The organism is Streptomyces sp. NPDC110618 (genome assembly GCF_055657065.1).
The window spans coordinates 112,164-160,328 of the sequence record NZ_JBVKBN010000004.1; the positions used below are offsets into that span (position 1 = coordinate 112,164).

Consider the following 48,165-nt stretch of genomic DNA (forward strand, 5'->3'; position numbering starts at 1 on the left):
GCTTCGGGCCCGAGGCCGTAGCGGGAGGCGAGGAGGTACGCCGCCTCCAGGGGGTCGCCGCGGCCCACCGGGTTGGACACGTCGCGCAGGGCGCCGCTCCCGGCGGCGACCCGTACACCCGCGGCGCGCAACAGCCGTACCGGCGCGGTGCCGCGGCGCTCCACGCCCCCGCAGCCGCCCTGCGGCAGGCACACCACCGAGACGCCCGCGGCGGCTAGTTGGTCGGCGGTGCGGGCCGCCGCGTCGGACGGGAGCCGGCCGAGGCCGCCGCAGGGGCCGAGGGCCACTCCGGGGCGCAGCCCGCCCGCCATCGCCGCCAGCCGGGACAGCCGGGCCGGGTCGTCGGCGTCCGTGTGGAGGTCGACGGGGCAGCCGTGCTCGGAGGCCAGTTCCAGGACCGCCTCCACATAGCCCGTCGGATCGGGGTCCAGGTCGGGGCAGCCGCCCACCACGGACGCGCCCATCTTCAGCGCGTCCCGCAGCATCGCCAGCCCGTCGGCGCCGGCCACCCCGGTCAGCAGGCGGGGCACCGCCACCGCGGTCAGCTCGGTCAGCCCGCGCAGGGAACGCCGGGCGCGCAGGACGGCGGACAGGGCGCCGAGGCCCTGGACGTCGCCCACGCGCACGTGCGCGCGCAGTGCCGTAGCCCCGTGGCCGAGTTGGAGGAGCGCGGCCTCCGTGGCGCGGCGCTGGACGTCCTGGGGGTCGTAGGAGACCGGTCCGTCCGTGTCGGCGGACAGGGCGGTGTCGCCGTGGGCGTGCGGTTCCGCGGGGGCCGGGAGGAGGAGGTAGCCGGTGAGGTCCACGCGCGCTCCGCACGCGCGCGTGCCGCTCGACAGGCTCCCGGCCGTGCCCACCGCCTCGATGCGCCCGTTGCCCAGCCGGACGTCCACCATGCGGCCGTCGGTGAGGCGCGCCCCGCACAGCAGCAGCGCCGCCGGATCGGACTGTCCCGGGGGTGAGGACGAGGAGTGGGGCGGCTGGGGCTGGCTGTCGGGCATCGCGCTCCAGGTACTCGCTGCTCGGAACTGCGCGGGACTGCGGAAACCACGCGGGACTGCGGAACCAAGGGAACCGCGCGTGCGCCCCGCGCGGGGGCACAAGATCACGCAGAGTGAGTCGAGCCTAGGGCGGCGATCCGCCCGCGACCGGGAGGAGCGCAATAGTCGTACCGGTGTGGTCCCGGCCGCGCGAGCTGCGCGGAGGGCTGTCCGCGGTGACGGCTGAGGCGGCTGTGGAGCCCGTGCGATCGGGGTGCGGGGGACGGCGGGAAACGGATTTGGGCGAACGGCGGCGGACCGTGTAATGTCTTCATCGCTCGCCCCAATAGCTCAGTCGGCAGAGCGTCTCCATGGTAAGGAGAAGGTCAACGGTTCGATTCCGTTTTGGGGCTCTGGTGTGAAAGGTTCCCGTCGCAAGATGGGAACTGATCGCATCGCAGCGGTGTAGCTCAGTCGGTAGAGCAAGCGGCTCATAATCGCTGTGTCACCGGTTCAAGTCCGGTCACCGCTACTGACAGTAGCCGATTGCGGGGTCGGTCCTTCGATCGGCTACTCTTTCTTGCGTTGAATCAGTCCATCCGTTCGTCTTAGGAGCACTCACGTGGCTGCCACCGACGTCCGCCCGAAGATCACGCTGGCCTGCGTGGAGTGCAAGGAGCGGAACTACATCACCAAGAAGAACCGGCGTAACAACCCGGACCGTCTTGAGATGAAGAAGCACTGCCCGCGTTGCAACGCGCACACCGCGCACCGCGAGACGCGATAAATCAGGCTCGTACACGAGGCCGTCCCCGTAACAGGGGGCGGCCTCGCGTCGTTTCGTCGGCCGGAACCGAGCGGTAACCCCTCGGCCGGCTCCGGGAATCACAGCTGACACCAGGAGGTGCCGAGCCCATGGCGCTCGACCAGTCCTTCGTCGGGCGGACCTATCCGCCCACCGACCCCTACGAGGTCGGCCGCGAGAAGATCCGTGAGTTCGCGGAGGCGGTGGGTGACACCAATCCGGCGTACACCGACACGGAGGCCGCCAAGGCGCTCGGCCACCCCGATGTGATCGCCCCGCCGACCTTCGTCTTCGCGATCACCTTCAAGGCGGCCGGACAGGTCATCGCCGACCCCCAGCTCGGCCTGGACTACAGCCGGGTGGTGCACGGCGACCAGAAGTTCGCCTACACCCGCCCGGTGCGCGCCGGGGACCGGCTGACGGTCACCTCGACCATCGAGGCGATCAAGTCCATGGCGGGCAACGACATCCTGGACATCCGCGGCGAGGTCCACGACGAGGCGGGGGAGCACGTCGTGACCGCCTGGACGAAGCTGGTCGCCCGCGCGGCCGAGGAGGGGTGAGCGATCCCATGACCGCGAAGATTTCCTACGGCGACGTCGAGGTCGGCACCGAGCTGCCCGCGCAGACGTTCCCCGTGACGCGTGCCACGCTCGTGCAGTACGCGGGCGCCTCCGGGGACTTCAACCCGATCCACTGGAACGAGAAGTTCGCCAAGGAGGTCGGGCTGCCGGACGTCATCGCGCACGGCATGTTCACCATGGCCGAGGCGATCCGCGTCGTCACCGACTGGGTCGGCGACCCGGGCGCGGTGGTCGAGTACGGCGTCCGCTTCACCAAGCCCGTCGTCGTCCCGAACGACGACCAGGGCGCCACGATCGAGGTCAGCGGCAAGGTCGCGGCCAAGCTCGACGACAACACGGTCCGGGTGGACCTGACGGCCACCAGCGCCGGTCAGAAGGTGCTGGGCATGTCCCGGGCGGTCGTCCGCCTGGCGTGACGGCACGCGCGCGTGGCCGCGAGTAAGGGGCGCTCTCCTTGGCGGAGTGCCCCTTACTCGTACGGGGAACTCGGTATCCCCTTGACGTAGTTAGTGATTGAGTACTAACTTAGTCGCATGGTCAGGATGAGCGCAGAGGAGCGGCGCGAGAGCGTCATCCGTGCGGCGATCAGCGAGTTCGCCCGCGGTGGCTATCACGGCACGTCGACCGAGGCGATCGCCCGGCGGGTCGGTGTCTCCCAGCCGTACCTCTTCCGGCTCTTCCCGGGCAAGAAGGCGATCTTCCTGGCCGCGGCGGCGCGCTGTGTCGAGAACACCATCAAGACGTTCGGTGACGCCGCCGAAGGGCTGCACGGCGAAGAAGCGCTGCTCTCCATGGCGAACGCGTACACCAAGGTCATCGCGGAGCAACCCGAGATGCTCCAGATGCAGATGCAGATGTACGCAGCCGTGGGGGCCGCCGCCGCGGAAGGTGACCACGAGTTCGGCGAGACCGTGCGCCAGGGCTGGATGCGGATCTGGGACACCGTTCACCTGCCGCTGGGTGCCGACGTCGACGAGACGACGACGTTCATGGCGTACGGAATGCTCGTCAACTGCCTGGTCGCGATGGGTTTTCCGCCTGAGCACCGGGTATGGGAGGGCCTCTACCCCGAGGCTCGCACCAAGGGGCGGCTCGAACACTGAGGGCCGCTCGGCACCACCGCTGATCCACCTCGCACCGAGCGAAGGCGTTCCGGCGCCTTTTCATGATCATAGAAGTTAGTCATCAATTACTAATCAAGCGGTAACCACGCAGGCCGCGCACTCTCTGGGGGAGAGATGTCACAGCAGACCGCATCACGCGGAGGACCCGTCTGGGCCCTCGTCATCACCAGCGTCGCCGGATTCATGGCGGCCCTCGACAACCTCGTCGTGACCACCGCACTGCCCTCCATCCGCGAGGACCTGGGCGGCGGCCTGCACGACCTGGAATGGACGGTGAGCGCCTACACCCTCACCTTCGCCGTCCTGCTGATGTTCGGCGCGGCGCTCGGCGACCGCTTCGGACGCCGCCGGCTCTTCCTCGTCGGCATCACGATCTTCACCGCCGCCTCCGCCGCCGCGGCCATGGCCCCCGGCATCGACTCCCTGATCGGCGCCCGCGCGGTGCAGGGCGTCGGTGCGGCGATCATGATGCCGCTGACGCTGACCCTGCTGACGGCCGCCGTGCCCGCCGACAAGCGCGGAATGGCGTTCGGGATATGGGGCGCCGTCAACGGGCTCGCCGTGGCCTCCGGTCCGCTCATCGGCGGCAGTCTCACCGAGCACATCTCCTGGCAGTGGATCTTCTGGCTGAACGTCCCGCTGGGCCTGCTCCTGCTCCCGCTCGCCCGGCTCCGCCTCGCCGAGTCCCGCGGCAACGGCGCCCCGCTCGACGTCCCCGGCACCCTGCTGGCCAGCGGCGGCCTGTTCGGCATCGTCTACGGCCTGGTCCGCGGCCCCGCGGACGGCTGGACCGCGCCCATGGTCCTCACCGGCCTGTTCTCCGGCGGCGCCCTGCTCGTCGCCTTCGTCCTCTACAGCGCCCACGCCAAGAACCCGATGCTGCCGATGCGGCTGTTCCGCTCCCGGGCGTTCTCCGGGATCAACGCCGCCAGCATGCTGATGTTCCTCGGCATGTTCGGCTCGATCTTCCTGCTCAGCCAGTACATGCAGGGCGTGCTCGGCTACTCGCCGACCGAGGCGGGACTGCGGATGCTGCCCTGGACCGGAATGCCGATGCTGGTCGCGCCGATCGCCGGGATCCTCTCCGACCGCATCGGCGGCCGCCCGGTCGTCGCCACCGGCCTGTTCCTCCAGGCCATCGGGCTCGCCTACTTCGCCACCGTCCTCACCGCGGACGCCTCCTACAGCGTCCAGCTGCCCGCCCTGATCATCAGCGGCGTCGGCATGGCCCTGTTCTTCGCCCCCGCCTCCGCCCTGGTGATGTCCAGCGTCCGCACCTCCGAACAGGGCATCGCCTCCGGCGCCAACAACGCCCTGCGCGAGGTCGGCGGCGCCCTCGGCATCGCCATCATGTCGTCGATCTTCGCGGCCCAGGGCGGCTACGAGACCGGCCAGACCTTCGTCGACGGGCTGCGGCCTGCCCTGGTGACCGGCGCCGCCCTGGTCGCCGTCGCCGGAATCGCCGCCCTGTGCATCCCGCGCCGCAGCGCCACCCCGCGCGTGGAGGAGCCCGAACAGCACGCGCGCGTGCTGGAGACCGCCGGACACTGACGAGAGGAGACCGTCATGCCCACGCTTCCCTGGACCGCTCCGCAGACCCCGCCCGCCGGAACCGAGGTGCACGTGTTCGCTTCCCGCTTCGAGACCAGCACCCTCATGGGCGCACTGCGCTTCTTCCTCAGCACCCCCGGCATCTGGCGGCAGGTCACTCGCGCGCCCGGCGGATGCGGCGCCACGCTCAAGGCGCAGGTGTTCCGGCGCACCTTCTGGACCCTGTCCGCCTGGGAGTCCCCGCAGGCCCTCAAGGAGTTCTCCCGCACCGGCACCCACGCCCCGACCGCCCGCAAGCTGGCCCCCCTCATGCGGGACTCGAAGTTCGCCGGCTGGACGGCGAAGAGCGAGGACCTCCCGCTCGACTGGGCCGAGGCCGAACGCCGACTGCGCTGAGCCCCGGACACTGCGCAGCGCAACCCCGGACGCCGCGACGACACGGCCCCGCCCCGACCGGCGGGGCCGTTCTCGTACCCTTGAGCGCGTGCAGGAACTCCACGATGCCCCGCTCGCCCCGCTGACCACCTTCCGCCTGGGCGGACCGGCCACCCGGCTGGTCACCGCCGCCACCGACGCCGAGGTGATCGCCGCCGTCCGCGAGGCGGACGCCACGGGCACCCCGCTGCTGATCATCGGCGGCGGCTCCAACCTGGTCATCGGCGACAAGGGCTTCGACGGCACCGCCCTCGTCATCGCCACCAAGGGCCTGGAAATCTCCGGCACGCGCGTGGAGCTCGCCGCGGGCGAGGTGTGGACCGACGCCGTCGCCCGCACCGTCGAGGCCGGGCTCGCCGGCGTCGAGTGCCTGGCCGGCATCCCCGGCTCGGCCGGCGCCACCCCGATCCAGAACGTCGGCGCGTACGGCCAGGAGGTCGCCTCCACCATCACCGAGGTCATCGCCTACGACCGCCGCACCGGCGAGACCGTCACGCTGACCAACGAGGAGTGCGCCTTCTCCTACCGCCACAGCCGCTTCAAGTCCGACCCCGAGCGCTATGTCGTCCTGCGCGTGCGCTTCGAGTTGGAGGACGCGGGCGGACTGTCCGGGCCGATCCGGTACGCCGAGACCGCCCGCGCGCTCGGCGTGGAGCCCGGCGACCGGGTACCGCTGGCCGCCGCACGGGAGACCGTGCTGAAGCTGCGGGCCGGGAAGGGCATGGTCCTGGACCCCGAGGACCACGACACCTGGTCCGCCGGGTCCTTCTTCACCAACCCGATCCTCACCGACGAGCAGTTCGCGCGCTTCCACGCGCGCGTGAAGGAACGGCTCGGCGACGACGTGGAGCCCCCGGCCTACCCGGCGGGGGAGGGGCACACCAAGACCTCCGCCGCCTGGCTGATCGACAAAGCGGGCTTCACCAAGGGCTACGGCACCGGCCCCGCCCGTATCTCCACCAAGCACACCCTCGCCCTCACCAACCGCGGCACCGCCACCACCGAGGACCTGCTGACCCTGGCCCGCGAGGTCGTCGCCGGCGTCCGCGAGGCGTTCGGCATCACGCTGGTCAACGAGCCGGTGACCGTCGGCGTGAGCCTGTAGGGGCGCCCGCATGCGGCTGCGGCTGACCGAGTTCCGGCCCAGGACCGGGCCGTACGAACACCGGGTGGTCCAGCCGAGGACACCCCTGCGCCACACCTCCCTGACCGCCCCCGAGCCCATCGGACTGCTGCTCGGCGACCACGACGGGCTGAACCGGCTGGCGGCGCTGTTCTCCTTCGCGGCCTTTTCGCGGCACACGATCGTCCATGTGCCGCTGCGCGACGGGGTCCCGCCCGACGAGGGCTGGGGCGAGCGGGTCGACCTCGTCCTGGCCCACACCTCCTACGGCCTGCGCCCCAGCCAGTGGCCCGGGCTCCGGCACCGGCTGCGACAGGGGACGCCGCTCACGGCCCGTACCGACGAGGCGCGCACCGCGCGGGACGCCAGGGCCTGGCAGGAGACCCCGTGGGAACGGGAGGACCTGCGGCACGTCACCCACGCGCGGACGCTGTTCCTGTTCGGCACCCGGGAGACGTTCGCCGACTCCGCCGTCGAATTCGCCTACGCGGCGGGCTTCGGGCCGCGCCACAAGCAGGTCCTCAAGGGCCACTCGGCGATGATGACCGGGCTGGCGCTCGCCCAGCCGCCCGGCGGCGGGCACCCCTACGAGGTGCTGGTCTGTTTCAAGCCGTATCCGCCGTACGCCCACTTCCGTCGGCCGGGCGAGTCAGCCACTCGTCGATCCCGGCCAGCAGCCGGTTCTTGACGTCCTCCGGGGCCGCGGAACCGCGTACCGACTGCCGGGCCAGTTCCGCCAGTTCCGCGTCTGTGAAGGCGTGGTGGCGGCGGGCGATGTCGTACTGGGCCGCGAGCCGGGAGCCGAACAGCAGCGGGTCGTCCGCGCCGAGGGCCAGCGGCACCCCCGCCTCGAACAGAGTGCGCAGGGGGACGTCCTGCGGCTTCTCGTAGACGCCGAGGGCCACGTTGGAGGCCGGGCACACCTCGCAGGTCACGCCCCGGTCGGCGAGGCGCTTGAGCAGCCGCGGGTCCTCCGCCGCCCGCACCCCGTGGCCGATACGGTTCGCCTCCAGGTCGTCCAGGCAGTCCCGGACCGAGGCCGGCCCCGTCAGCTCGCCGCCGTGCGGGGCGGAGAGCAGCCCGCCGTCCCGCGCGATGGCGAACGCCCGGTCGAAGTCCCGGGCCATACCCCGCCGCTCGTCATTCGAGAGCCCGAAGCCGATCACTCCGCGGTCCGCGTACCGCACCGCCAGCCGGGCCAGCGTGCGGGCGTCCAGGGGGTGCTTCATCCGGTTCGCGGCCACCAGCACCCGCATCCCCAGGCCGGTCTCCCGGGAGGTCGTCTCCACCGCGTCCAGGATGATCTCCAGCGCCGGGATCAGCCCGCCGAGCCGGGGCGCGTACGACGTCGGGTCCACCTGGATCTCCAGCCAGCCCGAGCCGTCCTTCAGATCCTCCTCCGCGGCCTCGCGCACCAGGCGCTGGATGTCCTCCGGCTCGCGCAGGCACGAGCGCGCCGCGTCGTACAGCCGCTGGAAGCGGAACCAGCCCCGCTCGTCGGTCGCCCGCAACTGCGGGGGCTCCCCGCTGATCAGGGCGTCCGAGAGCGCCTCCGGCAGGCGCACGCCGTACTTGTCGGCCAGTTCCAGAACGGTGCCGGGCCGCATCGACCCGGTGAAGTGCAGGTGCAGATGGGCCTTCGGCAGCTCAGAGACATCACGTACACGCTCCATCCCAGGATCCTGCCGTACGCAACCGCCGTCCCGGTACCGCTTTCCCCGTTCGTGGTCTTGCTCGCACAAAAGAACAGGGCACCCGGGGGATTCCCGGGTGCCCCGCACACACAAGAGTGACTACTTGGCCTCCGCCAGCAGCTTCTGGATCCGGCTCACACCCTCGACGAGGTCCTCGTCGCCGAGCGCGTACGACAGCCGCAGATAACCCGGCGTGCCGAACGCCTCGCCCGGGACGACCGCGACCTCGGCCTGCTCCAGGATCAGCTCGGCCAGCTCGACGCTGGTCTGCGGACGCTTGCCCCGGATCTCCTTGCCCAGCAGGGCCTTGACCGACGGGTACGCGTAGAAGGCGCCCTCGGGCTCCGGGCAGACCACGCCGTCGATCTCGTTGAGCATCCGCACGATCGTCCTGCGGCGGCGGTCGAACGCCTCGCGCATCTTCGTGACGGCCTCCAGGTCACCGGAGACGGCGGCGAGCGCGGCCACCTGCGCCACGTTGGAGACGTTCGACGTGGCGTGCGACTGGAGGTTGGTGGCGGCCTTGACGACGTCCTTCGGGCCGATGATCCAGCCGACCCGCCAGCCCGTCATGGCGTACGTCTTGGCGACACCGTTGACCACGACGCACTTGTCGCGCAGCTCGGGCAGCAGTCCCGGCAGGGAGACGGCGGTCGCGTCGCCGTAGACGAGGTGCTCGTAGATCTCGTCCGTCATCACCCACAGGCCGTGCTCGACCGCCCAGCGTCCGATCGCCTCGGTGTCGGCCTCGCTGTAGACGGCGCCGGTCGGGTTGGACGGCGACACGAACAGGACGACCTTGGTCCGCTCGGTGCGCGCGGCCTCCAGCTGCTCCACGGAGACGCGGTAGCCGGTCGTCTCGTCCGCGACGACCTCCACCGGGACACCGCCGGCCAGCCGGATCGACTCCGGGTACGTCGTCCAGTACGGCGCGGGGACGATGACCTCGTCGCCAGGGTCGAGGATCGCGGCGAACGCCTCGTAGATCGCCTGCTTGCCGCCGTTGGTGACCAGGATCTGCGACACGTCGGGCTCGTAGCCGGAGTCGCGCAGCGTCTTCGCGGCGATCGCGGCCTTCAGCTCGGGCAGACCGCCGGCCGGGGTGTAGCGGTGGTACTTGGGGTTCTTGCACGCCTCGATGGCGGCCTCGACGATGTAGTCCGGGGTCGGGAAGTCCGGCTCGCCGGCGCCGAAGCCGATCACCGGTCGCCCGGCGGCCTTGAGGGCCTTGGCCTTGGCGTCCACGGCGAGGGTGGCGGACTCGGAGATCGCGCCGACTCGGGCGGAGACCCGGCGCTCGGTGGGAGGGGTAGCAGCGCTCATGGGACCCATCGTTCCAGACCGGAAATACCCCCGGCACACGGGTTTCACAGACTGAACAGCGGTTGAACAACCGTCCGGATCCGGCCCGCGGGCTGGGTGATCTTTCATCTCCGGGGCTCCCACGGGCACTTTCTGTTCGACGGGGGGCCCAAGAGCACGTACACTCTCACCTCGTTGGCCTTCAGCAGCCCGCACTCGCACGGTGCACACCGAGCACCCGTCCGGATGCGGTACGTTGGGGGACACACAAAGGGTCGTAGCTCAATTGGTAGAGCACTGGTCTCCAAAACCAGCGGTTGGGGGTTCAAGTCCCTCCGGCCCTGCTACACACACCTTCGCCAGGATGTGTGCGCATGTACGTACAGCAATGCACCGCCGTGCGGCTCAGACCGGGCGCGGCACGGCCACGACCCGGAATCAGGTGAGGACGAGTGACGGACGCCGTGGGCTCCATCGACATGCCTGATGCCCAGGACGAGGCGCCGGATTCGAAGAAGAAGACCCGCAAGGGCGGCAAGCGTGCCAAGAAGGGCCCGCTGAAGCGCCTTGCCCTCTTCTACCGGCAGGTCGTCGCCGAACTCCGCAAGGTCGTCTGGCCGACGCGCAGTCAGCTGACGACTTACACGACCGTGGTGATTGTCTTCGTCGTCATCATGATCGGCCTGGTGACCGTGATTGACTATGGGCTCGACCACGCCGCCAAGTACGTCTTCGGCTGAGCCAGGAGCGAAGGGCGCCGCGGTTACCGGCGCCCCTTTTCGCATGTTCCACCCCTATGTATCCAGGAAGAAGCAGCCACCGTGTCTGACCAGAACCTGAACGACGCCATCGAGCCCGACGAGACTGTCGAAGGCGAGCTCGACAGCGTCGAGGGCGCGGACGAGGACCTGGACCAGGTCGAGGCTGCCGACGCCGACACCGCCGAGGAAGAGGCGGAGGAGGCGGCCGAGGACGCCGAGGGCGAGGCCGAGGAGGCCGACGAGGAGCCGGCCGAACCGGTGGACCCCGTCGCCGCCCTGCGCGAGGAACTGCGCACCCTGCCCGGCGAGTGGTACGTCATCCACACCTACGCCGGTTACGAGAACCGGGTGAAGACGAACCTGGAGCAGCGCGCCGTCTCGCTGAACGTCGAGGACTACATCTTCCAGGCCGAGGTGCCGCAGGAAGAGGTCGTCCAGATCAAGAACGGCGACCGCAAGACGATCAAGCAGAACAAGCTGCCGGGTTACGTCCTGGTCCGTATGGACCTCACCAACGAGTCCTGGGGCGTCGTCCGCAACACCCCCGGTGTCACCGGCTTCGTGGGCAACGCCTACGACCCCTACCCGCTGACCCTGGACGAGATCGTCAAGATGCTCGCCCCGGAGGCCGAGGAGAAGGCCGCCCGCGAGGCCGCCGAGGCCGAGGGCAAGCCCGCTCCGCAGCGCAAGGTCGAGGTCCAGGTGCTGGACTTCGAGGTCGGCGACTCGGTCACCGTCACCGACGGCCCGTTCGCCACGCTGCAGGCGACCATCAACGAGATCAACCCCGACTCCAAGAAGGTCAAGGGTCTGGTGGAGATCTTCGGTCGCGAGACCCCGGTCGAGCTGAGCTTCGACCAGATCCAGAAGAACTGACACCTTCCGGATTCACAGCTTCCGAGCAGGTCAGGCGAGCGCCTGACCTGCTCGGTTTTTGGCCGCGCATCTATACCCGTTATCGTTGTGCGGTATGCCTGCGTCCGGGTGGTCCCCGGAGGCGGGCAGGACCCGAATCGAAAGGACCCGGAGAGCTATGCCTCCCAAGAAGAAGAAGGTCACGGGGCTCATCAAGCTCCAGATCCAGGCCGGTGCCGCCAACCCGGCTCCGCCGGTCGGCCCCGCGCTGGGTCAGCACGGCGTGAACATCATGGAGTTCTGCAAGGCCTACAACGCCGCGACCGAGTCGCAGCGCGGTTGGGTCATCCCGGTGGAGATCACGGTCTACGAGGACCGCTCCTTCACCTTCATCACCAAGACTCCGCCGGCCGCCAAGATGATCCTCAAGGCCGCGGGCGTGGAGAAGGGCTCCGGCGAGCCGCACAAGACCAAGGTCGCCAAGATCACCGAGGCGCAGGTCCGCGAGATCGCCACCACCAAGATGCCCGACCTCAACGCCAACGACCTGGACGCCGCCGCGAAGATCATCGCCGGCACCGCCCGTTCCATGGGCATCACGGTCGAGGGCTGAACCCCAACCTTCCAGCAGTAGTGGCAGGGCCTGCTCGGCCCGGACCACAACTCCTCAGCACACATCAGGAGCAGTAGTGAGCAAGCGCAGCAAGTCTCTCCGCGCTGCGGACGCCAAGGTCGACCGGGACAAGCTCTACGCCCCGCTTGAGGCCGTCCGTCTCGCCAAGGAGACCTCCACGACCAAGTTCGACGGCACCGTCGAGGTCGCCTTCCGCCTGGGTGTCGACCCGCGCAAGGCCGACCAGATGGTCCGTGGCACCGTGAACCTCCCGCACGGCACCGGTAAGACCGCCCGGGTCCTGGTCTTCGCGACCGGTGACCGTGCCGAGGCCGCTCGTGCCGCGGGCGCCGACATCGTCGGCGCCGACGAGCTCATCGACGAGGTGTCGAAGGGCCGTCTGGACTTCGACGCCGTCGTCGCCACCCCGGACCTCATGGGCAAGGTCGGCCGCCTCGGCCGCGTGCTCGGTCCGCGTGGTCTGATGCCGAACCCGAAGACCGGCACCGTCACGCCGGACGTCGTCAAGGCTGTCAACGACATCAAGGGCGGCAAGATCGAGTTCCGCGTCGACAAGCACTCGAACCTGCACTTCATCATCGGCAAGGTGTCCTTCGACGACACCAAGCTGGTGGAGAACTACGGCGCGGCCCTGGAGGAGATCCTCCGTCTGAAGCCGTCCGCCGCCAAGGGTCGCTACATCAAGAAGGCCGCCATCACCACCACGATGGGCCCCGGCATTCCGGTCGACCCGAACCGCACCCGCAACCTCCTCGTCGAGGAGGACCCGGCCGCCGTCTGAGCGCCCGAGGCCTGAACGGGCCCCGCACCTTCCGAGGTGCGGGGCCCGTTCCCGTTTTTCCGGCCCTTTTCGTTGGTACGGAATTGAGACGACCGCTTCCCCCTTGATCGGATAGGCTCGCGACTCTGTGTATCGCTCATACATTCCATTTCATGGGGGAAATCAATGGGGACTTCCGTACGCCGCCACGCGCGCGTCCGCACCATCGGCGCCGGCTTCGCCGCCGTGGCCCTCGCCGCGGGCGCGGTGAGCTGTTCCAGCGAGTCCAAGGGGGAGGGCGGGGAGTCCCCGAAGATGTCTCCCGCGGCCGCCGTCGCGAAGGCCGCGAAGAACTCCGACGACATCACGTCCCTGCGCTACCGCATGAAGGGCGAGGTGCCCAAGGAGGGCCGCATCAAGGCCGAGGCGTCCATGAGCATGGAGCCCGAGCTGGCGATGAGCATGAAGATGACGGCTCTCGACCAGGGCGCCGACGGCTCCGTGGAGATCCGGCTCGTCGACAAGGCCATGTACATCGGCGGCAACGCCGAGATGGCCAAGGAGATGGACGGCAAGAGCTGGATGAAGTTCGACCTGTCCGCGCTCGGGGACGACCAGCTCGGTGCCGCCCCCGGAGCCGACGCGGCCGAGCAGAACCCGGCCACCGAGTCCACCTTCCTCACCGGCGCCGAGGACGTGAAGGAGATCGGCACCGAGAAGGTCGAGGGTGTCGAGACCACCCACTACCAAGGCACCGTGACGCTCGACGCCCTGCGCGCCTCCTTCAAGAAGGAGGACAAGAAGACGCGCGAGAAGCGAGAGAAGAGCCTTGAGCAGTACGAGGAGATGGGCATCGACGAGTTCACGATGGACACGTGGATCGACGGCGATGACCACACCAAGCAGTTCCGCATGAAGGGCGAGGGCAAGGACGGCCCGCTCGACCTGACCATCACCTTCGTCGACTACAACAAGCCCGTCACCGTCAAGGCGCCGCCCGCCAAGGACACCTTCGACCTGGCCGAGGCGATGAGCGAGCTGGAGAACAGCTGAGCCACGCTCCCCGGAGCGGGACGGCCGAGGACGCCCCGACCGGATTTGCCCCGCGGCGATCCGGTCGCGTACTCTCCTACAGAAGCCAAAGACCGCTGGTCGTTGCCGTGCGCTCGCAAGAGGGCACGGTGGCCGAAGGATCCGCTGAACGGCGGACGACCCGCGCAGGTGACTGTGGAAGTTGCTCCCGCATGGTTCTCCATGACGGTCGAGCTACGCCCCGTGCGCCTGCGCCGGGGCGTTTCGTTTTACCCAGTCCTCCTTCGGGTCCGCGCGGTCCGAATCACCCGGAAGGAGGCCGAGGCTCTATGGCGAGGCCCGACAAGGCTGCCGCGGTTGCCGAGCTGACGGACAAGTTCCGCAGCTCCAACGCCGCCGTGCTGACCGAGTACCGCGGTCTCACCGTGGCGCAGCTCAAGACGCTGCGTCGTTCGCTCGGTGAGAACGCCCAGTACGCCGTGGTGAAGAACACGCTGACCAAGATTGCGGCCAACGAGGCCGGGATCACGCTGGACGACCAGCTCTTCGCTGGTCCGACGGCCGTCGCCTTCGTCACCGGTGACCCGGTGGAGTCGGCGAAGGGTCTTCGTGACTTCGCCAAGGAGAACCCGAATCTCATCATCAAGGGCGGTGTCCTTGACGGCAAGGCGCTGTCTGCCGATGAGATCAAGAAGCTTGCGGACCTTGAGTCCCGCGAGGTTCTGCTGTCCAAGCTGGCCGGTGCCTTCAAGGCGAAGCAGTCCCAGGCTGCCTCCGTCTTCCAGGCCCTGCCCTCGAAGCTCGTCCGCACCGTGGACGCGCTCCGTGCCAAGCAGGACGAGCAGGGCGGTGCCGAGTAATTCGGCTCGCACACTGGTCGCCGCGGCCTGATCGCGGAGACCACAGCGGGCCGACGTACGCCCGCCTCACCCAGTACATCCGGCACCTGCCGATTTAGTGGAAGGACCGCCATCATGGCGAAGCTCAGCCAGGAAGACCTGCTCGCGCAGTTCGAGGAGATGACCCTCATCGAGCTCTCCGAGTTCGTGAAGGCGTTCGAGGAGAAGTTCGACGTCACCGCCGCCGCTGCCGCGCCGGTCGTCGTCGCCGGTGGTGCCGCTGGTGGCGCCGCCGCCGAGGCCGCTGAGGAGAAGGACGAGTTCGACGTCATCCTCACCGGCGCCGGCGACAAGAAGATCCAGGTCATCAAGGTCGTGCGTGAGCTGACCTCGCTCGGTCTGAAGGAGGCCAAGGACCTGGTCGACGGCACCCCGAAGCCGGTCCTGGAGAAGGTCAACAAGGAGGCCGCTGACAAGGCCGCCGAGGCCCTCAAGGGCGCCGGTGCCTCCGTCGAGGTCAAGTAAGACCTCACGGGTCCGCACGGACTCGATTGCGAGCTGATTACGGTCCCCTGAGGGGCTGTAACGCGAGCACACCGAAGAGCGATCATCCATCCGGGTGGTCGCTCTTCGTCGTTCCCGGGGGGCGGGCCGCGGTTCCCTTGCACCTCGGGTTCCGGGGGGTATGGTGATCTTCGTCGTGTCTCCGGCCGCCCCGGTTCTGCCAAGGGGGGCCTTGACGAACCGCACGCAGCGCGCAATTCTCAGGACGCGTCGTCACAACGGTCCGAATCCGAGGCATGGATCGACGACGAAGAGGGCAGTATCAACGTGCATCGAGGGCGGGCATGCCGAGGGCGTTGAGTACAACAAGGGTCGCGAAAAACCCGCACTGGACATCAGTGTGCCAAGTGGCTACACTGACCCTTTGCGCTGCCTGTTAGCTGTCCCCTGCCCGTCACCAGGGGCATGCCCTCACCTGAGCACAGACGACCGGACCATCCCTGACCTGGCCAAACGGCCAAAAGGGGAAACCTGTCCCTGTGTGCCGGAGAGGGGCCGGTACGCGCGTAGTGAGTCCGAGCCCTCGGAAGGACCCCCTCTTGGCCGCCTCGCGCACTGCCTCGACCGCGAATACGAACAACGGCGCCAGCACCGCCCCGCTGCGCATCTCCTTTGCAAAGATCAAGGAGCCCCTTGAGGTTCCCAACCTGCTCGCGCTGCAGACCGAGAGCTTTGACTGGCTGCTCGGGAACACCGCTTGGCAGAGTCGGGTCGAGGCGGCTCTGGAGTCAGGTCAGGACGTCCCCACCAAGTCCGGTCTGGAGGAGATCTTCGAGGAGATCTCTCCGATCGAGGACTTCTCCGGGTCGATGTCGCTGACCTTCCGCGACCACCGCTTCGAGCCGCCGAAGAACAGCATCGACGAGTGCAAGGAGCGCGACTTCACGTACGCCGCCCCGCTCTTCGTGACGGCGGAGTTCACCAACAACGAGACCGGCGAGATCAAGTCCCAGACGGTCTTCATGGGCGACTTCCCGCTCATGACCAACAAGGGCACCTTCGTCATCAACGGCACCGAGCGTGTCGTGGTGTCGCAGCTGGTCCGCTCGCCCGGTGTCTACTTCGACTCCTCCATCGACAAGACGTCCGACAAGGACATCTTCTCGGCCAAGATCATCCCGTCCCGGGGTGCCTGGCTGGAGATGGAGATCGACAAGCGCGACATGGTCGGTGTCCGTATCGACCGCAAGCGCAAGCAGTCCGTCACTGTCCTGCTCAAGGCGCTCGGCTGGACGACCGAGCAGATCCTTGAGGAGTTCGGCGAGTACGAGTCCATGCGCGCCACCCTGGAGAAGGACCACACCCAGGGCCAGGACGACGCGCTGCTCGACATCTACCGCAAGCTGCGTCCGGGCGAGCCCCCCACGCGTGAGGCCGCGCAGACGCTGCTGGAGAACCTGTACTTCAACCCCAAGCGCTACGACCTCGCCAAGGTCGGCCGCTACAAGGTCAACAAGAAGCTGGGCGCGGACGCCCCGCTGGACGCGGGCATCCTGACCGTCGAGGACATCATCTCGACGATCAAGTACCTGGTGAAGCTGCACGCGGGCGAGACCGAGACGGTCGGCGACAGCGGTCAGACGATCGTCGTCGAGACCGACGACATCGACCACTTCGGCAACCGTCGTCTGCGCAGCGTCGGCGAGCTCATCCAGAACCAGGTCCGTACCGGCCTGGCCCGTATGGAGCGCGTCGTCCGCGAGCGCATGACCACGCAGGACGTCGAGGCGATCACGCCGCAGACCCTGATCAACATCCGGCCGGTCGTCGCCTCCATCAAGGAGTTCTTCGGCACCAGCCAGCTGTCGCAGTTCATGGACCAGAACAACCCGCTGTCGGGTCTCACCCACAAGCGCCGTCTGTCGGCTCTTGGCCCGGGTGGTCTCTCCCGTGAGCGGGCCGGCTTCGAGGTCCGTGACGTGCACCCCTCGCACTACGGCCGTATGTGCCCGATCGAGACGCCGGAAGGCCCGAACATCGGTCTGATCGGCTCGCTCGCCTCCTACGGCCGGGTCAACGCGTTCGGTTTCGTCGAGACCCCGTACCGCAAGGTCGTCGACGGCCAGGTCACCGACGAGGTGGACTACCTGACCGCCGACGAGGAGGACCGGTTCGTCATCGCGCAGGCCAACGCCACCCTCGGTGACGACATGCGCTTCGTCGAGGCCCGCGTGCTGGTCCGCCGCCGTGGCGGCGAGGTCGACTACGTCGGCCCCGAGGACGTGGACTACATGGACGTCTCGCCGCGCCAGATGGTGTCGGTCGCGACCGCCATGATCCCCTTCCTTGAGCACGACGACGCCAACCGTGCCCTCATGGGCGCGAACATGATGCGCCAGGCCGTGCCGCTCATTAAGTCCGAGGCGCCGCTCGTCGGCACCGGCATGGAGTACCGCTCCGCGGTCGACGCCGGCGACGTGGTCAAGGCCGAGAAGGCCGGTGTGGTCCAGGAGGTCTCCGCGGACTACATCACCACCGCCAACGACGACGGCACGTACATCACGTACCGCCTGGCCAAGTTCGCCCGCTCCAACCAGGGCACCTCGGTCAACCAGAAGGTCATCGTCAACGAGGGCGACCGCGTCATCGAGGGCCAGGTCCTCGCCGACGGTCCGGCCACCCAGAACGGTGAGATGGCGCTCGGCAAGAACCTGCTGGTCGCGTTCATGCCGTGGGAGGGTCACAACTACGAGGACGCGATCATCCTGTCGCAGCGCCTCGTGCAGGACGACGTCCTCTCCTCGATCCACATCGAGGAGCACGAGGTCGACGCCCGTGACACCAAGCTCGGCCCCGAGGAGATCACCCGGGACATCCCGAACGTCTCCGAGGAGGTCCTCGCCGACCTCGACGAGCGCGGCATCATCCGTATCGGTGCCGAGGTCATCGCCGGTGACATCCTCGTCGGCAAGGTCACCCCGAAGGGTGAGACCGAGCTGACCCCCGAGGAGCGCCTGCTGCGCGCGATCTTCGGTGAGAAGGCCCGTGAGGTCCGTGACACCTCGCTGAAGGTGCCGCACGGCGAGACCGGCAAGGTCATCGGTGTGCGCGTCTTCGACCGCGAGGAGGGCGACGAGCTGCCGCCGGGCGTGAACCAGCTGGTCCGCGTCTACGTCGCGCAGAAGCGCAAGATCACCGACGGTGACAAGCTCGCCGGCCGTCACGGCAACAAGGGTGTTATCTCGAAGATCCTGCCGATCGAGGACATGCCGTTCCTGGAGGACGGCACCCCGGTCGACATCATCCTCAACCCGCTGGGTGTGCCGTCCCGAATGAACCCGGGACAGGTTCTGGAGATCCACCTCGGCTGGCTCGCCAGCCAGGGCTGGGACGTCTCCGGCCTCGCCGACGAGTGGGCCCAGCGCCTGCAGGCGATCGGCGCGGACCGCGTGGAGCCGCGTACCAACGTGGCCACCCCGGTCTTCGACGGTGCCCGCGAGGACGAGCTCGCCGGTCTGCTGGAGCACACCGTCCCGAACCGCGACGGTGACCGCATGGTCCTGCCGTCCGGCAAGGCGCGGCTGTTCGACGGCCGCTCGGGTGAGCCGTTCCCGGACCCGATCTCGGTCGGCTACATGTACATCCTGAAGCTGCACCACCTGGTCGACGACAAGCTGCACGCCCGTTCGACCGGTCCGTACTCCATGATCACCCAGCAGCCGCTGGGTGGTAAGGCTCAGTTCGGTGGCCAGCGCTTCGGCGAGATGGAGGTGTGGGCGCTGGAGGCTTACGGCGCCGCGTACGCCCTCCAGGAGCTGCTGACCATCAAGTCCGACGACGTCACCGGCCGCGTGAAGGTCTACGAGGCCATCGTCAAGGGCGAGAACATCCCCGAGCCCGGCATCCCCGAGTCCTTCAAGGTGCTCATCAAGGAGATGCAGTCCCTGTGCCTGAACGTGGAGGTGCTGTCCAGCGACGGTATGTCCATCGAAATGCGTGACACCGACGAGGATGTCTTCCGCGCTGCGGAGGAGCTCGGCATCGACCTGTCCCGGCGCGAGCCGAGCAGCGTCGAAGAGGTCTGACGGGAGTCCGGCGGCCTCACCCCATGAGGCCGCCGGCCCCTGGACCCCCGTATCAGACCCAAAGACTTACGACCCTGAGAGGGATTGACGCATAGTGCTCGACGTCAACTTCTTCGACGAGCTCCGGATCGGCCTGGCCACCGCTGACGACATCCGTCAGTGGAGCCACGGCGAGGTCAAGAAGCCCGAGACCATCAACTACCGCACGCTCAAGCCGGAAAAGGACGGGCTCTTCTGCGAGAAGATCTTCGGTCCCACCCGGGACTGGGAGTGCTACTGCGGCAAGTACAAGCGCGTCCGCTTCAAGGGCATCATCTGTGAGCGCTGCGGCGTCGAGGTGACCCGCGCCAAGGTGCGCCGCGAGCGGATGGGCCACATCGAGCTGGCCGCCCCCGTCACGCACATCTGGTACTTCAAGGGCGTTCCGTCGCGTCTGGGCTACCTGCTCGACCTCGCCCCGAAGGACCTGGAGAAGGTCATCTACTTCGCGGCGTACATGATCACGTACGTCGACGAGGAGCGTCGTACCCGCGACCTGCCCTCCCTGGAGGCGCATGTCTCGGTCGAGCGGCAGCAGATCGAGAACCGCCGGGACGCCGACCTTGAGGCCCGCGCCAAGAAGCTGGAGGCGGACCTCGCCGAGCTTGAGGCCGAGGGCGCCAAGGCCGATGTGCGCCGCAAGGTGCGCGAGGGCGCCGAGCGCGAGATGAAGCAGCTGCGCGACCGTGCGCAGCGCGAGATCGACCGCCTGGACGAGGTGTGGACCCGGTTCAAGAACCTCAAGGTCCAGGACCTGGAGGGCGACGAGCTCCTCTACCGCGAGCTGCGTGACCGCTTCGGCACGTACTTCGACGGCTCGATGGGTGCCGCGGCGCTGCAGAAGCGCCTGGAGTCCTTCGACCTGGAGGAGGAGGCCGAGAGGCTCCGGGAGATCATCCGTACCGGCAAGGGCCAGAAGAAGACCCGTGCGCTGAAGCGGCTGAAGGTCGTGTCCGCCTTCCTGCAGACCTCCAACAGCCCCAAGGGCATGGTCCTCGACTGCGTCCCGGTCATCCCGCCGGACCTGCGTCCGATGGTGCAGCTGGACGGTGGCCGCTTCGCGACCTCCGACCTGAACGACCTGTACCGCCGTGTGATCAACCGGAACAACCGTCTGAAGCGGCTCCTCGACCTCGGCGCGCCCGAGATCATCGTCAACAACGAGAAGCGCATGCTTCAGGAGGCTGTTGACGCCCTCTTCGACAACGGCCGTCGCGGCCGTCCGGTCACCGGTCCCGGTAACCGCCCGCTGAAGTCCCTCAGCGACATGCTGAAGGGCAAGCAGGGTCGATTCCGTCAGAACCTGCTCGGTAAGCGTGTGGACTACTCCGCGCGTTCCGTGATCGTCGTCGGTCCGCAGCTGAAGCTGCACCAGTGCGGTCTGCCGAAGGCGATGGCGCTGGAGCTGTTCAAGCCGTTCGTGATGAAGCGCCTGGTCGACCTGAACCACGCGCAGAACATCAAGAGCGCCAAGCGCATGGTGGAGCGCGGCCGCACGGTCGTGTACGACGTCCTCGAAGAGGTCATCGCCGAGCACCCGGTGCTGCTGAACCGTGCTCCCACCCTGCACCGCCTCGGCATCCAGGCCTTCGAGCCGCAGCTGGTCGAGGGCAAGGCCATCCAGATCCACCCGCTCGTCTGCACCGCGTTCAACGCGGACTTCGACGGTGACCAGATGGCCGTGCACCTGCCGCTGTCCGCGGAGGCGCAGGCCGAGGCCCGCATCCTGATGCTGTCCTCGAACAACATCCTCAAGCCCGCCGACGGCCGTCCGGTGACGATGCCGACCCAGGACATGGTCCTCGGTCTGTTCTTCCTCACCACCGACGGCGAGATGCGGGACGTCAAGGGTGAGGACCGCTCCTTCTCCTCCGTCGCCGAGGCGATCATGGCCTTCGACGCGGGCGAGCTCTCGCTCCAGTCGAAGATCGACATCCGCTTCCCGGTCGGCACCATCCCGCCGCGCGGCTGGACCCCGCCGGCGCAGGAGGAGGGGGACGATCGCATCGGGGAAGGGGAGTGGCAGCAGGGTGACAGCTTCCGGCTGAAGACCACGCTGGGCCGTGCGCTCTTCAACGAGCTGCTGCCCGAGGACTACCCGTTCGTCGACTACGAGGTCGGCAAGAAGCAGCTCTCCGAGATCGTCAACGACCTCGCCGAGCGCTACCCGAAGGTCATCGTGGCGGCGACGCTCGACAACCTGAAGGCGGCCGGCTTCTTCTGGGCGACCCGTTCCGGTGTCACCGTCGCCATCTCCGACGTCGTCGTTCCCGAGGCGAAGAAGGAGATCGTCAAGGGCTACGAGGCGCAGGACGAGAAGGTCCAGAAGCAGTACGAGCGCGGTCTGATCACCAAGGACGAGCGCACGCAGGAGCTCATCAAGATCTGGACCAAGGCGACCAACGAGGTCGCCGAGGCGATGAACGACAACTTCCCGAAGACCAACCCGATCTTCATGATGGTGAACTCGGGTGCACGAGGCAACATGATGCAGATGCGTCAGATTGCCGGTATGCGTGGTCTGGTGTCGAACGCGAAGAACGAGACGATTCCGCGTCCGATCAAGGCGTCGTTCCGTGAGGGTCTGTCGGTGCTGGAGTACTTCATCTCCACGCACGGTGCCCGTAAGGGTCTGGCGGACACCGCCCTGCGTACCGCCGACTCGGGTTACCTGACCCGTCGTCTGGTGGACGTCTCGCAGGACGTCATCATCCGCGAGGAGGACTGCGGCACCGACCGCGGCCTCAAGCTCGACATCGCCGAGCGCGGTGCGGACGGCGTGCTGCGCAAGGCGGACAACGTCGAGACCTCCGTGTACGCGCGCTGCCTCGCCGAGGACATCGTGGTCGACGGCAAGGTGCTGGCCCCGGCCGGTACCGACCTCGGCGACGTGCTCATCGACGAGCTGGTCCGGCACGGCGTCCAGACGGTCAAGACCCGCTCGGTCCTGACCTGCGAGTCCGCCGTCGGCACCTGCGCCATGTGCTACGGCCGCTCGCTGGCCACCGGCAAGCTGGTCGACATCGGTGAGGCGGTCGGCATCATCGCCGCCCAGTCCATCGGTGAGCCCGGTACCCAGCTGACGATGCGTACCTTCCACACCGGTGGTGTGGCCGGTGACGACATCACCCAGGGTCTGCCGCGTGTCGTCGAGCTCTTCGAGGCCCGTACCCCGAAGGGTGTCGCCCCGATCTCCGAGGCCTCCGGCCGCGTGCGGATCGAGGAGACCGAGAAGACCAAGAAGATCGTCGTCACCCCGGACGACGGCAGCGACGAGACGGCGTTCCCGATCTCCAAGCGCGCCAAGGTCCTGGTCCGCGAGGGCGACCACGTCGAGGTGGGCCAGCAGCTCACCGTGGGTGCCACCAACCCGCACGACGTGCTGCGCATCCTGGGTCAGCGTGCCGTCCAGGTCCACCTGGTCGGCGAGGTCCAGAAGGTCTACAACTCGCAGGGTGTGTCGATCCACGACAAGCACATCGAGATCATCATCCGGCAGATGCTGCGCCGTGTGACGATCATCGAGTCCGGCGACGCCGAGCTGCTGCCCGGTGAGCTGGTCGAGCGCTCGAAGTTCGAGCAGGAGAACCGTCGTGTGGTCCAGGAGGGCGGTCACCCGGCCTCCGGTCGTCCGCAGCTCATGGGTATCACCAAGGCCTCGCTGGCCACGGAGTCCTGGCTGTCGGCGGCGTCCTTCCAGGAGACGACGCGAGTCCTCACGGACGCGGCGATCAACGCCAAGTCCGACTCGCTCATCGGCCTCAAGGAGAACGTCATCATCGGTAAGCTCATCCCGGCCGGTACGGGCCTGTCCCGCTACCGCAACATCCGGGTCGAGCCGACCGAGGAGGCCAAGGCCGCGATGTACTCGGCCGTCGGCTACGACGACATCGACTACTCGCCGTTCGGCACCGGCTCCGGCCAGGCCGTTCCGCTGGAGGACTACGACTACGGTCCGTACAACCAGTAAGCGAGCGTCCGTATGAGGGGCGGTCACCCATCGGGTGGCCGCCCTTCGGCGTTCCCGGAGCCGACGACTGGAACCACTAGGGGGTGCGCCCGCGTGTTGTGGGACACCTCCGGGTTTTCTCCGGGGTGCGTGCACTGTGCCCGGAATGCCGGGTCGGCGCATGATGGGGGGAGCGCGAAAGGACGGGGGAGGTGGGTGCTCCATGACACAGCCGTCGTGGCAGCCGTGGCCGCCGGGGCAAGGGGGCGGGGCGCCCCAGCCGTGGAAGGGGCCGGGTGGGGTCGTCCCCGGGGGTGCGCCCGGGGGTGCGTCCGTCATGCTCGCCTCGCACGCCGACCGGGAGCGGGCCGTGGACGTGCTGCGGGCCGGGTTCGCCGAAGGGCGGCTGGAGCAGCCGGAGTTCGAGAAGCGCGTGGCGCGGGCGTACGCGGCCCGGACGGTGGGGGAGCTGGGTCTGCTCGTCGCGGACCTGCCCAACGGTCCTGTGGCCTACCAGGCGCCGCCTGTGGTGTACGGCCCGGCGCACTACGTCCCCGTACCGCACCGCCCGACCAACGGCCAGGCCATCGCGGCGGCCGTGTGCGGGGTGCTGAGCCTGTTCAGCCTCGGGCTGACCGGCATACCGGCCATCGCCCTCGGGCACTCCGCGCGCGCCGAGATCCGCCGCACCGGTGAGGGCGGGGACGGGCTGGCGCTGACCGGTCTGGTGCTCGGCTGGATGTCCGCGGCGGGGTGGGCGCTGGTGCTGACGCTCGGGATCATCGCCGGAATCGCGGCGGGCTGAGCGAGGCCCGGGGCGCCGGGGAAGATCAGCTTCCACCCGGGGGCTTGACATGCTCGGTCCGGTGATCCCCGGCGCGGTCCATTTGTTTTGACCGCAGCGAATGAGGTAGGTACGCTCAGACCTTGTGCCTGGGGTGTGCCCTGGCTCTCGTGCGTGCCTTCAGACCGCATGGCGAGCCTCCATCGGCCACCGTAATCTGCGCCCTTTTCGCCATGCGGCGGGAGTCTGCCGGATTCGACACACCCGACCGCGTGGGTCGGCAACGTTCCAGGTTAGCTGTACCCATCGGCACACAGAAACCGGAGAAGTAGTGCCTACGATCCAGCAGCTGGTCCGCAAGGGCCGGCAGGACAAGGTCGAAAAGAACAAGACGCCCGCACTTGAGGGTTCGCCTCAGCGGCGCGGCGTGTGCACGCGTGTGTTCACGACCACCCCGAAGAAGCCGAACTCGGCCCTGCGTAAGGTCGCGCGTGTGCGTCTGACCAGCGGGATCGAGGTCACCGCTTACATTCCGGGTGAGGGACACAACCTGCAGGAGCACTCCATCGTGCTCGTGCGTGGTGGCCGTGTGAAGGACCTGCCGGGTGTTCGCTACAAGATCATCCGCGGTTCCCTCGACACCCAGGGTGTCAAGAACCGCAAGCAGGCCCGCAGCCGCTACGGCGCCAAGAAGGAGAAGTAAGAATGCCTCGTAAGGGCCCCGCCCCGAAGCGCCCGGTCATCATCGACCCGGTCTACGGTTCTCCTCTGGTGACCTCCCTGATCAACAAGGTGCTGCTGAACGGCAAGCGCTCCACCGCCGAGCGCATCGTCTACGGCGCCATGGAGGGCCTGCGCGAGAAGACCGGCAACGACCCGGTCATCACGCTCAAGCGCGCTCTTGAGAACATCAAGCCGACCCTTGAGGTCAAGTCCCGCCGTGTCGGTGGCGCCACCTACCAGGTCCCGGTCGAGGTCAAGCCCGGCCGTGCCAACACCCTGGCGCTGCGCTGGCTGGTCGGTTACTCCCGCGCCCGTCGCGAGAAGACCATGACCGAGCGTCTGCTCAACGAGCTCCTCGACGCCTCCAACGGCCTCGGTGCCGCTGTGAAGAAGCGCGAGGACACGCACAAGATGGCCGAGTCCAACAAGGCCTTCGCGCACTACCGCTGGTAGTCGCAGACCCCATCGAGACCGAGAGAAGACTGAAGCCTTATGGCTACCACTTCGCTTGACCTGGCCAAGGTCCGCAACATCGGGATCATGGCCCACATCGACGCGGGCAAGACGACCACCACCGAGCGGATCCTGTTCTACACCGGCGTTTCGTACAAGATCGGTGAGGTCCACGACGGCGCCGCCACCATGGACTGGATGGAGCAGGAGCAGGAGCGTGGCATCACGATCACCTCTGCTGCCACCACCTGCCACTGGCCGCTGGAGAACGTCGACCACACCATCAACATCATCGACACGCCGGGCCACGTCGACTTCACCGTCGAGGTGGAGCGTTCGCTGCGCGTGCTCGACGGTGCCGTGACGGTGTTCGACGGTGTCGCCGGCGTTGAGCCCCAGTCCGAGACGGTGTGGCGTCAGGCGGACCGTTACCGCGTTCCGCGTATCTGCTTCGTCAACAAGCTGGACCGTACCGGCGCGGAGTTCCACCGCTGCGTCGACATGATCAGCGACCGTCTGGGTGCGCAGCCGCTCGTCATGCAGCTGCCGATCGGTGCCGAGGCCGACTTCAAGGGCGTCGTGGACCTGGTCCGCATGAAGGCGCTGGTCTGGTCCGCCGAGGCCACCAAGGGCGAGATGTACGACATCGTCGACATCCCGGCCACGCACACCGAGGCCGCCGAGGAATGGCGCGGCAAGCTCCTTGAGGCCGTCGCGGAGAACGACGAGGAGATCATGGAGCTGTACCTGGAGGGCGAGGAGCCCTCCGAGGAGCAGCTGTACGCGGCCATCCGCCGCATCACGATCGCCTCCGGCAAGTCCAGCGAGACCACGGTCACCCCGGTGTTCTGTGGTACCGCGTTCAAGAACAAGGGCGTCCAGCCCCTGCTCGACGCGGTGGTCCGCTACCTGCCCTCCCCGCTCGACATCGAGGCCATCGAGGGCCACGCGGTGAACGACCCCGAGGAGGTCGTGAAGCGCAAGCCCTCCGAGGAGGAGCCGCTGTCGGCGCTGGCGTTCAAGATCATGAGCGACCCGCACCTCGGCAAGCTCACCTTCGTCCGTGTGTACTCCGGCCGTCTGGAGTCCGGCACCCAGGTGCTGAACTCCGTGAAGGGCAAGAAGGAGCGCATCGGCAAGATCTACCGCATGCACGCGAACAAGCGTGAGGAGATCGACTCGGTGGGCGCCGGCGACATCATCGCCGTGATGGGTCTGAAGCAGACCACGACCGGTGAGACGCTGTGCGACGACAAGCAGCCGGTGATCCTGGAGTCCATGGACTTCCCGGCGCCGGTCATCCAGGTCGCCATCGAGCCCAAGTCCAAGGGTGACCAGGAGAAGCTGGGTGTCGCCATCCAGCGTCTCGCGGAGGAGGACCCCTCCTTCCAGGTCCACTCGGACGAGGAGACCGGCCAGACCATCATCGGTGGTATGGGCGAGCTGCACCTTGAGGTGCTGGTCGACCGTATGCGCCGTGAGTTCAAGGTCGAGGCCAACGTCGGCAAGCCGCAGGTCGCGTACCGCGAGACGATCCGCAAGGCCGTCGAGCGCGTCGACTTCACGCACAAGAAGCAGACCGGTGGTACCGGTCAGTTCGCCAAGGTGCAGATCGGCATCGAGCCCCTTGAGGGCGGCGACGCCTCGTACGAGTTCGTGAACAAGGTGACCGGTGGTCGTATCCCGAAGGAGTACATCCCTTCGGTGGACGCCGGCTGCCAGGAGGCCATGCAGTTCGGCATCCTCGCGGGCTACGAGATGACCGGCGTGCGCGTCATCCTGCACGACGGTGCGTACCACGAGGTCGACTCCTCCGAGCTCGCGTTCAAGATCGCCGGTTCGCAGGCCTTCAAGGAGGCCGCGCGCAAGGCCAGCCCTGTGCTCCTTGAGCCGATGATGGCCGTCGAGGTCACCACGCCCGAGGACTACATGGGTGAGGTCATCGGCGACATCAACTCCCGCCGTGGCCAGATCCAGGCCATGGAGGAGCGGGCCGGTGCCCGCGTCGTGAAGGGCCTCGTGCCCCTCTCGGAGATGTTCGGCTACGTCGGCGACCTGCGCAGCAAGACGTCCGGCCGCGCCAGCTACTCCATGCAGTTCGACTCCTACGCCGAGGTTCCGCGGAACGTCGCCGAGGAGATCATCGCGAAGGCCAAGGGCGAGTAACGCACCGCGTTCACACGCTTTAGGCTTGTCCTGTCCGCCGGGAGTTTTCGGACACCCGGGTCTCCCGGCGGCGGGCATCCGCGTTCCTCGCAGTGACTTTCCAGCCGAGGCCCCAGGTCTGCCGGCCGGGGGTCCGGGGGTTGTCCCCCGGGGAATGCAGTCCAGCAAAGATCACCTGGCGCCGATGAAGCAAGGCGTTCAGAACCACTCCACAGGAGGACCCCAGTGGCGAAGGCGAAGTTCGAGCGGACTAAGCCGCACGTCAACATCGGCACCATCGGTCACATCGACCACGGTAAGACGACCCTCACGGCCGCCATTACCAAGGTGCTGCACGACGCGTTCCCGGACCTGAACGAGGCCTCGGCGTTCGACCAGATCGACAAGGCTCCTGAGGAGCGCCAGCGCGGTATCACCATCTCCATCGCGCACGTCGAGTACCAGACGGAGACCCGTCACTACGCCCACGTCGACTGCCCCGGTCACGCGGACTACATCAAGAACATGATCACGGGTGCCGCCCAGATGGACGGCGCCATCCTCGTGGTCGCCGCCACCGACGGCCCGATGCCGCAGACCAAGGAGCACGTGCTCCTGGCCCGCCAGGTCGGCGTTCCGTACATCGTCGTCGCCCTGAACAAGGCCGACATGGTGGACGACGAGGAGATCCTGGAGCTCGTCGAGCTCGAGGTCCGTGAGCTGCTCTCCGAGTACGAGTTCCCGGGCGACGACGTCCCGGTCGTCAAGGTTTCCGCTCTGAAGGCGCTTGAGGGCGACAAGGAGTGGGGCCAGTCGGTCCTGGACCTGATGAAGGCCGTCGACGAGTCGATCCCGGAGCCGGAGCGCGACGTCGACAAGCCGTTCCTGATGCCGATCGAGGACGTCTTCACCATCACCGGTCGCGGTACGGTCGTCACCGGCCGTATCGAGCGTGGTGTCCTCAAGGTCAACGAGACCGTCGACATCATCGGCATCAAGCCGGAGAAGACCTCCACCACGGTCACCGGCATCGAGATGTTCCGCAAGCTGCTCGACGAGGGCCAGGCCGGTGAGAACGTCGGTCTGCTGCTCCGCGGCATCAAGCGCGAGGACGTCGAGCGCGGCCAGGTCATCATCAAGCCGGGCTCGGTCACCCCGCACACCGAGTTCGAGGCGCAGGCCTACATCCTCTCCAAGGACGAGGGTGGCCGCCACACGCCGTTCTTCAACAACTACCGTCCGCAGTTCTACTTCCGTACGACGGACGTGACCGGCGTGGTGACCCTCCCCGAGGGCACCGAGATGGTCATGCCGGGTGACAACACCGAGATGAAGGTGGAGCTCATCCAGCCCGTCGCCATGGAAGAGGGCCTGAAGTTCGCCATCCGTGAGGGTGGCCGGACCGTGGGCGCCGGCCAGGTCACCAAGATCACGAAGTGATCTTGGTCCGACAGGGCTGACCGGTAGGTCTCTTGCGAGGGGCCCGTACGACTTCGGTCGTACGGGCCCCTTCGCGTTGCCTGCCCCCGGCCGACAGGTTTACGGCTTGATCCTTTTGGTTTTAAAGCTTGCATGGGGGCACCATGGGATTCGGTCGCCGGCGATCGCGCCGAGCGTCCGGCGCGGTTCCTGCGTACCTCTGTGCATCCGTGGAGGGATGCAGCAGTGCCAGAAGGGAACCCTGTGGTGACACCCATGTCGAAGAGCGCCTCCGTGTCGAAGAGCGCGTCCGTCTCGCTCGACCGGCTGCGCGCCGAGGTCGAGCGCCGCAACCCGGCGGAGCCCGAGTTCCACCAGGCCGTACGCGAGGTGCTGGAGACGCTCGCTCCGGTGCTGGGGGAGCGGCCCGAGTACGCGGAACCTGGCCTGGTCGAGCGGCTGGTCGAGCCGGAGCGGCAGATCATCTTCCGGGTGCCGTGGCACGACGACCAGGGCCGGGTGCAGGTCAACCGGGGCTTCCGGGTCGAGTTCAACAGCGCCCTCGGCCCCTATAAGGGGGGCCTGCGCTTCCACCCCTCCGTGAACCTGGGGATCGTCAAGTTCCTCGGCTTCGAGCAGATCTTCAAGAACGCGCTGACCGGGCTCGGTATCGGCGGCGGCAAGGGCGGCAGCGACTTCGACCCGCAGGGCCGCAGCGACGCCGAGGTCATGCGCTTCTGCCAGTCCTTCATGACGGAGCTGTACCGGCACATCGGCGAGTACACCGACATCCCGGCCGGTGACATCGGCGTCGGCGCCCGCGAGATCGGCTACCTCTTCGGCCAGTACCGGCGGATCACCAACCGCTGGGAGGGCGGCGTGCTCACCGGCAAGGCCGCAGGCTGGGGCGGCTCGCTGATCCGCCCCGAGGCGACCGGATACGGCAATGTGCTGTTCGCCGAGGCCATGCTGCGCGCCCGCGGCGAGGACCTCCAGGGGCAGACCGCGGTCGTCTCCGGTTCCGGCAATGTCGCGATCCACGCCATCGCCAAGCTCGCGGCCCTCGGCGCCAACCCCGTCACCTGCTCCGACTCGGGCGGCTACGTCGTCGACGACAAGGGCATCGACGTGGAGCTGCTGCGCCAGGTCAAGGAGGTCGAACGCGGCCGGGTGAGCGCGTACGCCGAGCGCCGGGGCGCCTCCGCGCGGTTCGTGCCCGGGGGACGGGTGTGGGAGGTCCCCGCGGACGTCGCCCTGCCGTCGGCCACGCAGAACGAGCTGAACGCGGACGACGCCACCGCCCTGATCCGCAACGGCGTGAAGGCGGTCTCCGAGGGCGCGAACATGCCGACGACCCCCGAGGCCGTACGGCTGTTCCAGCAGGCCGGAGTCGCCTTCGGCCCCGGCAAGGCCGCCAACGCGGGCGGGGTCGCGGTCAGCGCGCTGGAGATGACACAGAACGCCTCGCGCACCTCCTGGAAGTCCGAGCAGGTCGAGCGGGAGCTGGCCCGCATCATGACCGACATCCACACCACCTGCGCCCAGACCGCCGAGCGCTACGGCGCCCCCGGCGACTATGTGACCGGCGCGAACATCGCCGGGTTCGAGCGGGTGGCGGACGCGATGCTGGCGCAGGGCCTTATCTGAGGCGCTCGCGGGGCACGGGCGCAGACGGTCCCCCGTGCCCCACATGGCCCTGGTGACCGCCGGCCCGTCCGGGAAAGCTGAAGAGCATGCAGAAGCTCTCCCTCGACGCCCTCGCCCGCGAGCAGCTGGAACGCGCCGCCGCCGCACCCAACGGCCGCAGCGCCACCACCGTCTACGGCGGCCATGAACACACCCTGCGCCAGACCCTGCTCGCGCTGACCGCGGGCACCAGCCTGGCCGAGCACGACAGCCCCGGCGAGGCCACCTTGCTCGTGCTGCGCGGCCGCGTCCGTCTCACCAGCGCTGATGCCGAGTGGGAGGGCCGTACCGGCGACCTCATCGCCATCCCCCCGGCTCGCCACGCGCTTCAGGCCCTGGAGGACGCGGCGGTGATCCTCACGGTGGCGAAGGGGGACTGAACCGGGCAGGCTCCGGACGGCGAACGGCCCCGGGGGCGCCGACGTGGCGTGCCCGGGGCCGGATCCGTCTCAGACGCGCTGCCAGAGCGCCGGGACGTTCGGGGGCTCCCAGCCCTGCTGGGCCTGGTGGCCCTGGATGCAGCGGTAGGTCGCGCCGCCGTAGGTCACCGTGGCGCCCGCCTGGTAGACGGTGCCGGCCGACCAGGTGCCGCCGGGCTCGCCCGGGTCGCCCGGGTCGCCCGGGTCGCCCGGGTCACCGGGACCGCTGGAGGTGGTCTTCAGGGTGAGGCCGTAGGACTGCAGGATCGGGTTGATCGGCTGGAAGTACGTCGTCCCGCCGGTGCGGCAGTTGCCCGAGCCACCCGAGGTGACGCCCTGGGCCTGGCTGCCGGAGATGTACGAGCCGCCGGAGTCGCCGGGTTCGGCGCACACCGAGGTCCGGGTGACGCCGGTGATGGTGCCCTCGGGGTAGGTCACGCTGGTGTTGTGCTGCTGGACCGTGCCGCAGTGCCAGCCCGTCGTGGACCCGGAGCGGCACACGGACGCGCCCACTACGGCCTGCGTCGACCCGGCGACCTGGACGGCGGAGCCGACGACGGTGGGCGTCGCCGTCCAGTTGCTGTTGACCGCCACCCACGCCATGTCGCTGCCGGGGAAGACGGATGCCTGGAAGGTGCCCTGGGCGACCCGGTTGGAGCCGGTGGTGCTGTTGCCCGCCCGGCCGCAGTGACCGGCCGTGGCGAAGCCGTGCTGGGTGCCGCGGGTGACGGGGAAGCCGATCGAGCAGCGCGAGCCGCTGCCGATGTAGTACGCGTCCCCGCCCCTCAAGTCGTAGAGCGGGCGCGGGAGTTCGGAGGTGCGGACGACCTTCGCGAGGGCGCTGTCCACCCCGGCCGCCGAGAGCAGGGCGCGGGCGGCGCCCGGGCGGGACTCCTCCACCACCAGGGCGTTGCCGCGTACGTCGACGTACCAGACCGGGGTGTCGGCGGTGGCCCCCGTACGGTCCAGGCGGGCCTTGGCCGCGTCCAGGTCGGCCAGGGAGTGGCGGACGAGCCTCGCGGTGGCTCCCCGCGCCTCGATCGCCGGTATGTCGGCGCGGTCGGTCGTCGCCACGGTCACCGTCTCCGACTCGGCGCCGCGCACCCAGGCGCCGGCGAAGTCCGCGCCCAGCGCGGCGCGCAGCCGTCCCGCGACAGCGCCCGCCTCGGCCTCGTTGGCGAGCCGGGCGTAGGCCTGCCGGGTGTCGATGCCCAGGTCACGGCGCATGGCGTCGACGAGGGCGGGTGGAGCCTCGGCGGACTTCAGGGTCTGCGCGGCGGTGGGCGCGGTGGACGGGGACGGTTCGGTACCGGCGCTCGCGGAGCCGCTGAGCCCGGCCACGAGCAGCGCGGCGGCCGCCACCGCCCCCGTGCACAGTCTGTGGAGCATGGGTGGTCTCCTCCGAAACGGTCGGGGAAGTGCGGGGAAGTGCCCAAACCGTAGGGAGGGCCGCGTGGGCGGCATAAGACGTCAGCCGACCCCCTGCCCCGGTGTTATGGAAGGCGGCAGCACGGCCTTCACCAGGCCCGCGTGGGCGCTGCGGGCCCGGTCCAGGACCGTCGCCGCGGTGTCCGGCCGCTGGGCCGCCGGATGCCAGCCCAGGAGATGGCGCCAGACGAGGGGAGTGCCGGTGAGCGGCCGGGTGACGATGCCCGGCGTCTGCGGGAAGGAGGCCCGGCACAGGCCGACCGCGCGGCCGACCCGCACCAGATGGACGCAGGAGAAGGTGTCCGTCTCGTACATCCGGCGCGGGGTGAACCCGGCGCGGGCGCAGGCGGCGGTGAAGCAGTCCGCGAAGCAGCCGTCGCCCGGGACGCAGGCCCACTCCTGGTCGGCGAGCGCGGCGAGGCCGATCTCGGGGCGGCCGGCGAGCGGGTGGTCCTCGGCGAGCATGACGAGCACCGGGTCCACGGCGATCTCCCGCCACACCAGGTGCTCCGCGCCCGGCGGGGTGGCCGAGCCGCAGGTCCCGGCCAGCGCGAAGTCGAGCCGCCCTTCGGTCAGCTGTCGCGCCAGTTCCCGCTCCGACCAGGAGGCGCAGGTGGTGACGGTGGCGTCGGGGTGGGTGTCCGCGATCCGGTCGACCAGCGCGCCGAGGAGGGGCCCGTGGATGCCGCCGAGCCGCAGCCGCTCGGCGTCCCGCCGCGCCCGCGCGAACCGCGCCGCCTCCCGCTGCAGCTCGGACACGGCGGGCAGCACGACCCGGGTGCGCTCCAGTACCAGCTCACCGAGGGCGGTGGCGCGCACCCCGTACCGGCCCCGCTCGAACAGCACGCCCCCCAGTGCCCGCTCGATCCGCCTGAGCTGAGCGCTCAGCGCGGGCTGGGCGAGCCCGAGTGCGGTGGCCGCCCGGGTGAGACTGCCCGCGTCGGCGATCGTCCGGATGGTCCTCAGATGCCGTAACTCCAGCTCCATGCAGCGAGCTTGCTGCGCGGGCGGGGCGGGGGCAAGGGGTTGGTATGGACCAGTTGCGCAGGGGGCCGTCGGCGCGGGCGCCCCGTGTTTGACCTGCGTCACTCCCGGGGTATTCTCTCCGGCTCGATTGGCGGAGGCGGTGCCCCATATGGCAGACTGTCCGAGTTGCTCGGTCGAGTGTTGATGCTGCGCGCCTCCCGCCGGGAGGACCGGAAGCGAGTCCCACAGTACTCGTCGTCCTAACTGCCTGAGGGCAGCACTGGGGCGGACGTACGGGAATCTTCCGGGAAGTGTGGTGCGGTACCGGCCAGGCACCCGGTGGGCCTCCTGGCCCTCGGTCCTCGGTTCCGGAAGGGCCGTGTTCCCACGCAGGGATGTTCGAACAAGGGACATCTGTGTCAGCGGGAGCGCGACACGCCCGACCGCGTGGGTCGGAGAACGGGACACAGGAACACCGGGTTCCAGAGCTTTACGAGACAAAGGACTACTGAGTAGCCATGGCGGGACAGAAGATCCGCATCCGGCTCAAGGCCTACGACCACGAGGTCATCGACTCCTCGGCGAAGAAGATCGTCGAGACGGTGACCCGCACTGGTGCGTCGGTCGCGGGCCCGGTGCCGCTGCCCACTGAGAAGAACGTGTACTGCGTCATCAAGTCGCCGCACAAGTACAAGGACTCGCGCGAGCACTTCGAGATGCGCACACACAAGCGCCTGATCGACATCCTCGACCCCACCCCCAAGACCGTTGACTCTCTGATGCGACTCGACCTCCCGGCCGGTGTCGACATCGAGATCAAGCTCTGAGGGCCGGTGATCTGAGAATGGCTAAGCAGATCAAGGGCATCCTGGGCGAGAAGCTCGGCATGACGCAGGTGTGGGACGAGAACAACCGTGTTGTTCCGGTCACCGTCGTCAAGGCCGGCCCGAACGTCGTGACCCAGGTCCGTACGAACGACACCGACGGCTACGAGTCGGTCCAGATCGCCTTCGGCGAGATCGACCCGCGCAAGGTGAACAAGCCCCTCAAGGGCCACTTCGCCAAGGCCGACGTCACCCCCCGCCGCCACCTCGTCGAGATCCGTACCTCGGACGCTTCCGAGTACACCCTCGGCCAGGAGATCACCGCCGAGGTGTTCGAGGCGGGCGTCAAGGTCGACGTCACCGGCAAGAGCAAGGGCAAGGGCTTCGCCGGTGTCATGAAGCGCCACAACTTCGGTGGCCTCGGCGCCGGTCACGGCACCCAGCGCAAGCACCGCTCCCCCGGTTCCATCGGTGGCTGCGCCACCCCGGGCCGTGTGTTCAAGGGCCTCCGCATGGCGGGTCGTATGGGCAACGAGCGGGTCACCACCCAGAACCTGACCGTCCACGCCGTTGACGCGGAGAAGGGTCTGCTGCTCATCAAGGGCGCGGTTCCCGGTCCGAACGGCGGCCTCGTCCTGGTCCGCACCGCGGCCAAGGGGGCCTGAGGTAACCGATGAGCACTGTTGACATCCTTTCGCCGGCGGGCGACAAGGCCGGTTCCGTCGAGCTCCCCGCGGAGATCTTCGACGCCAAGGTCAGCGTTCCGCTGATCCACCAGGTCGTCGTCGCGCAGCTCGCCGCTGCCCGTCAGGGCACCCACAAGACCAAGACCCGCGGTGAAGTCCGTGGTGGCGGCAAGAAGCCGTACCGCCAGAAGGGCACCGGCCGCGCCCGTCAGGGTTCGACCCGCGCCCCGCAGTTCGCCGGTGGTGGCGTCGTGCACGGTCCCGTGCCGCGCGACTACTCGCAGCGGACGCCCAAGAAGATGAAGGCCGCCGCCCTGCGCGGTGCCCTCACCGACCGGGCCCGCCACAACCGCATCCACGTCGTCTCCGGCGTCATCGAGGGCGAGACCCCGTCCACCAAGGCCGCCAAGACGCTGTTCGGCAAGATCTCGGAGCGCAAGAACCTGCTCCTGGTCGTCGAGCGCGCCGACGAGGCCGCGTGGCTGTCCGCCCGCAACCTGCCCCAGGTCCACATCCTGGAGCCGGGCCAGCTGAACACGTACGACGTTCTCGTCTCGGACGACGTGGTCTTCACCCAGGCCGCCTTCGAGTCCTTCGTGTCCGGCCCGAAGGCCACTGACACCGAAGGGAGCGAGGCCTGATGGCTATCCGTCACCCCGCCATTGCCTCCAAGGCCGCGAAGGCCGCCAAGGCCGCGCGCGTCGCCAAGGCGCGTCGCCACGCCGCCGAGGGCAAGAACACCGTCGAGACCCCGCTGAGCAAGTCCTTCACGGACCCCCGTGACGTGCTGCTCAAGCCGGTCGTCTCCGAGAAGAGCTACGCGCTCCTCGACGAGGGCAAGTACACGTTCATCGTCGACCCGCGTGCCAACAAGACCCAGATCAAGCAGGCCGTCGAGTCGGTCTTCGAGGTCAAGGTCACCGGGGTCAACACGATCAACCGCCAGGGCAAGCGCAAGCGGACCCGCACCGGCTTCGGCAAGCGCGCCGACAGCAAGCGGGCGATCGTGACCCTCGCCGAGGGCGACCGTATCGACATCTTCGGCGGTCCGACCGCGTAAGCGGGTCGGATCGTCCGATATCGGACGAGGACTGAGAAATGGGAATCCGCAAGTACAAGCCGACTACGCCGGGCCGTCGTGGTTCCAGCGTCGCCGACTTCGTCGAGGTCACGCGGTCCACGCCGGAGAAGTCGCTGGTCCGCCCCCTGCACAGCAAGGGCGGCCGTAACAACGCCGGTCGTGTGACCGTTCGCCACCAGGGTGGCGGACACAAGCGCGCCTACCGCGTGATCGACTTCCGTCGGCACGACAAGGACGGCGTGCCCGCGAAGGTCGCGCACATCGAGTACGACCCCAACCGCACCGCGCGCATCGCGCTGCTGCACTACGCCGACGGCGAGAAGCGCTACATCCTCGCCCCGCGCAACCTGCAGCAGGGTGACCGCGTCGAGAACGGTCCCGGGGCCGACATCAAGCCGGGCAACAACCTGGCGCTCCGCAACATCCCGGTCGGTACCACGATCCACGCGATCGAGCTCCGTCCCGGTGGCGGCGCCAAGTTCGCCCGCTCCGCCGGTGCCTCCGTGCAGCTGCTCGCGAAGGAGGGCCAGATGGCCCACCTGCGCATGCCCTCCGGTGAGATCCGCCTGGTCGACGTGCGCTGCCGCGCCACCGTCGGCGAGGTCGGCAACGCCGAGCAGAGCAACATCAACTGGGGTAAGGCCGGCCGCAAGCGCTGGCTGGGCGTCCGCCCGACCGTCCGCGGTGTGGCGATGAACCCGGTTGACCACCCCCACGGTGGTGGTGAGGGCAAGACCTCCGGTGGTCGCCACCCGGTCAGCCCCTGGGGTCAGAAGGAAGGTCGTACTCGTGCTCCCAAGAAGGCGAGCAACAAGTACATCGTCCGCCGCCGCAAGACGAACAAGAAGCGCTAGGAGCGGGTTTAGATGCCGCGCAGTCTCAAGAAGGGGCCCTTCGTCGACGACCACCTGATCAAGAAGGTGGACGCCCAGAACGAAGCCGGCACCAAGAACGTCATCAAGACCTGGTCCCGTCGCTCGATGATCGTCCCGGCCATGCTCGGCCACACGATCGCGGTGCACAACGGCAAGACCCACATCCCGGTGTTCGTCACCGAGTCGATGGTCGGCCACAAGCTCGGCGAGTTCTCGCCGACGCGCACCTTCCGGGGTCACGTCAAGGAAGACCGGAAGTCGAAGCGCCGCTAGTAGCGGATCGCATTCAGACACGTAAGTAACTGAAGGGACAACCATGGAAGCCAGGGCCCAGGCGCGGTACATCCGCGTCACGCCCATGAAGGCCCGCCGCGTGGTGGACCTCATCCGTGGCATGGACGCCACGGAGGCCCAGGCGGTCCTGCGATTCGCTCCGCAGGCCGCCTCCGTGCCGGTCGGCAAGGTGCTCGACAGCGCCATCGCCAACGCCGCGCACAACTACGACCACACCGATGTCGACAGCCTCTTCGTTTCCGAGGCGTACGTCGACGAGGGTCCGACCCTGAAGCGGTTCCGTCCGCGCGCCCAGGGCCGTGCCTACCGGATCCGCAAGCGGACCAGCCACATCACCGTGGTCGTCAGCAGCAAGGAAGGAACCCGGTAATGGGCCAGAAGGTAAACCCGCATGGGTTCCGGCTCGGTGTCACCACCGACTTCAAGTCGCGCTGGTACGCCGACAAGCTGTACAAGGACTACGTCAAGGAAGACGTCGCCATCCGTCGGATGATGACGTCCGGCATGGAGCGCGCCGGTATCTCCAAGGTGGAGATCGAGCGCACCCGTGACCGTGTCCGCGTGGACATCCACACCGCGCGTCCGGGCATCGTCATCGGCCGCCGCGGCGCCGAGGCCGACCGCATCCGCGGTGACCTGGAGAAGCTGACCGGCAAGCAGGTCCAGCTGAACATCCTTGAGGTCAAGAACCCGGAGACGGACGCTCAGCTGGTGGCCCAGGCCGTCGCCGAGCAGCTCTCCTCCCGCGTCTCCTTCCGTCGGGCCATGCGCAAGAGCATGCAGTCCGCCATGAAGGCCGGCGCCAAGGGCATCAAGATCCAGTGCGGTGGCCGCCTCGGTGGCGCCGAGATGTCCCGCTCGGAGTTCTACCGCGAGGGCCGTGTGCCCCTGCACACGCTCCGCGCGAACGTGGACTACGGCTTCTTCGAGGCCAAGACGACCTTCGGCCGCATCGGCGTGAAGGTCTGGATCTACAAGGGCGACGTCAAGAACATCGCCGAGGTCCGCGCCGAGAACGCCGCTGCCCGTGCGGGTAACCGCCCGGCGCGCGGCGGTGCCGACCGCCCGGCCCGTGGTGGCCGCGGTGGCGAGCGGCGCGGTCGCAAGCCGCAGCAGGCTGCCGGTTCCGAGGCCCCCAAGACTGAGTCTTCGGGCGCCGCGGCCGCGGCTGCTCCGGCTGAGAGCACCGGAACGGAGGCCTGACCGTCATGCTGATCCCCCGTAGGGTCAAGCACCGCAAGCAGCACCACCCGAAGCGCAACGGTATGTCCAAGGGTGGAACGCAGGTTGCGTTCGGCGAGTACGGCATCCAGGCGCTGACCCCGGCCTACGTGACGAACCGCCAGATCGAGGCGGCTCGTATCGCGATGACCCGCCACATCAAGCGTGGCGGCAAGGTCTGGATCAACATCTACCCGGACCGTCCCCTCACCAAGAAGCCGGCCGAGACCCGCATGGGTTCCGGTAAGGGTTCGCCGGAGTGGTGGATCGCCAACGTCAAGCCCGGACGCGTCATGTTCGAGCTGTCGTACCCCAACGAGAAGATCGCCCGTGAGGCGCTGACCCGTGCGGCCCACAAGCTGCCGATGAAGTGCCGGATCGTCAAGCGCGAGGCAGGTGAAGCGTGATGTCGGCCGGTACCAAGGCGTCCGAGCTGCGCGAGCTGGGCAACGAGGAGCTTCTGGCGAAGCTCCGCGAGGCCAAGGAAGAGCTGTTCAACCTCCGCTTCCAGGCGGCCACGGGTCAGCTCGAGAACCACGGCCGTCTCAAGGCGGTCCGCAAGGACATCGCCCGGATCTACACCCTCATGCGTGAGCGTGAGCTCGGCATCGAGACGGTGGAGAACGCCTGATGAGCGAGAGCAACGTGACTGAGAACAAGGAAGCCCGCGGTTTCCGCAAGACCCGTGAGGGTCTGGTCGTCAGCGACAAGATGGACAAGACCGTCGTCGTCGCCGTCGAGGACCGCGTCAAGCACGCGCTGTACGGCAAGGTCATCCGCCGTACCAACAAGCTCAAGGCGCACGACGAGCAGAACGCCGCGGGTGTCGGCGACCGCGTCCTCCTGATGGAGACCCGGCCGCTGTCCGCGACGAAGCGCTGGCGCGTCGTCGAGATCCTCGAGAAGGCCAAGTAATTCCTGCGGGGCAAACCCCGCAGGTCAGTTCCGCCAGGCTCCGGGAGCCGCTCGCTGAGCGGCTCCCGGGGAACCGGCAGACAAACAGGAGATAGACGTGATCCAGCAGGAGTCGCGACTGCGCGTCGCCGACAACACTGGTGCGAAGGAAATCCTTTGCATCCGTGTGCTCGGTGGCTCCGGTCGCCGCTACGCGGGCATCGGTGACGTCATCGTCGCCACCGTCAAGGACGCGATCCCCGGTGGCAACGTGAAGAAGGGTGACGTCGTCAAGGCGGTCATCGTTCGCACCGTCAAGGAGCGCCGCCGTCCGGACGGCTCGTACATCCGCTTCGACGAGAACGCCGCTGTCATTCTGAAGAACGACGGCGACCCTCGCGGCACCCGCATCTTCGGCCCGGTCGGCCGTGAGCTGCGCGAGAAGAAGTTCATGAAGATCATCTCGCTCGCGCCGGAGGTGCTGTAAGCATGAAGATCAAGAAGGGCGACCTGGTCCAGGTCATCACCGGTAAGGACAAGGGCAAGCAGGGCAAGGTCATCGCGGCCTTCCCCCGTGAGGACCGTGTCCTGGTCGAGGGTGTCAACCGGGTCAAGAAGCACACCAAGGCCGGCCCGACCGCTCGCGGTTCCCAGGCCGGCGGCATCGTCACGACCGAGGCCCCGATCCACGTCTCCAACGTCCAGCTGGTCGTGGAGAAGGACGGCAAGAAGGTCGTCACGCGTGTCGGTTACCGCTTCGACGAAGAGGGCAACAAGATCCGCGTTGCCAAGCGGACGGGTGAGGACATCTGATGGCTACCACCACCACTCCGCGTCTGAAGACGAAGTACCGCGAGGAGATCGCGGGCAAGCTGCGTGACGAGTTCAAGTACGAGAACGTCATGCAGGTTCCCGGCCTCGTCAAGATCGTGGTCAACATGGGTGTGGGCGACGCCGCCCGCGACTCCAAGCTGATCGAGGGCGCCATCCGCGACCTCACCACGATCACCGGTCAGAAGCCGGCCGTCACCAAGGCCCGCAAGTCCATCGCGCAGTTCAAGCTGCGTGAGGGTCAGCCGATCGGTGCCCACGTCACGCTCCGTGGCGACCGCATGTGGGAGTTCCTGGACCGCACCCTGTCGCTCGCGCTGCCGCGCATCCGCGACTTCCGTGGTCTTTCCCCCAAGCAGTTCGACGGCCGTGGCAACTACACCTTCGGTCTCACCGAGCAGGTCATGTTCCACGAGATCGACCAGGACAAGATCGACCGTGTCCGGGGTATGGACATCACCGTGGTCACCACGGCGACCAACGACGAAGAGGGCCGCGCCCTTCTCCGTCACCTCGGCTTCCCGTTCAAGGAGGCGTGAGCGAGATGGCGAAGAAGGCTCTGATCGCTAAGGCTGCTCGCAAGCCCAAGTTCGGTGTGCGTGGCTACACCCGCTGCCAGCGCTGCGGCCGCCCGCACTCCGTGTACCGCAAGTTCGGCCTGTGCCGCGTGTGCCTTCGTGAGATGGCTCACCGTGGCGAGCTGCCGGGCGTGACCAAGAGCTCCTGGTAATCCCCTAAATCAGGGATTCTCAGGACTCTCGGTAAGCACTGGGTTCCGTCAGGCGCCCACCCCTTCATGGCTTAGGCTAGGAGGGTTGGGCGTCTGACATGCCCGTACGACTTACTACGCCGTAGGTCCACCGCGCCGCACCCGTCCCGTCTCGGATCGGGGAGAGGGATGGCGCACCAGGAAACCCCGGCGAGAGAGGCCGAAGGCCAATTCATGACCATGACTGATCCGATCGCAGACATGCTTACGCGTCTGCGGAACGCGAACTCGGCATACCACGACACCGTGTCGATGCCGCACTCGAAGATCAAGTCGCACATCGCGGAGATCCTCCAGCAGGAGGGCTTCATCACGGGCTGGAAGGTCGAGGACGCCGAGGTCGGCAAGAACCTCGTCCTGGAGCTGAAGTTCGGCCCCAACCGTGAGCGCTCCATCGCGGGCATCAAGCGGATCTCCAAGCCCGGTCTCCGGGTGTACGCGAAGTCCACCAACCTGCCGAAGGTGCTCGGCGGCCTCGGCGTGGCGATCATCTCCACGTCCCACGGGCTCCTCACCGACAAGCAGGCCGGCAAGAAGGGCGTGGGTGGGGAAGTCCTCGCCTACGTCTGGTAGCGGAAGGGAACGGAGGAAAAAGCTATGTCGCGTATTGGCAAGCTCCCCATCACGGTTCCCGCCGGCGTGGACGTCACCATCGACGGCCGCACGGTCTCGGTCAAGGGCCCCAAGGGCACGCTGACCCACACCGTCGCCGCGCCGATCGAGATCGAGAAGGGCGAGGACGGCGTCCTGCACGTCAAGCGCCCCAACGACGAGCGTCAGAACAAGGCCCTGCACGGCCTGTCCCGCACGCTGGTGGCGAACATGATCACCGGCGTGACCCAGGGTTACGTGAAGAAGCTCGAGATCAGCGGTGTCGGTTACCGAGTGACCGCCAAGGGCTCGAACCTGGAGTTCGCGCTCGGCTACAGCCACCCGATCACTGTCGAGGCCCCCGAGGGCATCACCTTCAAGGTCGAGGCGCCCACGCGTTTCTCGGTCGAGGGCATCGACAAGCAGAAGGTCGGCGAGGTTGCGGCCAACATCCGCAAGCTGCGCAAGCCCGACCCGTACAAGGCCAAGGGCGTCAAGTACGAGGGCGAAGTCATCCGCCGCAAGGTCGGAAAGGCGGGTAAGTAAGCCATGGCATACGGACAGAAGATCCTCAAGGGCGACGCCTACAAGCGCGCCGCGATCAAGCGCCGTCACATCCGGATCCGCAAGAAGGTGTCCGGTACGGCGGAGCGTCCCCGCCTGGTCGTTACCCGCTCGAACCGCCACATCGTGGCCCAGGTGATCGACGACATCAAGGGTCACACCCTGGCGTCGGCGTCCACCCTGGACAGCTCGGTCCGCGGTGGCGAGGGCGACAAGTCCGCGCAGGCCAAGAAGGTCGGCGCCCTGGTCGCCGAGCGCGCCAAGGCCGCCGGTGTCGAGGCCGTTGTGTTCGACCGTGGTGGCAACCAGTACGCCGGGCGCATCGCCGCCCTGGCGGACGCCGCCCGCGAAGCCGGCTTGAAGTTCTGAGCCGTTCGTAGCTAGCGGAAAAGAGAGAGGTAAATCCAATGGCTGGACCCCAGCGCCGCGGTGGCGGTGCCGGTGGCGGCGAGCGGCGGGACCGGAAGGGCCGTGACGGCGGCGCAGCTGCCGCCGAGAAGACCGCGTACGTTGAGCGCGTTGTCGCGATCAACCGCGTCGCCAAGGTTGTGAAGGGTGGTCGTCGCTTCAGCTTCACCGCGCTGGTCGTGGTGGGCGACGGTGACGGCACCGTGGGTGTCGGTTACGGCAAGGCCAAGGAGGTGCCGGCCGCCATCGCCAAGGGCGTTGAGGAGGCCAAGAAGCACTTCTTCAAGGTCCCCCGTATCCAGGGCACCATCCCCCACCCCATCCAGGGTGAGAAGGCTGCCGGCGTCGTGCTGCTCAAGCCCGCGTCGCCCGGTACCGGTGTGATCGCCGGTGGTCCGGTGCGTGCCGTGCTGGAGTGCGCCGGTATCCACGACGTGCTGTCGAAGTCGCTCGGCTCCGACAACGCGATCAACATCGTGCACGCCACCGTGGAGGCCCTGAAGGGCCTGCAGCGTCCCGAGGAGATCGCGGCCCGCCGCGGTCTGCCGCTTGAGGACGTCGCTCCCGCGGCCCTGCTGCGTGCGCGTGCCGGGGCGGGTGCGTAATCATGGCGCAGCTCAAGATCACGCAGGTCAAGTCCTACATCGGCAGCAAGCAGAACCACCGTGACACCCTGCGGTCGCTTGGTCTCAAGGGGATCAACACCGTGGTCGTCAAGGAGGACCGCCCCGAGTTCCGCGGCATGGTGCACACCGTCCGCCACCTCGTGACGGTCGAGGAGGTCGACTGATCATGGCGGAGCAGAACCCGCTCAAGATCCACAACCTCCGTCCCGCCCCGGGCGCCAAGACCGCCAAGACCCGTGTCGGTCGTGGTGAGGCGTCGAAGGGTAAGACGGCCGGTCGTGGTACCAAGGGCACGAAGGCCCGCTACCAGGTTCCGGAGCGCTTCGAGGGTGGCCAGATGCCGCTCCACATGCGCCTCCCGAAGCTGAAGGGCTTCAAGAACCCGTTCAAGACCGAGTACCAGGTCGTGAACCTCGACAAGCTGGCCGCGCTCTACCCCGAGGGTGGCGAGGTCACGGTCGAGGGCCTCGTGGCCAAGGGTGCCGTGCGCAAGAACAGCCTCGTCAAGGTCCTCGGCCAGGGCGAGATCTCCGTGGCGCTGCAGGTGACGGTGGACGCCGTCTCCGGCTCCGCCAAGGAGAAGATCACCGCCGCCGGCGGTACCGTCACCGAGCTCGTCTGAACACCTCAGGCGTCTCGATGACTTGAGCGATCCCGACCGGGGATACCCCACAAATGGGGTATCCCCGGTTGGTCGTTCCTAGGGTGGCAGTCTCGCGGGTAAGGTGGCCTGCACTGCCAACTTTTACCGGGTGCCTCACAAGCGGCACTCGGAGCGGCAGTCGACCGTTAGCTAGTCGTTCCTATTAGTCGAACCTCAAGACCGTCACCCTTGACGCAGTTGCGCGGGGGTCGCAGGAGGCACCGTGCTCACCGCGTTCGCCCGGGCGTTCAAGACGCCCGACCTGCGCAAGAAGCTGCTCTTCACGCTCGGCATCATCGTGATCTACCGGATCGGTACGCACATCCCGATCCCCGGCGTCGACTACACGTCCGTCCAGCAGTGCGTGGACGAGGCGTCCGGCAAGCAGGGGATCTTCGGTCTGGTCAACATGTTCAGCGGTGGAGCGCTGCTGCAGATCACCATCTTCGCGCTGGGCATCATGCCGTACATCACGGCGAGCATCATCCTCCAGCTGCTGACCGTGGTGATCCCGCGCCTGGAAGCCCTCAAGAAGGAGGGCCAGGCCGGTACGGCGAAGATCACGCAGTACACCCGTTACCTGACGGTGGCCCTCGCCGTCCTGCAGGGCACCGGCCTCGTCGCCACGGCCCGCAGCGGCGCCCTCTTCTCCGGCTGCACGGTCGCCGGAAACGTGGTCCCGGACCGCTCGATCTTCACGACCATCACGATGGTCGTCACCATGACCGCAGGCACGGCCGTCGTCATGTGGCTCGGTGAGCTGATCACCGACCGCGGCATCGGCAACGGCATGTCGATCCTGATGTTCATCTCGATCGCCGCGACCTTCCCGGCCGCCCTGTGGGCCATCAAGCAGGAGGGCACGCTGGCCGACGGCTGGATCGAGTTCAGCACCGTCATGCTGGTCGGTTTCGTCATGGTCGGCCTGGTGGTCTTCGTCGAGCAGGCCCAGCGCCGGATCCCGGTGCAGTACGCGAAGCGCATGATCGGCCGCCGGTCCTACGGCGGTACGTCCACGTACATCCCGTTGAAGGTGAATCAGGCCGGTGTGATTCCTGTCATCTTCGCGTCGTCGCTGCTCTACATCCCGGCCCTGATCGCGCAGTTCTCGGACAGCAAATCGAGCTGGAAGTCGTGGATCGAAGCGAATCTCGTCACAGGGTCGCACCCGATTTACCTGAGTTTGTACTTCTTGCTCATCGTGTTCTTCGCGTTCTTCTACGTAGCGATCTCCTTCAACCCTGAGGAAGTCGCCGACAACATGAAGAAGTATGGTGGCTTCATCCCGGGCATCCGGGCTGGCCGACCGACCGCTGAGTACTTGAGCTACGTACTCAACCGGATCACCTGGCCGGGTTCGCTGTATCTGGGTCTGATCGCTCTCGTCCCGACGGCCGCACTGGCCGGCTTCGGGGCCAACCAGAACTTCCCGTTCGGTGGCACCAGCATCCTGATCATCGTGGGTGTCGGTCTCGAGACCGTGAAGCAGATCGAGAGCCAGCTCCAGCAGCGCAATTACGAAGGGTTCCTCCGCTGATGCGAATCGTCCTCGTCGGGCCGCCTGGTGCCGGTAAGGGAACGCAAGCCACGCGCCTTGCCGAGAAGCTGAACATCCCGCACATCTCCACGGGCGACCTGTTCCGCGCCAACATCAGCCAGAAGACGGAGCTGGGGCAGCTCGCGAAGTCCTACATGGACGCGGGCAACCTCGTGCCGGACGAGGTCACCATCGCGATGGCCAAGGACCGCATGGAGCAGCCGGACGCCGAGGGCGGCTTCCTGCTGGACGGCTTCCCGCGCAATGTCTCGCAGGCCGAGGCGCTGGACGAGCTGCTGTCGAGCACCGGCATGAAGCTGGACGCCGTGCTCGACCTGGAGGCCCCCGAGGACGAGGTCGTCAAGCGGATCGCCGGCCGGCGCACCTGCCGCAACAACTCCGCGCACGTCTTCCACGTCACGTACAGCCCGCCGAAGAAGGAGGGCGTCTGCGACGTCTGCGGCGGCGAGCTGTACCAGCGGGACGACGACTCCGAGTCGACGGTCCGCACGCGGCTGGAGGTCTACCACACGCAGACCGAGCCGATCATCGACTACTACAAGGCGCAGGGCCTGGTCGTCACCATCGAGGCCATGGGCCCCGTGGACGAGGTCACCGGCCGCGCCCTGACGGCCCTCAAGCGCGAGGGCGACGACAAGTAGTCCCCCCGTACGTTCGCGGCAGCCGCGGTTCCCTTCCTGGGGCCGCGGCTGCGGTGTGCCGTGCCCCGTATCGTTGTGACATAGCCCCCTGACCCGGTTGAGAAAGGCCCCCGCCGCCATGGTGCAGATCAAGAGCCCCGAGCAGATCGCCAAGATGCGTGAGGCGGGGCTGGTCGTCGCCGCCATTCACGCGGCCACGCGGGAGGCCGCGGTGCCGGGTGCCACCACCAAGGATCTGGACGAGGTGGCCCGCAAGGTGCTCGCGGAGCACGGGGCGAAGTCGAACTTCCTCGGCTACGGCGGGTTCCCGGCGACGATCTGCACCTCCCCGAACGAGGTCGTCGTCCACGGCATCCCCTCCGACGAGGTCGTGCTCAAGGACGGGGACATCATCTCCATCGACTGCGGGGCGATCGTGGACGGCTGGCACGGTGACGCCGCCTACACGGCCTTCGTGGGGTCCGGTCACGCTCCGGAGCTGATCGAGCTCTCCCGGGTGACCGAGGAGTCGATGTGGGCCGGTATCGCGGCCATGAAGCAGGGCAACCGGCTCGTCGACATCTCCCGCGCCATCGAGACGTACATCCGCCGCCAGCCCAAGCCGGGCGGCGGCCGGTACGGGATCATCGAGGACTACGGCGGCCACGGCATCGGCACCGAGATGCACATGGACCCGCACCTGCTGAACTACGTCGAGCGCCGCCGCGGCAAGGGTCCCAAGCTGGTCCCCGGCTTCTGCCTCGCCATCGAGCCGATGGTCTCCCTCGGCACCCCGAAGACCGAGGTCCTCGCCGACGACTGGACGGTCATCACCACCGACGGCACCTGGTCCTCCCACTGGGAGCACTCGGTCGCCCTCACGGAACAGGGCCCGCTGGTGCTCACGGCCCCTGATGGCGGCAAGGCCAAGCTGGCGGAGTACGGGATCACGGCGGCGCCGGATCCGCTGGGCTGACTCTGCCCCGTTTCCGCGCTCTGTTTCCGTGGCGTAATGATCTGTGCCGGTGGGCAGGATTGCTCGATTCGTGTTTCCGGGTGCGCTGACGTAGACTGACTCGTCGGCTCTCGTGTACCCGCATGTCCGCATGCGCTCGCAGGGAGTCGATCAAGGTAGTCGATTCGAAGGGCGAAGCGTGGCCAAGAAGCAAGGTGCCATCGAGATCGAGGGCACTGTCGTCGAGTCTCTGCCGAACGCCATGTTCAAGGTCGAGCTCCAGAACGGCCACCAGGTCCTGGCACACATCAGCGGCAAGATGCGCATGCACTACATCCGCATCCTCCCTGACGACCGGGTCGTGGTGGAGCTGTCTCCGTACGACCTGACGCGTGGCCGGATCGTCTACCGGTACAAGTAGATCTTGCCCGCGCCCCGGGTTTCCCGAGGCGATGGCACTGACCCGGAGAACCTCACCCAATGAAGGTCAAGCCGAGCGTCAAGAAGATCTGCGACAAGTGCAGGGTGATCCGCCGTCACGGCCGGGTCATGGTCATCTGCGACAACCCGCGCCACAAGCAGCGCCAGGGCTGACGCACGACCTCACCCTCTGCACCTCTATCGCAGAGTTTTCGCGCGACGCGAGCTGAATTTGTTCATACGCAGGACCCAGGCGAGCGATCGTCTGACACCCCCGGTTCGGAGGCCGGGGACCCAGTTCGTACCTGGTACGGCGGCTGGGAGTCGGTTCTGCGGAAGACCTCCGAAGATCACCAGGAGCCATTGAATGGCACGCGTTTCCGGTGTTGACATCCCGCGCGACAAGCGCGTGGAGGTCGCCCTCACCTACGTGTTCGGCATCGGCCGGACGCTCTCCCAGCAGACGCTGGCCGCCACCGGCATCGACCCGAACACCCGCGTCCGCGACCTCTCCGAGGAGCAGCTCGTCGCGATCCGCGAGTACGTGGACAACAACATCAAGACCGAGGGTGACCTCCGTCGCGAGATCCAGGCCGACATCCGCCGCAAGGTCGAGATCGGCTGTTACCAGGGTCTCCGTCACCGTCGTGGTCTGCCCGTCCGCGGTCAGCGCACCAGCACCAACGCCCGCACCCGCAAGGGCCCGCGTCGCGCCATCGCCGGTAAGAAGAAGCCGGGCAAGAAGTAGTCCACAGCGGACTCACCGTCCAGCGGTCTTCGCTGTAGGACCGACCACCTCCCGTAGGAGTACAGATGCCCCCCAAGGGTCGTCAGGGCGCTGCCAAGAAGGTGCGCCGCAAGGAAAAGAAGAACGTCGCTCACGGCCACGCGCACATCAAGAGCACGTTCAACAACACGATCGTCTCCATCACGGACCCGTCCGGCAACGTGATCTCCTGGGCCTCCGCCGGCCACGTCGGCTTCAAGGGCTCCCGGAAGTCCACGCCGTTCGCCGCGCAGATGGCCGCCGAGTCGGCTGCCCGCCGCGCCCAGGAGCACGGCATGCGCAAGGTCGACGTGTTCGTGAAGGGTCCGGGTTCCGGTCGTGAGACCGCGATCCGTTCGCTCCAGGCCACCGGCCTTGAGGTCGGCTCCATCCAGGACGTCACGCCGACCCCGCACAACGGCTGCCGTCCGCCGAAGCGCCGCCGCGTCTGACGCGCGCG

At 67.9% G+C, this 48,165-nt stretch carries 57 protein-coding genes and 3 tRNA genes (1 of these 60 cut by a window edge); 55 read left to right on the forward strand and 5 right to left on the reverse strand.

Going from position 1 to position 48,165, the window contains the following annotated elements:
- Nucleotides 1-1,001 carry the 5' portion of an amidohydrolase family protein gene (locus tag ACZ7L7_RS09300; RefSeq protein ID WP_472075434.1) on the reverse strand. It extends 256 nt beyond the left edge of the window, so 1,001 of the gene's 1,257 nt are visible here — the first part of the coding sequence; it begins with the start codon at nt 999-1,001; its stop codon lies beyond the left edge, outside the window.
- 319 nt (nt 1,002-1,320) lie between these two features.
- Between ACZ7L7_RS09300 and ACZ7L7_RS09305 the strand changes: the two genes are divergently transcribed.
- The 10 genes from ACZ7L7_RS09305 to ACZ7L7_RS09350 all read left to right on the forward strand — a co-directional run bounded on the left by ACZ7L7_RS09305 (nt 1,321) and on the right by ACZ7L7_RS09350 (nt 7,290).
- Nucleotides 1,321-1,393, forward strand: a tRNA-Thr gene (locus tag ACZ7L7_RS09305).
- 46 nt (nt 1,394-1,439) lie between these two features.
- A tRNA-Met gene (locus tag ACZ7L7_RS09310) sits at nt 1,440-1,512 on the forward strand.
- Nucleotides 1,513-1,602: 90 nt separating this feature from the next.
- Nucleotides 1,603-1,767 (forward strand): 50S ribosomal protein L33, encoded by a 165-nt coding sequence (gene rpmG / locus ACZ7L7_RS09315; RefSeq protein WP_003948671.1) that lies wholly within the window; start codon nt 1,603-1,605, stop codon nt 1,765-1,767.
- Nucleotides 1,768-1,895: 128 nt separating this feature from the next.
- A complete protein-coding gene (locus ACZ7L7_RS09320) occupies nt 1,896-2,348 on the forward strand; it encodes a MaoC family dehydratase N-terminal domain-containing protein (RefSeq protein ID WP_093720415.1) in 453 nt (150 codons plus the stop codon).
- A gap of 8 nt (nt 2,349-2,356) precedes the next feature.
- Nucleotides 2,357-2,785, forward strand: coding sequence for a MaoC family dehydratase (locus ACZ7L7_RS09325; protein WP_093720414.1), 429 nt, complete (start codon nt 2,357-2,359; stop codon nt 2,783-2,785).
- A gap of 117 nt (nt 2,786-2,902) precedes the next feature.
- Nucleotides 2,903-3,472: a TetR/AcrR family transcriptional regulator gene (locus ACZ7L7_RS09330; protein WP_285510630.1), complete on the forward strand. Its 570-nt coding sequence runs from the start codon at nt 2,903-2,905 to the stop codon at nt 3,470-3,472.
- A gap of 135 nt (nt 3,473-3,607) precedes the next feature.
- The gene (locus ACZ7L7_RS09335; protein WP_453599094.1) at nt 3,608-5,044 is read left to right on the forward strand and encodes an MFS transporter; all 1,437 of its coding nucleotides are present in this window, start codon (nt 3,608-3,610) and stop codon (nt 5,042-5,044) included.
- Between the two features lie 15 nt (nt 5,045-5,059).
- The gene (locus tag ACZ7L7_RS09340; RefSeq protein WP_453599096.1) at nt 5,060-5,440 is read left to right on the forward strand and encodes a DUF3291 domain-containing protein; all 381 of its coding nucleotides are present in this window, start codon (nt 5,060-5,062) and stop codon (nt 5,438-5,440) included.
- Nucleotides 5,441-5,450: 10 nt separating this feature from the next.
- On the forward strand, nt 5,451-6,584 hold the full coding sequence (locus ACZ7L7_RS09345) for a UDP-N-acetylmuramate dehydrogenase (RefSeq protein WP_453599139.1): 1,134 nt from the start codon (nt 5,451-5,453) through the stop codon (nt 6,582-6,584).
- A 10-nt stretch (nt 6,585-6,594) separates the two neighbouring features.
- Nucleotides 6,595-7,290 (forward strand): hypothetical protein, encoded by a 696-nt coding sequence (locus ACZ7L7_RS09350; protein WP_453599099.1) that lies wholly within the window; start codon nt 6,595-6,597, stop codon nt 7,288-7,290.
- Here ACZ7L7_RS09350 and ACZ7L7_RS09355 read toward each other — a convergent pair.
- Both ACZ7L7_RS09355 and ACZ7L7_RS09360 read right to left on the reverse strand, forming a co-directional pair.
- Complete coding sequence (locus ACZ7L7_RS09355; RefSeq protein WP_285510626.1) at nt 7,208-8,275, reverse strand: adenosine deaminase; 1,068 nt, start codon at nt 8,273-8,275, stop codon at nt 7,208-7,210. The two genes, ACZ7L7_RS09350 and ACZ7L7_RS09355, sit on opposite strands and share 83 nt — an antisense overlap.
- 120 nt (nt 8,276-8,395) lie before the next feature.
- The gene (locus ACZ7L7_RS09360) at nt 8,396-9,619 is read right to left on the reverse strand and encodes a pyridoxal phosphate-dependent aminotransferase (protein ID WP_285510625.1); all 1,224 of its coding nucleotides are present in this window, start codon (nt 9,617-9,619) and stop codon (nt 8,396-8,398) included.
- A 250-nt stretch (nt 9,620-9,869) separates the two neighbouring features.
- Between ACZ7L7_RS09360 and ACZ7L7_RS09365 the strand changes: the two genes are divergently transcribed.
- The 17 genes from ACZ7L7_RS09365 (at nt 9,870) to ACZ7L7_RS09445 (ending at nt 30,646) form a co-directional block, all read left to right on the forward strand.
- Nucleotides 9,870-9,942 (forward strand) — tRNA-Trp (locus ACZ7L7_RS09365).
- A 108-nt stretch (nt 9,943-10,050) separates the two neighbouring features.
- Nucleotides 10,051-10,338, forward strand: coding sequence for a preprotein translocase subunit SecE (gene secE / locus ACZ7L7_RS09370; protein ID WP_285510624.1), 288 nt, complete (start codon nt 10,051-10,053; stop codon nt 10,336-10,338).
- An 81-nt stretch (nt 10,339-10,419) separates the two neighbouring features.
- Nucleotides 10,420-11,235, forward strand: a complete 816-nt coding sequence (gene nusG / locus ACZ7L7_RS09375; RefSeq protein ID WP_285510623.1) for a transcription termination/antitermination protein NusG — start codon at nt 10,420-10,422, stop codon at nt 11,233-11,235.
- 157 nt (nt 11,236-11,392) lie between these two features.
- A complete protein-coding gene (rplK, locus tag ACZ7L7_RS09380; protein WP_028805116.1) occupies nt 11,393-11,827 on the forward strand; it encodes a 50S ribosomal protein L11 in 435 nt (144 codons plus the stop codon).
- Nucleotides 11,828-11,903: 76 nt separating this feature from the next.
- Nucleotides 11,904-12,629, forward strand: a complete 726-nt coding sequence (gene rplA / locus ACZ7L7_RS09385; protein ID WP_093720405.1) for a 50S ribosomal protein L1 — start codon at nt 11,904-11,906, stop codon at nt 12,627-12,629.
- Between the two features lie 165 nt (nt 12,630-12,794).
- Nucleotides 12,795-13,661, forward strand: coding sequence for an SCO4651 family lipoprotein (locus ACZ7L7_RS09390; RefSeq protein WP_471591769.1), 867 nt, complete (start codon nt 12,795-12,797; stop codon nt 13,659-13,661).
- Nucleotides 13,662-13,969: 308 nt separating this feature from the next.
- On the forward strand, nt 13,970-14,500 hold the full coding sequence (rplJ, locus tag ACZ7L7_RS09395; RefSeq protein ID WP_093720403.1) for a 50S ribosomal protein L10: 531 nt from the start codon (nt 13,970-13,972) through the stop codon (nt 14,498-14,500).
- Between the two features lie 114 nt (nt 14,501-14,614).
- Entirely contained in the window at nt 14,615-15,004 is a 390-nt protein-coding gene (gene rplL / locus ACZ7L7_RS09400; protein ID WP_093720402.1) for a 50S ribosomal protein L7/L12, read from the forward strand.
- Between the two features lie 578 nt (nt 15,005-15,582).
- Nucleotides 15,583-19,068 (forward strand): DNA-directed RNA polymerase subunit beta, encoded by a 3,486-nt coding sequence (gene rpoB / locus ACZ7L7_RS09405; RefSeq protein ID WP_285510621.1) that lies wholly within the window; start codon nt 15,583-15,585, stop codon nt 19,066-19,068.
- Between the two features lie 94 nt (nt 19,069-19,162).
- On the forward strand, nt 19,163-23,077 hold the full coding sequence (locus ACZ7L7_RS09410) for a DNA-directed RNA polymerase subunit beta' (RefSeq protein WP_453609161.1): 3,915 nt from the start codon (nt 19,163-19,165) through the stop codon (nt 23,075-23,077).
- Nucleotides 23,078-23,393: 316 nt separating this feature from the next.
- Nucleotides 23,394-23,861: a DUF1707 and DUF4190 domain-containing protein gene (locus ACZ7L7_RS09415; protein WP_453609164.1), complete on the forward strand. Its 468-nt coding sequence runs from the start codon at nt 23,394-23,396 to the stop codon at nt 23,859-23,861.
- 310 nt (nt 23,862-24,171) lie between these two features.
- Nucleotides 24,172-24,543 carry a 30S ribosomal protein S12 gene (rpsL, locus tag ACZ7L7_RS09420; RefSeq protein WP_003948652.1) on the forward strand — a complete coding sequence of 124 codons (372 nt, stop codon included), beginning with the start codon at nt 24,172-24,174 and terminating at the stop codon, nt 24,541-24,543.
- A gap of 2 nt (nt 24,544-24,545) precedes the next feature.
- On the forward strand, nt 24,546-25,016 hold the full coding sequence (gene rpsG / locus ACZ7L7_RS09425) for a 30S ribosomal protein S7 (protein WP_003998848.1): 471 nt from the start codon (nt 24,546-24,548) through the stop codon (nt 25,014-25,016).
- Between the two features lie 39 nt (nt 25,017-25,055).
- Nucleotides 25,056-27,182, forward strand: a complete 2,127-nt coding sequence (gene fusA, locus ACZ7L7_RS09430) for an elongation factor G (protein WP_285510618.1) — start codon at nt 25,056-25,058, stop codon at nt 27,180-27,182.
- A gap of 225 nt (nt 27,183-27,407) precedes the next feature.
- On the forward strand, nt 27,408-28,601 hold the full coding sequence (gene tuf, locus ACZ7L7_RS09435) for an elongation factor Tu (protein WP_067283932.1): 1,194 nt from the start codon (nt 27,408-27,410) through the stop codon (nt 28,599-28,601).
- A gap of 255 nt (nt 28,602-28,856) precedes the next feature.
- Entirely contained in the window at nt 28,857-30,227 is a 1,371-nt protein-coding gene (gene gdhA / locus ACZ7L7_RS09440) for an NADP-specific glutamate dehydrogenase (RefSeq protein WP_453608813.1), read from the forward strand.
- Between the two features lie 86 nt (nt 30,228-30,313).
- Nucleotides 30,314-30,646, forward strand: coding sequence for a cupin domain-containing protein (locus ACZ7L7_RS09445; protein ID WP_093720393.1), 333 nt, complete (start codon nt 30,314-30,316; stop codon nt 30,644-30,646).
- 69 nt (nt 30,647-30,715) lie between these two features.
- Here the strand turns inward: ACZ7L7_RS09445 and ACZ7L7_RS09450 are convergent, their stop codons facing one another.
- On the reverse strand, nt 30,716-32,074 hold the full coding sequence (locus ACZ7L7_RS09450; RefSeq protein WP_471591767.1) for a carbohydrate-binding protein: 1,359 nt from the start codon (nt 32,072-32,074) through the stop codon (nt 30,716-30,718).
- An 81-nt stretch (nt 32,075-32,155) separates the two neighbouring features.
- The gene (locus tag ACZ7L7_RS09455) at nt 32,156-33,100 is read right to left on the reverse strand and encodes a LysR family transcriptional regulator (RefSeq protein WP_285510615.1); all 945 of its coding nucleotides are present in this window, start codon (nt 33,098-33,100) and stop codon (nt 32,156-32,158) included.
- Between the two features lie 497 nt (nt 33,101-33,597).
- On the opposite strand from ACZ7L7_RS09455, the gene rpsJ reads away from it, so the two are divergent.
- The 28 genes from rpsJ (at nt 33,598) to rpsK (ending at nt 48,157) form a co-directional block, all read left to right on the forward strand.
- Nucleotides 33,598-33,906 carry a 30S ribosomal protein S10 gene (rpsJ, locus tag ACZ7L7_RS09460; RefSeq protein ID WP_003948644.1) on the forward strand — a complete coding sequence of 103 codons (309 nt, stop codon included), beginning with the start codon at nt 33,598-33,600 and terminating at the stop codon, nt 33,904-33,906.
- A 17-nt stretch (nt 33,907-33,923) separates the two neighbouring features.
- Complete coding sequence (rplC, locus tag ACZ7L7_RS09465; protein WP_261719219.1) at nt 33,924-34,568, forward strand: 50S ribosomal protein L3; 645 nt, start codon at nt 33,924-33,926, stop codon at nt 34,566-34,568.
- 8 nt (nt 34,569-34,576) lie between these two features.
- Nucleotides 34,577-35,230 (forward strand): 50S ribosomal protein L4, encoded by a 654-nt coding sequence (rplD, locus tag ACZ7L7_RS09470; RefSeq protein WP_093720389.1) that lies wholly within the window; start codon nt 34,577-34,579, stop codon nt 35,228-35,230.
- Nucleotides 35,230-35,649 carry a 50S ribosomal protein L23 gene (rplW, locus tag ACZ7L7_RS09475; RefSeq protein ID WP_093720388.1) on the forward strand — a complete coding sequence of 140 codons (420 nt, stop codon included), beginning with the start codon at nt 35,230-35,232 and terminating at the stop codon, nt 35,647-35,649. Before rplD ends, rplW begins: the two co-directional genes overlap by 1 nt.
- Nucleotides 35,650-35,687: 38 nt before the next feature.
- Nucleotides 35,688-36,524, forward strand: a complete 837-nt coding sequence (gene rplB / locus ACZ7L7_RS09480; protein WP_055622537.1) for a 50S ribosomal protein L2 — start codon at nt 35,688-35,690, stop codon at nt 36,522-36,524.
- 12 nt (nt 36,525-36,536) lie between these two features.
- Nucleotides 36,537-36,818, forward strand: a complete 282-nt coding sequence (gene rpsS / locus ACZ7L7_RS09485) for a 30S ribosomal protein S19 (RefSeq protein ID WP_004984529.1) — start codon at nt 36,537-36,539, stop codon at nt 36,816-36,818.
- Between the two features lie 43 nt (nt 36,819-36,861).
- On the forward strand, nt 36,862-37,209 hold the full coding sequence (gene rplV / locus ACZ7L7_RS09490) for a 50S ribosomal protein L22 (RefSeq protein ID WP_030778516.1): 348 nt from the start codon (nt 36,862-36,864) through the stop codon (nt 37,207-37,209).
- Nucleotides 37,209-38,042 (forward strand): 30S ribosomal protein S3, encoded by an 834-nt coding sequence (gene rpsC, locus ACZ7L7_RS09495; protein WP_285510614.1) that lies wholly within the window; start codon nt 37,209-37,211, stop codon nt 38,040-38,042. The genes rplV and rpsC overlap by 1 nt, the downstream gene beginning before the upstream one ends.
- A 5-nt stretch (nt 38,043-38,047) precedes the next feature.
- The gene (gene rplP, locus ACZ7L7_RS09500; protein ID WP_009190136.1) at nt 38,048-38,467 is read left to right on the forward strand and encodes a 50S ribosomal protein L16; all 420 of its coding nucleotides are present in this window, start codon (nt 38,048-38,050) and stop codon (nt 38,465-38,467) included.
- A complete protein-coding gene (rpmC, locus tag ACZ7L7_RS09505; protein WP_007494763.1) occupies nt 38,467-38,691 on the forward strand; it encodes a 50S ribosomal protein L29 in 225 nt (74 codons plus the stop codon). The genes rplP and rpmC overlap by 1 nt, the downstream gene beginning before the upstream one ends.
- Nucleotides 38,691-38,975, forward strand: a complete 285-nt coding sequence (rpsQ, locus tag ACZ7L7_RS09510; RefSeq protein ID WP_039656223.1) for a 30S ribosomal protein S17 — start codon at nt 38,691-38,693, stop codon at nt 38,973-38,975. The genes rpmC and rpsQ overlap by 1 nt, the downstream gene beginning before the upstream one ends.
- 97 nt (nt 38,976-39,072) lie before the next feature.
- Nucleotides 39,073-39,441 (forward strand): 50S ribosomal protein L14, encoded by a 369-nt coding sequence (gene rplN, locus ACZ7L7_RS09515; RefSeq protein ID WP_003998823.1) that lies wholly within the window; start codon nt 39,073-39,075, stop codon nt 39,439-39,441.
- 2 nt (nt 39,442-39,443) lie between these two features.
- Nucleotides 39,444-39,767 (forward strand): 50S ribosomal protein L24, encoded by a 324-nt coding sequence (rplX, locus tag ACZ7L7_RS09520; RefSeq protein ID WP_009327082.1) that lies wholly within the window; start codon nt 39,444-39,446, stop codon nt 39,765-39,767.
- On the forward strand, nt 39,767-40,324 hold the full coding sequence (gene rplE / locus ACZ7L7_RS09525) for a 50S ribosomal protein L5 (RefSeq protein WP_014674377.1): 558 nt from the start codon (nt 39,767-39,769) through the stop codon (nt 40,322-40,324). The genes rplX and rplE overlap by 1 nt, the downstream gene beginning before the upstream one ends.
- 5 nt (nt 40,325-40,329) lie before the next feature.
- Complete coding sequence (locus tag ACZ7L7_RS09530) at nt 40,330-40,515, forward strand: type Z 30S ribosomal protein S14 (RefSeq protein WP_003948630.1); 186 nt, start codon at nt 40,330-40,332, stop codon at nt 40,513-40,515.
- Nucleotides 40,516-40,728: 213 nt separating this feature from the next.
- Complete coding sequence (rpsH, locus tag ACZ7L7_RS09535) at nt 40,729-41,127, forward strand: 30S ribosomal protein S8 (RefSeq protein ID WP_006130772.1); 399 nt, start codon at nt 40,729-40,731, stop codon at nt 41,125-41,127.
- A gap of 24 nt (nt 41,128-41,151) precedes the next feature.
- Nucleotides 41,152-41,691 (forward strand): 50S ribosomal protein L6, encoded by a 540-nt coding sequence (gene rplF / locus ACZ7L7_RS09540; protein ID WP_093720386.1) that lies wholly within the window; start codon nt 41,152-41,154, stop codon nt 41,689-41,691.
- Between the two features lie 3 nt (nt 41,692-41,694).
- The gene (gene rplR, locus ACZ7L7_RS09545) at nt 41,695-42,078 is read left to right on the forward strand and encodes a 50S ribosomal protein L18 (RefSeq protein ID WP_250744004.1); all 384 of its coding nucleotides are present in this window, start codon (nt 41,695-41,697) and stop codon (nt 42,076-42,078) included.
- Nucleotides 42,079-42,116: 38 nt separating this feature from the next.
- Nucleotides 42,117-42,722, forward strand: a complete 606-nt coding sequence (rpsE, locus tag ACZ7L7_RS09550) for a 30S ribosomal protein S5 (RefSeq protein WP_009190144.1) — start codon at nt 42,117-42,119, stop codon at nt 42,720-42,722.
- Between the two features lie 2 nt (nt 42,723-42,724).
- Nucleotides 42,725-42,907, forward strand: a complete 183-nt coding sequence (rpmD, locus tag ACZ7L7_RS09555) for a 50S ribosomal protein L30 (RefSeq protein WP_003998814.1) — start codon at nt 42,725-42,727, stop codon at nt 42,905-42,907.
- A gap of 2 nt (nt 42,908-42,909) precedes the next feature.
- The gene (gene rplO / locus ACZ7L7_RS09560; RefSeq protein WP_014674382.1) at nt 42,910-43,365 is read left to right on the forward strand and encodes a 50S ribosomal protein L15; all 456 of its coding nucleotides are present in this window, start codon (nt 42,910-42,912) and stop codon (nt 43,363-43,365) included.
- A 244-nt stretch (nt 43,366-43,609) separates the two neighbouring features.
- Nucleotides 43,610-44,923, forward strand: coding sequence for a preprotein translocase subunit SecY (gene secY, locus ACZ7L7_RS09565; protein ID WP_285510613.1), 1,314 nt, complete (start codon nt 43,610-43,612; stop codon nt 44,921-44,923).
- On the forward strand, nt 44,923-45,585 hold the full coding sequence (locus tag ACZ7L7_RS09570) for an adenylate kinase (RefSeq protein WP_285510612.1): 663 nt from the start codon (nt 44,923-44,925) through the stop codon (nt 45,583-45,585). Before secY ends, ACZ7L7_RS09570 begins: the two co-directional genes overlap by 1 nt.
- 118 nt (nt 45,586-45,703) lie before the next feature.
- The gene (gene map, locus ACZ7L7_RS09575) at nt 45,704-46,540 is read left to right on the forward strand and encodes a type I methionyl aminopeptidase (RefSeq protein ID WP_285510739.1); all 837 of its coding nucleotides are present in this window, start codon (nt 45,704-45,706) and stop codon (nt 46,538-46,540) included.
- A gap of 178 nt (nt 46,541-46,718) precedes the next feature.
- Nucleotides 46,719-46,940 (forward strand): translation initiation factor IF-1, encoded by a 222-nt coding sequence (gene infA / locus ACZ7L7_RS09580; protein ID WP_003948620.1) that lies wholly within the window; start codon nt 46,719-46,721, stop codon nt 46,938-46,940.
- A gap of 59 nt (nt 46,941-46,999) precedes the next feature.
- A complete protein-coding gene (rpmJ, locus tag ACZ7L7_RS09585) occupies nt 47,000-47,113 on the forward strand; it encodes a 50S ribosomal protein L36 (protein ID WP_003974245.1) in 114 nt (37 codons plus the stop codon).
- 193 nt (nt 47,114-47,306) lie between these two features.
- Nucleotides 47,307-47,687 (forward strand): 30S ribosomal protein S13, encoded by a 381-nt coding sequence (gene rpsM, locus ACZ7L7_RS09590; RefSeq protein WP_285510611.1) that lies wholly within the window; start codon nt 47,307-47,309, stop codon nt 47,685-47,687.
- A gap of 65 nt (nt 47,688-47,752) precedes the next feature.
- Complete coding sequence (gene rpsK / locus ACZ7L7_RS09595) at nt 47,753-48,157, forward strand: 30S ribosomal protein S11 (protein ID WP_003956432.1); 405 nt, start codon at nt 47,753-47,755, stop codon at nt 48,155-48,157.
- Nucleotides 48,158-48,165 lie beyond the last annotated feature (8 nt).

Coding starts and splice junctions, on each gene's coding strand:
- ACZ7L7_RS09320 (WP_093720415.1), top strand. CDS start 1,896: ATGGCGCTCGACCAGTCCTTCGTCGGGCGGACCTATCCGCCCACCGAC.
- ACZ7L7_RS09325 (WP_093720414.1), top strand. CDS start 2,357: ATGACCGCGAAGATTTCCTACGGCGACGTCGAGGTCGGCACCGAGCTG.
- ACZ7L7_RS09330 (WP_285510630.1), top strand. CDS start 2,903: ATGGTCAGGATGAGCGCAGAGGAGCGGCGCGAGAGCGTCATCCGTGCG.
- ACZ7L7_RS09335 (WP_453599094.1), top strand. CDS start 3,608: ATGTCACAGCAGACCGCATCACGCGGAGGACCCGTCTGGGCCCTCGTC.
- ACZ7L7_RS09340 (WP_453599096.1), top strand. CDS start 5,060: ATGCCCACGCTTCCCTGGACCGCTCCGCAGACCCCGCCCGCCGGAACC.
- ACZ7L7_RS09350 (WP_453599099.1), top strand. CDS start 6,595: ATGCGGCTGCGGCTGACCGAGTTCCGGCCCAGGACCGGGCCGTACGAA.
- ACZ7L7_RS09355 (WP_285510626.1), bottom strand. CDS start 8,275: ATGGAGCGTGTACGTGATGTCTCTGAGCTGCCGAAGGCCCATCTGCAC.
- ACZ7L7_RS09360 (WP_285510625.1), bottom strand. CDS start 9,619: ATGAGCGCTGCTACCCCTCCCACCGAGCGCCGGGTCTCCGCCCGAGTC.
- rplK (WP_028805116.1), top strand. CDS start 11,393: ATGCCTCCCAAGAAGAAGAAGGTCACGGGGCTCATCAAGCTCCAGATC.
- ACZ7L7_RS09390 (WP_471591769.1), top strand. CDS start 12,795: ATGGGGACTTCCGTACGCCGCCACGCGCGCGTCCGCACCATCGGCGCC.
- rplJ (WP_093720403.1), top strand. CDS start 13,970: ATGGCGAGGCCCGACAAGGCTGCCGCGGTTGCCGAGCTGACGGACAAG.
- rplL (WP_093720402.1), top strand. CDS start 14,615: ATGGCGAAGCTCAGCCAGGAAGACCTGCTCGCGCAGTTCGAGGAGATG.
- ACZ7L7_RS09415 (WP_453609164.1), top strand. CDS start 23,394: ATGCTCGCCTCGCACGCCGACCGGGAGCGGGCCGTGGACGTGCTGCGG.
- rpsG (WP_003998848.1), top strand. CDS start 24,546: ATGCCTCGTAAGGGCCCCGCCCCGAAGCGCCCGGTCATCATCGACCCG.
- fusA (WP_285510618.1), top strand. CDS start 25,056: ATGGCTACCACTTCGCTTGACCTGGCCAAGGTCCGCAACATCGGGATC.
- gdhA (WP_453608813.1), top strand. CDS start 28,857: ATGTCGAAGAGCGCCTCCGTGTCGAAGAGCGCGTCCGTCTCGCTCGAC.
- ACZ7L7_RS09445 (WP_093720393.1), top strand. CDS start 30,314: ATGCAGAAGCTCTCCCTCGACGCCCTCGCCCGCGAGCAGCTGGAACGC.
- ACZ7L7_RS09450 (WP_471591767.1), bottom strand. CDS start 32,074: ATGCTCCACAGACTGTGCACGGGGGCGGTGGCGGCCGCCGCGCTGCTC.
- ACZ7L7_RS09455 (WP_285510615.1), bottom strand. CDS start 33,100: ATGGAGCTGGAGTTACGGCATCTGAGGACCATCCGGACGATCGCCGAC.
- rpsJ (WP_003948644.1), top strand. CDS start 33,598: ATGGCGGGACAGAAGATCCGCATCCGGCTCAAGGCCTACGACCACGAG.
- rplC (WP_261719219.1), top strand. CDS start 33,924: ATGGCTAAGCAGATCAAGGGCATCCTGGGCGAGAAGCTCGGCATGACG.
- rplD (WP_093720389.1), top strand. CDS start 34,577: ATGAGCACTGTTGACATCCTTTCGCCGGCGGGCGACAAGGCCGGTTCC.
- rplW (WP_093720388.1), top strand. CDS start 35,230: ATGGCTATCCGTCACCCCGCCATTGCCTCCAAGGCCGCGAAGGCCGCC.
- rplB (WP_055622537.1), top strand. CDS start 35,688: ATGGGAATCCGCAAGTACAAGCCGACTACGCCGGGCCGTCGTGGTTCC.
- rpsS (WP_004984529.1), top strand. CDS start 36,537: ATGCCGCGCAGTCTCAAGAAGGGGCCCTTCGTCGACGACCACCTGATC.
- rplV (WP_030778516.1), top strand. CDS start 36,862: ATGGAAGCCAGGGCCCAGGCGCGGTACATCCGCGTCACGCCCATGAAG.
- rpsC (WP_285510614.1), top strand. CDS start 37,209: ATGGGCCAGAAGGTAAACCCGCATGGGTTCCGGCTCGGTGTCACCACC.
- rplP (WP_009190136.1), top strand. CDS start 38,048: ATGCTGATCCCCCGTAGGGTCAAGCACCGCAAGCAGCACCACCCGAAG.
- rpmC (WP_007494763.1), top strand. CDS start 38,467: ATGTCGGCCGGTACCAAGGCGTCCGAGCTGCGCGAGCTGGGCAACGAG.
- rpsQ (WP_039656223.1), top strand. CDS start 38,691: ATGAGCGAGAGCAACGTGACTGAGAACAAGGAAGCCCGCGGTTTCCGC.
- rplX (WP_009327082.1), top strand. CDS start 39,444: ATGAAGATCAAGAAGGGCGACCTGGTCCAGGTCATCACCGGTAAGGAC.
- rplE (WP_014674377.1), top strand. CDS start 39,767: ATGGCTACCACCACCACTCCGCGTCTGAAGACGAAGTACCGCGAGGAG.
- ACZ7L7_RS09530 (WP_003948630.1), top strand. CDS start 40,330: ATGGCGAAGAAGGCTCTGATCGCTAAGGCTGCTCGCAAGCCCAAGTTC.
- rpsH (WP_006130772.1), top strand. CDS start 40,729: ATGACCATGACTGATCCGATCGCAGACATGCTTACGCGTCTGCGGAAC.
- rplF (WP_093720386.1), top strand. CDS start 41,152: ATGTCGCGTATTGGCAAGCTCCCCATCACGGTTCCCGCCGGCGTGGAC.
- rplR (WP_250744004.1), top strand. CDS start 41,695: ATGGCATACGGACAGAAGATCCTCAAGGGCGACGCCTACAAGCGCGCC.
- rpsE (WP_009190144.1), top strand. CDS start 42,117: ATGGCTGGACCCCAGCGCCGCGGTGGCGGTGCCGGTGGCGGCGAGCGG.
- rpmD (WP_003998814.1), top strand. CDS start 42,725: ATGGCGCAGCTCAAGATCACGCAGGTCAAGTCCTACATCGGCAGCAAG.
- rplO (WP_014674382.1), top strand. CDS start 42,910: ATGGCGGAGCAGAACCCGCTCAAGATCCACAACCTCCGTCCCGCCCCG.
- ACZ7L7_RS09570 (WP_285510612.1), top strand. CDS start 44,923: ATGCGAATCGTCCTCGTCGGGCCGCCTGGTGCCGGTAAGGGAACGCAA.
- map (WP_285510739.1), top strand. CDS start 45,704: ATGGTGCAGATCAAGAGCCCCGAGCAGATCGCCAAGATGCGTGAGGCG.
- rpmJ (WP_003974245.1), top strand. CDS start 47,000: ATGAAGGTCAAGCCGAGCGTCAAGAAGATCTGCGACAAGTGCAGGGTG.
- rpsM (WP_285510611.1), top strand. CDS start 47,307: ATGGCACGCGTTTCCGGTGTTGACATCCCGCGCGACAAGCGCGTGGAG.
- rpsK (WP_003956432.1), top strand. CDS start 47,753: ATGCCCCCCAAGGGTCGTCAGGGCGCTGCCAAGAAGGTGCGCCGCAAG.